General features: G+C 45.4%; 43 protein-coding genes (1 of these 43 cut by a window edge). 33 read left to right on the top strand and 10 right to left on the bottom strand.

The window, feature by feature from the left end; genetic code table 11:
- The 3 genes in view from hsdR to ICN34_RS10360 are tightly spaced (at most 39 nt apart) and all read left to right on the top strand, a layout consistent with a single transcriptional unit that may run on beyond the window.
- A protein-coding gene (gene hsdR, locus ICN34_RS10370; RefSeq protein ID WP_216122520.1) for an EcoAI/FtnUII family type I restriction enzme subunit R crosses the window boundary here: on the top strand, window positions 1-1,010 show its end. 1,333 nt of this gene lie to the left of the window's left edge; only the last 1,010 of its 2,343 coding nucleotides appear in the window; the start codon falls outside the window, past its left edge; the stop codon is at window positions 1,008-1,010.
- 39 nt (window positions 1,011-1,049) lie between these two features.
- Window positions 1,050-2,522: a class I SAM-dependent DNA methyltransferase gene (locus ICN34_RS10365; RefSeq protein ID WP_216122518.1), complete on the top strand. Its 1,473-nt coding sequence runs from the start codon at window positions 1,050-1,052 to the stop codon at window positions 2,520-2,522.
- Entirely contained in the window at window positions 2,522-4,255 is a 1,734-nt protein-coding gene (locus ICN34_RS10360; RefSeq protein WP_216122517.1) for a restriction endonuclease subunit S, read from the top strand. Before ICN34_RS10365 ends, ICN34_RS10360 begins: the two co-directional genes overlap by 1 nt.
- A gap of 30 nt (window positions 4,256-4,285) precedes the next feature.
- Here ICN34_RS10360 and ICN34_RS11625 read toward each other — a convergent pair whose 3' ends face one another.
- Entirely contained in the window at window positions 4,286-4,450 is a 165-nt protein-coding gene (locus tag ICN34_RS11625) for a helix-turn-helix transcriptional regulator (RefSeq protein ID WP_370624018.1), read from the bottom strand.
- A 588-nt stretch (window positions 4,451-5,038) separates the two neighbouring features.
- On the opposite strand from ICN34_RS11625, the gene ICN34_RS10350 reads away from it, so the two are divergent.
- Genes ICN34_RS10350 through ICN34_RS10340 form a run of 3 tightly spaced genes read left to right on the top strand, consistent with a single transcriptional unit; the run spans window position 5,039 to window position 6,622 of the window.
- Window positions 5,039-5,941, top strand: coding sequence for a YdaU family protein (locus ICN34_RS10350; RefSeq protein WP_216122513.1), 903 nt, complete (start codon window positions 5,039-5,041; stop codon window positions 5,939-5,941).
- On the top strand, window positions 5,931-6,173 hold the full coding sequence (locus ICN34_RS10345; RefSeq protein ID WP_071461902.1) for a hypothetical protein: 243 nt from the start codon (window positions 5,931-5,933) through the stop codon (window positions 6,171-6,173). Before ICN34_RS10350 ends, ICN34_RS10345 begins: the two co-directional genes overlap by 11 nt.
- The gene (locus tag ICN34_RS10340; RefSeq protein ID WP_216122511.1) at window positions 6,170-6,622 is read left to right on the top strand and encodes a hypothetical protein; all 453 of its coding nucleotides are present in this window, start codon (window positions 6,170-6,172) and stop codon (window positions 6,620-6,622) included. Before ICN34_RS10345 ends, ICN34_RS10340 begins: the two co-directional genes overlap by 4 nt.
- A gap of 513 nt (window positions 6,623-7,135) precedes the next feature.
- Here the strand turns inward: ICN34_RS10340 and ICN34_RS10335 are convergent.
- Window positions 7,136-7,912, bottom strand: coding sequence for an HNH endonuclease signature motif containing protein (locus tag ICN34_RS10335; protein WP_216122509.1), 777 nt, complete (start codon window positions 7,910-7,912; stop codon window positions 7,136-7,138).
- 17 nt (window positions 7,913-7,929) lie between these two features.
- On the opposite strand from ICN34_RS10335, the gene ICN34_RS10330 reads away from it, so the two are divergent.
- The 4 genes from ICN34_RS10330 to ICN34_RS10315 all read left to right on the top strand — a co-directional run bounded on the left by ICN34_RS10330 (window position 7,930) and on the right by ICN34_RS10315 (window position 14,567).
- Complete coding sequence (locus ICN34_RS10330; protein WP_255538651.1) at window positions 7,930-8,949, top strand: terminase; 1,020 nt, start codon at window positions 7,930-7,932, stop codon at window positions 8,947-8,949.
- 154 nt (window positions 8,950-9,103) lie between these two features.
- Window positions 9,104-11,356, top strand: coding sequence for a restriction endonuclease (locus ICN34_RS10325; RefSeq protein WP_216122507.1), 2,253 nt, complete (start codon window positions 9,104-9,106; stop codon window positions 11,354-11,356).
- A 66-nt stretch (window positions 11,357-11,422) separates the two neighbouring features.
- Window positions 11,423-13,384, top strand: coding sequence for a hypothetical protein (locus tag ICN34_RS10320; protein WP_216122505.1), 1,962 nt, complete (start codon window positions 11,423-11,425; stop codon window positions 13,382-13,384).
- Window positions 13,365-14,567, top strand: coding sequence for a hypothetical protein (locus ICN34_RS10315; RefSeq protein ID WP_216122503.1), 1,203 nt, complete (start codon window positions 13,365-13,367; stop codon window positions 14,565-14,567). The genes ICN34_RS10320 and ICN34_RS10315 overlap by 20 nt, the downstream gene beginning before the upstream one ends.
- 119 nt (window positions 14,568-14,686) lie before the next feature.
- Here ICN34_RS10315 and ICN34_RS10310 read toward each other — a convergent pair whose 3' ends face one another.
- The gene (locus ICN34_RS10310; RefSeq protein ID WP_011902964.1) at window positions 14,687-16,186 is read right to left on the bottom strand and encodes a Fic family protein; all 1,500 of its coding nucleotides are present in this window, start codon (window positions 16,184-16,186) and stop codon (window positions 14,687-14,689) included.
- A 111-nt stretch (window positions 16,187-16,297) separates the two neighbouring features.
- A complete protein-coding gene (locus ICN34_RS10305; RefSeq protein ID WP_011902963.1) occupies window positions 16,298-16,903 on the bottom strand; it encodes a 3'-5' exonuclease in 606 nt (201 codons plus the stop codon).
- Window positions 16,904-17,352: 449 nt separating this feature from the next.
- Between ICN34_RS10305 and ICN34_RS10300 the strand changes: the two genes are divergently transcribed.
- Entirely contained in the window at window positions 17,353-18,399 is a 1,047-nt protein-coding gene (locus ICN34_RS10300; protein WP_071540408.1) for a phage major capsid protein, read from the top strand.
- Window positions 18,400-18,409: 10 nt separating this feature from the next.
- Window positions 18,410-18,805 carry a hypothetical protein gene (locus ICN34_RS10295; protein ID WP_216122501.1) on the top strand — a complete coding sequence of 132 codons (396 nt, stop codon included), beginning with the start codon at window positions 18,410-18,412 and terminating at the stop codon, window positions 18,803-18,805.
- Here ICN34_RS10295 and ICN34_RS10290 read toward each other — a convergent pair.
- Window positions 18,792-18,992 (bottom strand): hypothetical protein, encoded by a 201-nt coding sequence (locus ICN34_RS10290; RefSeq protein WP_216122500.1) that lies wholly within the window; start codon window positions 18,990-18,992, stop codon window positions 18,792-18,794. The genes ICN34_RS10295 and ICN34_RS10290 overlap by 14 nt on opposite strands.
- On the opposite strand from ICN34_RS10290, the gene ICN34_RS10285 reads away from it, so the two are divergent.
- The 4 genes from ICN34_RS10285 to ICN34_RS10270 all read left to right on the top strand — a co-directional run bounded on the left by ICN34_RS10285 (window position 18,991) and on the right by ICN34_RS10270 (window position 22,188).
- Complete coding sequence (locus ICN34_RS10285) at window positions 18,991-19,527, top strand: hypothetical protein (RefSeq protein ID WP_216122498.1); 537 nt, start codon at window positions 18,991-18,993, stop codon at window positions 19,525-19,527. The genes ICN34_RS10290 and ICN34_RS10285 overlap by 2 nt on opposite strands.
- 8 nt (window positions 19,528-19,535) lie before the next feature.
- Window positions 19,536-19,877, top strand: a complete 342-nt coding sequence (locus ICN34_RS11620) for a M15 family metallopeptidase (protein ID WP_216122497.1) — start codon at window positions 19,536-19,538, stop codon at window positions 19,875-19,877.
- Window positions 19,878-20,198: 321 nt separating this feature from the next.
- The gene (locus tag ICN34_RS10275; RefSeq protein ID WP_216122495.1) at window positions 20,199-21,851 is read left to right on the top strand and encodes an ATP-dependent endonuclease; all 1,653 of its coding nucleotides are present in this window, start codon (window positions 20,199-20,201) and stop codon (window positions 21,849-21,851) included.
- A gap of 64 nt (window positions 21,852-21,915) precedes the next feature.
- Window positions 21,916-22,188 carry a hypothetical protein gene (locus ICN34_RS10270; RefSeq protein ID WP_216122493.1) on the top strand — a complete coding sequence of 91 codons (273 nt, stop codon included), beginning with the start codon at window positions 21,916-21,918 and terminating at the stop codon, window positions 22,186-22,188.
- 104 nt (window positions 22,189-22,292) lie between these two features.
- Here ICN34_RS10270 and ICN34_RS10265 read toward each other — a convergent pair whose 3' ends face one another.
- The gene (locus ICN34_RS10265; protein ID WP_216122491.1) at window positions 22,293-23,510 is read right to left on the bottom strand and encodes a site-specific integrase; all 1,218 of its coding nucleotides are present in this window, start codon (window positions 23,508-23,510) and stop codon (window positions 22,293-22,295) included.
- A gap of 319 nt (window positions 23,511-23,829) precedes the next feature.
- On the opposite strand from ICN34_RS10265, the gene ICN34_RS10260 reads away from it, so the two are divergent.
- The 3 genes from ICN34_RS10260 to ICN34_RS10250 are packed head-to-tail and all read left to right on the top strand — an operon-like array spanning window position 23,830 to window position 24,899.
- Complete coding sequence (locus ICN34_RS10260; protein WP_216122489.1) at window positions 23,830-24,135, top strand: YciI family protein; 306 nt, start codon at window positions 23,830-23,832, stop codon at window positions 24,133-24,135.
- Between the two features lie 60 nt (window positions 24,136-24,195).
- Window positions 24,196-24,552: a DUF6516 family protein gene (locus tag ICN34_RS10255; RefSeq protein ID WP_216122487.1), complete on the top strand. Its 357-nt coding sequence runs from the start codon at window positions 24,196-24,198 to the stop codon at window positions 24,550-24,552.
- Window positions 24,549-24,899 (top strand): winged helix DNA-binding protein, encoded by a 351-nt coding sequence (locus ICN34_RS10250; protein ID WP_072583575.1) that lies wholly within the window; start codon window positions 24,549-24,551, stop codon window positions 24,897-24,899. Before ICN34_RS10255 ends, ICN34_RS10250 begins: the two co-directional genes overlap by 4 nt.
- 1 nt (window position 24,900) lies before the next feature.
- Here ICN34_RS10250 and ICN34_RS10245 read toward each other — a convergent pair whose 3' ends face one another.
- Complete coding sequence (locus tag ICN34_RS10245) at window positions 24,901-25,494, bottom strand: DUF1080 domain-containing protein (RefSeq protein WP_216122485.1); 594 nt, start codon at window positions 25,492-25,494, stop codon at window positions 24,901-24,903.
- A 123-nt stretch (window positions 25,495-25,617) separates the two neighbouring features.
- On the opposite strand from ICN34_RS10245, the gene ICN34_RS10240 reads away from it, so the two are divergent.
- The 9 genes from ICN34_RS10240 to ICN34_RS10200 all read left to right on the top strand — a co-directional run bounded on the left by ICN34_RS10240 (window position 25,618) and on the right by ICN34_RS10200 (window position 37,230).
- Window positions 25,618-27,993 (top strand): DUF748 domain-containing protein, encoded by a 2,376-nt coding sequence (locus tag ICN34_RS10240; protein WP_255538649.1) that lies wholly within the window; start codon window positions 25,618-25,620, stop codon window positions 27,991-27,993.
- Between the two features lie 10 nt (window positions 27,994-28,003).
- Complete coding sequence (locus tag ICN34_RS10235) at window positions 28,004-28,228, top strand: hypothetical protein (RefSeq protein WP_143143917.1); 225 nt, start codon at window positions 28,004-28,006, stop codon at window positions 28,226-28,228.
- A gap of 203 nt (window positions 28,229-28,431) precedes the next feature.
- Entirely contained in the window at window positions 28,432-30,234 is a 1,803-nt protein-coding gene (locus tag ICN34_RS10230; RefSeq protein ID WP_216122480.1) for an NAD(P)H-dependent oxidoreductase subunit E, read from the top strand.
- A gap of 41 nt (window positions 30,235-30,275) precedes the next feature.
- On the top strand, window positions 30,276-33,170 hold the full coding sequence (fdhF, locus tag ICN34_RS10225) for a formate dehydrogenase subunit alpha (RefSeq protein ID WP_216122478.1): 2,895 nt from the start codon (window positions 30,276-30,278) through the stop codon (window positions 33,168-33,170).
- Window positions 33,171-33,275: 105 nt separating this feature from the next.
- Window positions 33,276-33,518 carry a PbsX family transcriptional regulator gene (locus ICN34_RS10220; protein WP_072583581.1) on the top strand — a complete coding sequence of 81 codons (243 nt, stop codon included), beginning with the start codon at window positions 33,276-33,278 and terminating at the stop codon, window positions 33,516-33,518.
- Complete coding sequence (gene mazF / locus ICN34_RS10215; protein WP_072583582.1) at window positions 33,518-33,859, top strand: endoribonuclease MazF; 342 nt, start codon at window positions 33,518-33,520, stop codon at window positions 33,857-33,859. The genes ICN34_RS10220 and mazF overlap by 1 nt, the downstream gene beginning before the upstream one ends.
- A gap of 14 nt (window positions 33,860-33,873) precedes the next feature.
- Window positions 33,874-34,089, top strand: a complete 216-nt coding sequence (locus tag ICN34_RS10210; RefSeq protein ID WP_158009052.1) for a hypothetical protein — start codon at window positions 33,874-33,876, stop codon at window positions 34,087-34,089.
- Window positions 34,090-34,130: 41 nt separating this feature from the next.
- The gene (nadB, locus tag ICN34_RS10205) at window positions 34,131-35,789 is read left to right on the top strand and encodes an L-aspartate oxidase (RefSeq protein ID WP_216122476.1); all 1,659 of its coding nucleotides are present in this window, start codon (window positions 34,131-34,133) and stop codon (window positions 35,787-35,789) included.
- Between the two features lie 67 nt (window positions 35,790-35,856).
- The gene (locus ICN34_RS10200) at window positions 35,857-37,230 is read left to right on the top strand and encodes a TAXI family TRAP transporter solute-binding subunit (RefSeq protein WP_216122473.1); all 1,374 of its coding nucleotides are present in this window, start codon (window positions 35,857-35,859) and stop codon (window positions 37,228-37,230) included.
- Between the two features lie 39 nt (window positions 37,231-37,269).
- Here the strand turns inward: ICN34_RS10200 and ICN34_RS10195 are convergent, their stop codons facing one another.
- The gene (locus tag ICN34_RS10195) at window positions 37,270-37,464 is read right to left on the bottom strand and encodes a DNA-binding protein (protein ID WP_216122471.1); all 195 of its coding nucleotides are present in this window, start codon (window positions 37,462-37,464) and stop codon (window positions 37,270-37,272) included.
- A gap of 171 nt (window positions 37,465-37,635) precedes the next feature.
- On the opposite strand from ICN34_RS10195, the gene ICN34_RS10190 reads away from it, so the two are divergent.
- Window positions 37,636-38,013: a type II toxin-antitoxin system RelE/ParE family toxin gene (locus ICN34_RS10190; protein ID WP_216122469.1), complete on the top strand. Its 378-nt coding sequence runs from the start codon at window positions 37,636-37,638 to the stop codon at window positions 38,011-38,013.
- Window positions 38,006-38,344 (top strand): DNA-binding transcriptional regulator, encoded by a 339-nt coding sequence (locus ICN34_RS10185; RefSeq protein ID WP_216122466.1) that lies wholly within the window; start codon window positions 38,006-38,008, stop codon window positions 38,342-38,344. Before ICN34_RS10190 ends, ICN34_RS10185 begins: the two co-directional genes overlap by 8 nt.
- A gap of 8 nt (window positions 38,345-38,352) precedes the next feature.
- Here ICN34_RS10185 and nadC read toward each other — a convergent pair whose 3' ends face one another.
- Both nadC and nadA read right to left on the bottom strand, forming a co-directional pair.
- Window positions 38,353-39,207 carry a carboxylating nicotinate-nucleotide diphosphorylase gene (gene nadC / locus ICN34_RS10180; protein ID WP_216122464.1) on the bottom strand — a complete coding sequence of 285 codons (855 nt, stop codon included), beginning with the start codon at window positions 39,205-39,207 and terminating at the stop codon, window positions 38,353-38,355.
- Between the two features lie 15 nt (window positions 39,208-39,222).
- Window positions 39,223-40,338 (bottom strand): quinolinate synthase NadA, encoded by a 1,116-nt coding sequence (gene nadA / locus ICN34_RS10175; RefSeq protein WP_216122463.1) that lies wholly within the window; start codon window positions 40,336-40,338, stop codon window positions 39,223-39,225.
- A 288-nt stretch (window positions 40,339-40,626) separates the two neighbouring features.
- On the opposite strand from nadA, the gene ICN34_RS10170 reads away from it, so the two are divergent.
- From ICN34_RS10170 to ICN34_RS10160, 3 genes are all read left to right on the top strand, one after another.
- Window positions 40,627-42,345, top strand: coding sequence for a ShlB/FhaC/HecB family hemolysin secretion/activation protein (locus ICN34_RS10170; RefSeq protein ID WP_216122461.1), 1,719 nt, complete (start codon window positions 40,627-40,629; stop codon window positions 42,343-42,345).
- Complete coding sequence (locus ICN34_RS10165) at window positions 42,342-42,965, top strand: hypothetical protein (RefSeq protein ID WP_216122459.1); 624 nt, start codon at window positions 42,342-42,344, stop codon at window positions 42,963-42,965. Before ICN34_RS10170 ends, ICN34_RS10165 begins: the two co-directional genes overlap by 4 nt.
- Before the next feature lie 49 nt (window positions 42,966-43,014).
- Window positions 43,015-57,671: autotransporter-associated beta strand repeat-containing protein (locus tag ICN34_RS10160; protein ID WP_216122457.1), on the top strand; the 14,657-nt coding region annotated here is incomplete at its 3' end.

The following is a 57,671-nucleotide window of genomic DNA, read 5'->3' as shown; positions in this document are numbered from 1 at the left end:
CAGAGCGAGTCAAAGAAAATCGCAAGTACGTCATGCGTATTACCGGTGATGAGCAAGAGGGCAAGGCTGAGCTTGATAACTTCATTAACCCAGAAGAACGTTACCCAGTAATTGCTACAACCTCTAAGCTAATGACTACTGGTGTAGATGCTCAGACCTGTAAATTAGTAGTGCTTGATCAACATATCAAGTCCATGACTGAGTTCAAGCAGATGATTGGGCGTGGTACCCGCATTAACGAAGATTACGACAAGTACTGGTTCACCATCATGGACTTTAAAAAGGCTACCGAGCTTTTTGCTGATGAGGCATTTGATGGTCCGCCAATTGTTATCTATGAGCCTGGGGTTGATGACCCCCCGGTTCCTCCGGTGGAGCCGCCAACGCCTCCCGGAGTTGAGCCGCCCGTTCCTCCGGAACCCCCTGGCTTTCCTCCTGGACCAGAGGGTGTGAGAGCTAAATACATTGTGGGTGATGTAGAGGTTCAGGTTATTGCCGAGCGGGTTCAGTATTACGGACCCGAAGGTAAGTTGATTACAGAGTCCTTAAAGGACTACACCCGTAAAGCAGTACGAAAAGACTACTCAACGCTAGATCAATTTCTAAAGAGATGGACTTCCGCTGAGCGTAAGGCTGCTGTTATTAAGGAGCTGGAAGAGCATGGCCTTTTACTAGAGGCATTGGCGATCGAAGTTAATAAAGACTGCGATGCTTTTGATTTAATTTGCCATGTAGCGTTTGATCAGCCTGCACTCACTCGTAGGGAGCGTGCAGATCAAGTCAAAAAGCGTAATTACTTCACCAAGTATGGCGAACAGGCTCGTAAGGTTCTCGAGGCCTTACTTGAAAAATACGCAGATACCGGTATCGAGAATATCGATGATATTAAAATTCTGACCCTAGACCCATTTAGTAAAATGGGCACAGCTAGCGAACTTGTATCAGCCTTTGGCGGTAAGCCGGGCTATATAGCTGCATTGCATGAGCTAGAAAACCAGCTCTACGCCTAAAATTCATGGCAACACCCCAATAGATAGGCATTACCACTTATGAGTATTAGTTCAACTATTAAATCAATTCAAGACATCATGCGCAAAGACGTAGGTGTTGATGGTGATGCCCAGCGTTTGAGTCAATTAGTGTGGATGCTCTTCCTAAAGATCTTTGATGATCGTGAGAGCGAGTGGGAATTGCTTCAGGATAAATACAAGTCTCCGCTCCCTGAAAAGTATCGCTGGAGAAATTGGGCGGCTAATGCTGAGGGCATGACCGGCGATGAGCTAAAGCAGTTCTTAGATAACGATCTATTTCCAGCACTTCAAAACCTAGAGGCCAAAGGCGGTGATCAGCGCGCTTACGTTATTCGCTCGGTATTTGAGGATGCTTATAACTATATGAAGTCCGGGCAGTTGATTCGCCAGGTAATCAATAAGATTCAAGAGGGCGTTGATTTCAACAAAGCCCAAGAGCGTCATCTCTTTGGAGACATGTATGAGCAACTCCTTAGGGATTTGCAAGCAGCAGGTAATGCAGGCGAGTTCTATACCCCAAGAGCCGTAACTGAATTCATGGTGCAGATGGTTAATCCGCGTCTTGGTGAAAAGGTAATGGACCCAGCCTGCGGAACGGGTGGATTCTTATCATGCTCAATTGAACATATCAGAAAACAAGATGTCAAAACATTAGAAGACGAAGCACAACTTCAAGGCAGCATCTTCGGCATTGAGAAAAAACCAATGCCGCACTTACTCTGTACAACTAACATGATTCTTCATGGTATTGATGTTCCAAGCAACATCCGCCACGACAACACCTTGGCAAGACCACTAATCAGTTGGGGCCCATCAGAGCGAGTGGATGTGGTTGTAACCAATCCACCTTTTGGCGGCATGGAAGAGGATGGGATAGAAACCAACTTCCCGGCAGCCTTTAGAACAAGGGAAACTGCAGACCTTTTTCTAATTCTTATTATGCAAATGCTTAAGCCAGGTGGGCGCGCCGCTGTAGTCCTGCCCGATAGCCTTCTATTTGGTGATGGTATAAAAACACGTATCAAAGAAAAACTTTTGGAAGATTGCAATCTTCATACTATTGTGCGATTACCTAAGGGAGTATTTTCCCCATATACAACAATCAATACAAATCTTCTGTTCTTTACAAAGGCCGGTCCAACTGAGGAAATTTGGTTCTATGAACACCCTTACCCAGATGGCGTGAAGAGTTATAACAAGACCAAGCCAATGAAGATTGAAGAATTTGAGGCTGAAAAAGAATGGTGGGGTAATGAAAGTAATGGTTTTGGGGCTCGTAAAAAAAGCGAATATGCTTGGAAGTTAAGTATTGCTGACATTAAGGCTAGAAATTACAACCTTGATATAAAAAATCCTCACATTAGTCATCATGAAACCCAAGATCCGGAAGCATTATTGGCTCAATATAATCTTTTACAGGAAGATATTGCAATTTTAAGAGCTCAACTTCAGTTGATTCTTGGTGAGGCGTTGCAACGAGGTAATAACTAATGAACTCCACTCAACAATTGCTAATAAAGCAAATGAATGTATGGACCACTGCAAATGTAGAAAAAAAATCAGGACGAGGTCGGTCTTCAGATGCTTCAAGCAGCATCTATGGGATCAGTAAATTAAGGGCGCTAATTTTTCAATTAGCAATTAGAGGGAAGTTGCTTGAACAATCCCCGGCTGATGAGCCCGCATCTGAGTTACTAAATCAAATTACTCAATATGTGAATGAATCAATATCTCACGGGCTAGTTCGAAAGCAGAAATCCTATGACAAGGTTGCCGAAAATGAACGGACATTCTTTTTGCCTAATGGGTGGGAATGGATAAGGCTTGGCGAACTAGGTGACTGGGGTGCTGGAGCAACCCCACTACGAAGTATTTCTGCCTATTATGGAGGCGGAATCCCTTGGTTTAAGTCTGGTGAGTTATCTGATGATTTAATTAGCGTTTCTGAAGAAACTGTTTCTAAGCTAGCAATGGAAGAATGTTCCCTCCGGATGAATAGAGCCGGAGACGTTCTATTAGCTATGTATGGCGCAACTATTGGTAAGGCGTCGATACTAGATGTTAGTGGGACTACAAATCAGGCAGTCTGCGCATGCAGCCCTTATCCAGGAATCTCGAATAAGTATCTTTTGCTTCTGCTTAAAGCTATGAGATCTAACTTTATTAGTCAAGGCACAGGTGGCGCTCAGCCAAATATATCTCGCGAAAAGATTATTGAAACACCTGTTGCGCTTCCACCCCAAAATGAACAAGTCAGAATATTGGAAAAGGTGGATGAGCTCATGAAGTTATGTGACCAAATTGAAAAGTCGTCTATGGCTCTTTCTGCCTCATATGAAGTATTGGTCAAATCATTTCTGCATGATCTAATTAAATCCTCTAAGAATAATCTGCTTGAGAAAGGTTTTAATCAACTATTTAATGCTGAATTTGGAATTAGAGCCCTCAAGAAGGTAATTTTGGAGCTAGGCATCAGCGGTCGATTAACTTGCAGTGATTCTGATAATGGTAATTCAAAAAGTCTGTATAACGAGATGCGCTCCGAACGGGTTCTGCTAATTTCTAAGGGCACATTAAAGGAAAAAGATCAGTTTATTGAATTTGATGGCCTTGAGTCTCTTAAAATGCCTATTTCTAGCGGGTGGTGCTGGGTTCGATTAGGGGAAATTGCCGAGGTAGTTCGAGGTGGTTCTCCAAGGCCGGCGGGAGATCCCCGTTTTTATAATGGCTCGATTCCTTTCCTGAAAGTTGGGGATATAACGCGATCTTCTGGAAAAATGGTAGAGGGGTGGACGTCTTCGATCAAGGAGGCTGGGCTACACAAAACAAGGCTGGTAAAGGGGAGGACAGTATTGCTTACAAACAGTGGGGCAACGCTTGGGATCTCTGCAATCTGTGATTTTGAAACTACCTTCAATGACGGTATAGCAGCGTTTATTAATTTAAGTAAATTCGTATCTGATGAGTACCTACACTTATATTTAACCCATCTATCAGATTGGTTCTTAAATATAGCAGCGCAAGGACAGGGGCAACCAAATTTGAATATTGATATTATTCGTGCAACCTGGATGCCTATGCCCCCAATAGAGGAGCAACTTGAAATAGTTTCAAAAGTAGACGAACTGCTTGAAATGTGCTCTGCACTACAGGATCAAAACAGCAAGGCTGGTGAGTTGCAGAGAAAAATCGCTGATACCCTTGTTTCACAAGCGCTAGCTTAACCCCCAAGAATCCTCAGGGGCCATCCAATCCTAAGAATTGCCCGTCCTTTCACGCAAGTAAGCTTGAACCTGCTCAATCGTCCAGAACGATGATCTTCCTATCTTAGTCGGCTTCGGAAACTCACCTTTCTGAACCATCAGCCAGAACTTAGATTTCGAAACTGGCATCACCTTTAGTATTTGCGGAATTCTCATCAGAGTTATTGGCGGTATTTGTGGATTCGTATTATTCATAGCTACCCCCATGCCGGGCGCGTTTCATATTTTTTCGATACACCTGCAAAGCCATTTTTGCAGAACTCATTTTTGTGTATCCATAAGAGCGATACAAGCTATATAACCGAATTGCCACCATTAAATTCATCTCCTGTTGTGTGTTGTTGTAAGTGAATCTGCGTGCTACTGAGTTGCAATGTAGTCAATGAAATTTAGGTGGTCAATCAAAAGTCAATACCCACTTTATAAACACAAATTAATTTTTGACTACAAAAAAATATTTATTCATAGAAGTAACAAAAGCCAATTAAATAAAGCACTACAGCCCAGTCAGTAAATTCTGATAGAGCTAAGAGAGCAGTGGACACGCGTAGATCAATTAAGACTTCGACTCAAGAAATAAATTCCCACGACTTTTTCAAAACAGGATTACAGATATTTGTTAAATAAATAAATTAAAAATAAATTCAGAAAAAACGCGTTTGACGATACGCTTTCCGATTGTTAGATTCATCTCTTGCATTAATAATTTCTTGCAAGAAAAGAACAACACGGAGACAGTATTAAATGAATTATTACGAGCATCACATAGGAGATTACGCAGAAGCTACTGCACATCTAACCTTTATCGAAGACGCTACTTATAGCCGTTTAATTAGAAAGTATTACGCCACAGAAAAACCATTGCCGATCGATGTGAAGCTAGTGCAACGATTGATCAATGCACGATCAAAAGAAGAAAAAAATTCAGTTATTTCGGTCCTGAATGAATTTTTTACTCTCACAGACGATGGCTGGAGACAAGAGCGCTGTGATCATGAAATAGCCCGCTTTAAAGATAAGCAAATCAAGGCTAGACGTAGTGCTGAGGGTCGTTGGCAAGCGTTTCAGTCAGATGATTTGCGCCAAGAAAATGAACTTCACAATTCATGCGTTCGCATTGCGACCGCATTGCGAACGCAACGCTCACCAGACACCAAACACCAAACACCAGTCACCAATCTCCATACACCAGACAAACAAAACAATGGGGGTGAAATCGAAAAAGTTTTACAAGGCGATGGTGAAAGGAAAAAACAAATTCAAACTCTTTTTGAAAAGGAGGGTTTAAATATTGGAGAAGACGATGAGCGTATTGCCCAGTTGATTCAACAAGGCCTAACCGTTGAAGATGTTGAGGTGGCTATTGCCCAGGCAAAGGAAATGCGAAGGAGGGCATCAAGCTCTACCCCGATCAATGCTGGATTTGTTCTAGCCATTCTGAAAGGAATGCGCAGGAAAGCACATGCCCTAGATTCCTCTGAAGATACCTGGTGGAAATCGAATGAGGGAATCGACCTTAAAGGACGAGAGCTTGGAATGCGAGCTCAAGGCTCGGAGAGTTATGACTCTTTCAAAACCAGAATCTTTGCTGAACTGCGAAAAAGAAAAGAGATCCCAGCTACAACGGAGTTTTCCCATGCAAGCTAACCCATGTATAGCCGGAATCATTGATCGACCCGATATGGAAGATTTCCCAATTGGATCAATCGTTAAAACCCCAAGTGGCCGCGTAGGCACAGTTGTAAAGCATCGCGGGGCTCAAAGTCGTCATGATCTGTTCCAGAGAATCATCATCGAGTTTGATGAGCCCTTTGGTGATTCAGTGGCATTGCAACCTCATCTTTTGAAGATGATCAGAAGACCAGAAGCATCATCATGATTGAAAACAATCAAAAGAAATCAAAGCCAAAAGCAAAGCCGGCAAATAAAGGAGGAGCTAGGCCAGGAGCAGGGCGTAAAGAGGGAAGCCTCACCAAGAGGACTCGTGAAATTGCAGAGGTAGCCGCCGCGCAGGGCATTACACCTTTAGAGGTCATGATGAGAACCATGATGGCGCTTTACAAGGAGGCAGAAAACTGCACTAAGCATGATGATCATGCTCATGAAGGTGTAGGTCATGATCATGACATCATGATCACCGAGAGTCGAATCAAACTCCTGAACATGGCTGCTACTATCGCCAGGCATGCTGCGCCCTATGTTCATCCACGTCTCTCAGCAATTGAGCACACCGGTAAAGATGGCGCACCTCTACAGAGTGGAGTCTTGGTGGTGCCCAGCGCTATGAGCATAGATGAGTGGGAGCAAGTCGCCCAAGCAAAACACTAGTGAATTAAACAAAACCAATGAAAACTATTTGGGCGCCATTGCCCGGCAGCCAGACTTTGTTTCTGACATGTCCCGTGTATGAGGTATTGCTCGAAGGCACCAGAGGAGGGGGTAAGACCGATACCCTACTCATGAGCTATGCCCAACATGTAGGAAGAGGCTTTGGGGATCACTGGCGCGGAACACTCTTTCGTCTAACTTATCCGCAGCTAGCTGACGTAGTAGCTAAGAGCAAGCGTTGGTTCTATCAAATCTTCCCTGGAGCCAAGTTCAATGAATCAGATTACGTCTGGAAGTGGCCCACAGGGGAAATGCTGTACTTTCGTTATGGAGCTAACGAAGACGACTACTGGAATTACCACGGCCATGAGTATTGCGTTGCCCTTGAGACGCCAGTCTTAACGCCGAATGGATTCGTTCCAATGGATAGGCTTCGCATTGGAGATAAGGTTGTCACCTTAGATGGCGAGCGGCGCATTACTCGTACGTTTGAACCGCAGGTCAAAGAATGCGTTAGAGCTTACGTTTACGACGACCATCAGCGTTTAATCGGCTCACAAGTTCAATCGGTAGATCACCAGTTGCTGACCAACGTTCAAAAGCCTTATTCATGGTCGTCCGAGTTGTCCCGAAGTTTTTCGCAATTTGATCAGTGCTCAAGGTCATGGCAAGGATGCAAATCTCCTCTATATAGCTATCCAAAAAACCAGGGGGCTTGCGCTTACTTAAAAGCTCGGGAAAATTACGATATAGAGTTCCTACAGACACTCCCAGAATTTTGGCAGCGTCGGCCGTTTTTCGACCATTTAATGCTTGCTGCACATCCGTTGGATCAAGTCTTGTCTCATCCGCCGGAATCCACTCGATCGCATTATCACGGCAGATGGCGCGAGCAAGAACTGGGCTTATGCCAAGCGAATGAATCGGGGCTTTGGGATTTTGCGCAGCTTTTCGAACCCTTTCAATCACGGCTAGATCTCTGCGCTTCGAGTGCGCTTGCATATGCTCCCGAGAAGATCCAAGCAGCTCAAGATTTTCAATTCGGTTGTCATCCTTCTTTCCATTTAAGTGATGAACAACTTCATGCCCTTTTAAAAATCGACCCAGGTGGCGCTCCATTTCACGGCGGTGCTGAAGAACGCGTCCATGTAAGTCTGCTTGCGGATGTTTCGGACAGCGCTCATACAGGTAGCCGTTACGATGACGTAACGGCTTACCCTCATCCTTACAGTGGGAAAATTCAAAAAACGAATCGTCGACTAAAAGATGGTTGGGTGGTGTATGAATCATGTGGCTCCTCTTTAATAATGGATATAACAGTTGAAGAAAGTAATCACTACATTACAGAAACTGGCCTAATTAATAAAAATTGCTGGCTGGGATTTGAAGAACTCACTAACTGGCGCAACCTTTCATTTTACGAGGCGATGCTCAGTACTTGTCGATCTTCGCAACCCGGAATCCCTAGGATGGTGAGGGCTACTTGCAATCCATTTGGAGTAGGACATGCATCGGTAAAAGAAAGATTTCAGATTGGAAGTATTCCAGCAGGTCAAATCATCAGACCAGATGGCGCACTCCCAAGAGTCAGAATTCATTCAACGATTTACGAGAACACGCACCTACTCAGAAATGATCCCAACTACCTCGTGAGCTTGGAGTCGCTAAGTGATCCAAGCAGACGTAGAGCGTGGTTAGAAGGAGATTGGGATATCCACGTAGGTAGTTTCTTGGAAGGCGTATGGCAGCCCTCTAAACACGTTGTAGAACCCTTCGCAATTCCACCGACATGGAAGGTCTGGCGCTCTATGGATTGGGGTTATGCCAGACCTTATGCCGTCTATTGGTTTGCCTTATCCAATGATGGAGTCTATTATCTATGGAGAGAACTCTATGGATATGGAGATAAAGAAAATACCGGTACGAGAGAAGACGCAACGGTAGTAGCGGAGAAAATTAAGAAGATTGAGATCCACGACCAACGCCTTGGTTATGAATACCGCATGAACCTGGCTGACCCATCCATATTTTCTAAGATTGGAGCAGAGCGATCTATCGGACAAATCTTCAGGGACAAAGGCGTTAAATGGACCGAGGCCTACAACGCCCCCAGAAGCAGAGTAAACGGAGCCCAAGAAATCATCCGGCTTCTGGCTGAAGAAAGACTCAAAGTATTTAGCACTTGCAAGCATTGGCTTAGAACCATACCCCAATTGCCGCCAGATTCACTAAACCCCGAAGATGTGGATACCGATGCCGAAGACCATGCTTGGGATGCCACTAGGTATGGGTTAATGAGGCGGCGGTCATTGACTGAAGGGGGTTGATATATATTTATTGCGCGCGGTGACCGGGCTTATTTTTAGGAAGGCATTCTCTAATAGCAGACAAGGCCATGTGTAGCGCAGTTGTACTACTGTAATACACTTAAATACGAACGGGCCCCTATGGTAACCCGCACTTAATTTTGAGATGGTGCCTATGTCCGACTATGATTTTAGATCGCTTAACGATAAAGAATTTGAGATTTTTTGCTCTGATTTGATTGGGGACTCTCATGGCCAACGTTTTGAGAGATTTAAACCTGGTAAAGATGGCGGAGTAGATGGGAGATATTTTAGTTCAGATGGGGATGAGGTAATTCTGCAATGCAAGCATCAGCTTGGCACATCTTTAGCCCAGCTTATCAAAAAGCTTGGTAGCGATGAAAAGATCAAGCTTGATAAGCTAAAGCCAAAACGTTATCTGTTAGCAATCTCACACCCACTATCGAGACACAATAAAAAACAAATTTCAGATTTACTGGCGCCGTATATTCAGGCGGAAAGCGACATCTTGGGCATGGAGGATCTTAATGATCTTCTTCGCGCTAGACCTAAAATTGAGAAGCGACACTATAAGCTCTGGATGCATAGTACTGCAGTCCTAGAGCAAATTTATAACAATGCAATATTGGGAAGAAGTGCACATTCCCTTGAGGAAATTATTGCATCTAGCTCGCGTTATGTTGTGACTACAAACCACGAGGCAGCGTTGCAGATCTTAGATCGATTGGGGGTGGTGATTATTGCGGGTGAGCCCGGCGTAGGAAAAACTACCCTCGCGGACCATTTATGCCTTCACTATGTTGCCAAAGGGTTTGCCTACTTCAGGGTAGTCAACGATATTCGCGAGGCAGAGTCCGCCTTTGATTCTGAAAGCAAGCAAGTATTTTATTTTGACGATTTTTTAGGTAGAAATTATCTAGAAGCCTTGGGGGGTCATGAGGGGAATCAAATAACAATGTTTATGAGACGTGTTGCATCAAATAAAAATAAAAGATTTGTTTTGACTTCAAGAAGCACCATATTAAATCAAGGAAAATTCTTGATCGATAACTTTGATCACGGAAATACACAAAAAAATGAATATGAGTTACGCATAAAATCTCTTAAAGATATCGATAAAGCTCATATTTTATATAACCATATCTGGTATTCAAATTTAGATGATTCATATGTAGAAGAGCTATATCTTAATAAAAGATACAGAGATGTGATTGCGCACAAAAATTTTAATCCTCGTCTAATTAGCTATATTACCGATGCCACAAGGCTGGAATCAAATTCTGCTGCTAATTATTGGCAATTCATTTCTCAGTCCCTATCAAATCCATCCCAAGTTTGGGAAAACCCATTTAATGCGCAGCAAGATGATTATGGTCGTCTATTAATACTTCTAATGGTCTTAAACGGCGGGCCAATCGAGGAAAAAATTCTTTCTGAGGCCTATCATAGATTTTTGCTTTTACCCAGGTGTCGCAACTTTAAAGGTAGGCATGAGTTTCAATCCAGCATACGTTTGTTAACGGGGTCATTTTTTAATCGGACAGTTTTGTCGGATGGAAGGTCGCTTATTGACTTATTTAATCCATCTATTGGGGATTACATTCTTAAACGTTATTCTGGAGATGTTGACACCTTTCAACTTTGTTTTCAGAGCTTGCTGACATTGCGTTCCGTGATAACGATCCGTAGTCTATGGGCTGATAAATATTTATCTCAAGATGATGTACATAATATTTGCGAGAAGCTTATTAAAGATCTCGAAAAAGACCAATTTGGTAATGTGGATTCTGAATATATATCAGCGCTATGCGCTTTATATAAAGATTGCTTGCGCGAAGATAGCAAGATCATCGATGAGATAAGCTGCACCTTGTTATACATTCTAAACAATGGCGCAGAAATCACGGATCATTCATTTGAGGTGGTTGAGTGGGGTCTTAAGCGGGGCATCATAGAACCTATGGCAACGCTTAGTTTTATTGAGAGTTCAGCGAATTCGATTTATTCGTATACGCAAATGAAGACAGTCCAGTCACTCTTGGCAAGCATTCCAAACTCTGAACCTAATTATTCTAAAATTTTTGAACTTGTAAAAATAAGCAGCATAGAGCAAATTGCAGATAATTTTTCAGAGTTTATTGATTTAAATGAAGCCTTCTCTAATGCCCGGGATGGTGGTGATGAGGAGGCCGAGGACTCTTTGGCTCAAATTGTTGAGAGGGAGTTAAGTAATATAGGTCTTGAATTCACGGGTGAGGATGTCAATCAAATCATTGAAACAGTGGATATACCCTATGAGTTTGAGAAATATCTTATGAACGCATATGATGATTGCGATCATGAGTATGAGGGGCCGGTCAAAATTTCCATTGATGAAATTGATGATCTATTTGATAGAGGCCTATGATTGCCTTCAGTAATTCAAATTCAAAATAAATTCTTCTTAGTCTTAACCTAGCTATATAACTAATGGGTGCCCCAAGACTCCAAAGCCCTTCAACAAAAATGGACCGCCCGCATCACGCATGCGCGTGCTCACTGGTCAACCTTTCATAAACGCGTAAGACACAACCGCAATACCGTAGCTGGCTTTAATTGGAATGCTGATCCCGCTGGTAAAGACTTCTACAGCCTAAGAGCCAACCTCATTCATGGAACTATCTCTGCAGTTCTACCTAACGTCTATGCACGTAACCCAGAGATCTCAACAACCCCAACCCACTCGGGCTCGGATATCAAGCTCTTTTGTAAAACGCTAGAGAAAGTCACCAATAGAGCGCTAGAACATGCCCAATTAAAGAATCGAGCCAAGTCCACCGTAAGGGCAGCGCTGACCTGTAGCTTCGGAATTCTCAAAGTGATGTATCAAAGAGATCCCAGCAAGGATTCCTATATCCAAGGTCGCATCAATGATGCCCAAGAAAACCTCCTCGCGATTCATGATCTAGAGAAGGACATTCATGACGATGATCAAAGCCATCATCATGATGCCAAGAGAGCCGAGCTGGAAGAGCTTATTAAGTCACTTCAAGAGCAATCAGAAGTGCGGTCTGCTGAAGGCTTAGTAATCGACAGGGTCCTTACTGAAAACCTTCTCATCGACCCCTCAATCTGTGAGTTCTGGGACTACACCGATGCGGACTGGATCTGCCAAATCATTCCTATGAAACGCGGCCAAGCAGAAGCGCTCTACAAGAAGAATTTAGCTAATGCCAAGATCTACCAACCAGGTCAAGGTGAACCATCTCATAAGAAAGCCAAACGCTTAGCCTCGATGCAAATGAATGCTGGTTCAGGACCGGTGACTGATGATCAGCAAATAGCAGTGCTAGAGATCTGGGATAGAGCTACCCAGCGTGTTTACACCATGGTAGAGGGCGCGACTGAATGGCTACGCGAACCTTACTCACCACCAAGAGCAGGAGAGCGCTGGTACCCATTCTTCTTATTGCCTTACCAAGTAGTCGATGGTCAATTCGTAGGTCCAAGTCTGGTTGATCTGACTGAGCGCTTGCAAGACGAGCACAACGAAGCAAGGGATCGATTCAATCAACATCGCGACCTCTGCATACCGGGATGGGTAGCATCTGCCGATATCAATGAAAAGACCATTAAGAAACACTCAGATTCAAGATTTGGCGAGATCACGATTGTGGATACCGAAGGCAAGCCTCTGAATCAAGTGATTATTCCTAGAGGCCACCCCAAAATCGATCCCATCGTCTACGACACCAGCGCAGTACGTTATGACTGGGAGCAAGTCACTGGCCTGCAAGATGCTGCGCGCTCTACAGTAGTCAGACCTAAGACAGCAACCGAAGCCAACATCTTACAAAGAGCCTTATCTGGGCGCGTATTTGAATTTAAAGACCAGATAGAAGATTGGCTACAAGAGATCGCGCAATACAGCGCTCAGGTACTTTTGCAAGAACTCAGCAAAGAGCAAGTAGAGCGCTATATGGGCCCACCAAGCACCAAGACCGCCATGGTCAACGGCGAACTAGTCATGACTATGGAGAAAACCTATGACTGGCCAGAACTCACCAAAGACCGAATCTTTGACATGGTTGATCTACGTATCAGGGCAGGCACTACCGGCGCACCAGATGGCATAGAGGACAAAGAAAGCTGGCTCAAGGTCTTACCCATGATTACGAATCTATCAATTCAGATGCAAAACCTACAAGCCAGAGGAATGGATTACGAGCATATCCGTAATCTCCTACACGAGACCCTCTTGCGATATGACGATCGTATCGATTCAAATCTATTTATACCGAATGTAGAAAAGCAAATGGAGGGATGGTCACGCGATGACGATCCAAACTTAGGAATGAATTGGTTTTCTGAGCGAAGGCAAAAGACAAACGCTGAAATGCATTACAGCAGCAACTTATTAAAAGAGGAGGCAGGCAATGACGCAAGTAGCAAATGAAGTGGAAGGCTTTAAATCGGAGGTACTAAGCAAGGGTGGCTCAATTCAAAGGGAGCAGAATAGGGAGGCCAAGAAAGAGCGCGAGCGGCTTGAAAAAGAAGCTTATGAGAAGCACGCGGCCGAAAGTGCTGCAAGGCGCAATAAGGCAAGGGAAGAGCGTGCGCTTGAATTGATTGCGCAAGCAAAAGCCAGGCAAGAAGCCGCTCAATTAGATAAGGAGCGTAGCGCTCAGGCACAACAAACCCAAAAGGCTGAGCGTAAGAGCCAGAGTCGGAGCCAAGCAGCCAACTTACTAGATGATTTAACTAAGGCCCCTAATGTATCTCTTGCCAAGTTATCTGAGGATCTTGATGAGGGCGAAGCATTGGAAGAGGAGTCTGAAGCTCTGGAGCCCGAGTCTATATTTACGCCTATGAAGGGCGAGGTGCATGTACCAGCCTTTATGCCTACTTCAGGGCTTAAGGCAGCACCGCAAGCCCATGACCTTGGTGAAATATTGCCTGCACCAGTCGCCATTACCGTCGATACACTTCCGAAAACTGAGATTCAAATCGAAACTGGTGAAGATCTAATTAAGCGGGTATTGAACCCCGGGCCTACGGGTTTGAGTCCTGGTGTCGATGGCAGCGTTAACCAAGAAGCCTCTAGCAACATCAAATCGAAGAGGGGTTGTGAGCGTGTGCAGAGAATCATCAATGAAAAGCGTGATCTAGAAAAGCAGGTTGAAGATCTTCAATGCACGGTTACAAGCTTGCAAGACGTGATTCGTAAATATGAAATAGAAAGCAAGTTTGTGGGTAATGTGATGGCTCACGTGGATTCACAGAAAAAGCCTTCCGAATTAGTCTTAGAAGCAAAGCTGCAGATGCTCAAGTTTTTGAATACTCGTTCAGATGAAATTGATCACACCGATAAGGCGATCTGCTTTAGCAAATACATGTCAGACCCTTTCTACATGCAAGTCTTTGTGCAGAGCAATCAGCCAGAGCAGTGGCAGACCATGATTGAGTCCATCTATGAGGCGATTGGAAGGCCGGAGCCTAGTTTTGGAGGCATTAAGCCTATGGCAACCCATAGCCCTCAGCCTATACGGGCGCGAACCTCAACCCTAGGCACGCCATTGGCCAGCGCAGGCAATCCCATGGATCGAATTGCTCAGCATCTAGGGAATATGGGGATATAGATAGCTGTGAATTACATGCCACTTAAAACTAGTGGCATGTAGACATAAATGTCTTTAGACACCCAAATCGCCTCATTTTGTCTACAAAACAGCCGATATAGTCATTTTTCGTCAACAACTTAGCTTATATCGTGAGGATCAAGCAATTGATGCTGTGAGGGGTTGTCTGTAAATGCGTTACAAGCCTTCATTTTTTCCCAAAGATTTGGGAAGTTCGAATAATCAAATCCAGCGGTCCAACGCCATGCGCGAGTCATGGATCGAATGAAGGGGCTGGGATCATTGTTTTGAGACAGCGCTTTTAATGGCAGCAAATAATCCTCACGATAAGCCGTGGGAATAATAATGCGAGAGGCGGAGTGTTGAGTTAAGAATGCATTCATGGTTAGACGCGCCGTTCGGCCATTGCCATCCATGAACGGGTGCACTTCAGTAACTACAAACATCGCCATCAATGCGCGCGCAAATGGATCTTCTAGTAAAGCGATGCGCTTGAATCCTTCCCGCAAAGTGCCTTTAACAAGCTCTGGATGAACAAAAATAGTATTTCCTGCTTGGTTACTTTGCTCTTTCCATTCGCCTGGATTTTTATCTGGGCGACTAGAGAGTATTTGGAGGTTGCATTGCAAAAGCCACGCTAAGAAATCATCTTCATCTTTTGGGGGCTTAGAGCGAAAGGGCTGCTCCATGATTGCTTTAAAGGTGCCCAATACATCATGCGAATCTTCATTTCGTTTTGGAATCATCTTCCCATCGAAAATAATCTCGGAGGCCTCTTCGACAGTGAATGTAGTTCCTTCAATGTAGTTCGAAAAGTAGGATTCAAAGAATGCGAAATTAAAGGCGCTTTTACCCGTTTTTGCCTGATCTTCAATGATGGGAAAAGGTTTTCTTAATGCAGAAAACAAAGTTTCGAAGATCTCAATGCGATCAGGATCATAAGGTTTACCAGCTGCGCGCGCTAATGCATCAGCAGCCCGTAAAGAGCGGGCTTTACCAGTTTGCATTAAGGCCGAAACAATCGTGTTGAGCGTTTTAAATTGAACCTCTAGACCCAATTGAGGGGCAATTGCTTTAGCGTCATCACGTAGTGCATTGAGCTTGTGTTCACCACGAATGGTGCATAGCTTACTCAAATAAGACTCAACCCAAGGGCGACCCATAGTGCGAAGATCTGAGCCTTTGCGGCTATAGAGGTTCTCCAGTAACCGCCTAGCCTCTGAGGATATAAAGAGTTTTCCATACTGGGTATCGTTTAGCGAATCTTTGTGCGATTGAACTGCAGCAGGGCCTGGCAAGATATTGAGAGTCAACCCTGGAAATGCTATTTGACGTGCTCTATTGCCAGACACCAAAAATATATTCCCACTATCATCCGGTTTGCAAAGATGAGCAGAGCGGTAAGCTACTACGGAGCCTGGATAAAGATATTCGGTAATTTGCCGCCAATTTGGCCGAATGATTTGCTCGAGTGGGCTATTGAGGTCGCTGGTGTAAATGCCGCGATAAATTTGACGCAAACGACCAGACCTAGCCAAGCGGGAAATTCTCTGGGCGTTGGTTTTGTCTTCTCTCGAACTAAAAAGCAAGAGGGGCAGCTGGTCAACAGAAGTGTTCATAGGGCCTCAATTTATCCATTAATGTCAACAACTATGCATATATTATAGTTTAATGTCAACAAAAGTGCGTATAGAATCAAAATAACCCTATTTTTAGGTATATAGATACGGCTATTTCAAAGCCTTGGCATCGTTTACCAGTTGATATATCCGATTGTGCCTGTGAAGGATTTCAAAGAAAAGCCTCAAGGTATTGAGTGCATCAACATCCGCTCTGTGTGGACTGCCTTCAAATTGAAGCTTAAAAGAACCCAGGCCTGAGGATAGACCGCCACTGGGTTTTTTGCCCATGGCAAGCATGTGCAGGCTATACCAAGTTTTGACATCGATCCATCGACGACCAAAATAGGGAAAGCTGATACCTCGATCTTTAAATTCAGTTTTCAGTTCAAGTGAATCGCCACCGCCCCAGGTAATGGGATTAACAAAGCAATTACGCGTAGTAATAATTTCACCAATTTCTTTAGCTGCTTGTTCATGTGGAACTGAATAGTCAGAAATATCCTGATTGCAAATGCCCGTTAATTGGGTGATGAACTCAAAAATAGGCTCTTTAGGATCTAAGAACCATTTATACGAAGATAGGGATTGATTGACATAGTCATGGTAGTTTCCGACTGCTAACCCTATTTGAATGATCTTTGGATTTACTGTGGAATTATCTTGCGAATTGTTAAGCTCTAAATCAAGCGCGAAATAACACTGCTCTTTGTCCATGGGACTCCTTCACTATTCATTTAGATGAATGAGCAATGTAGAGATCAAGCTGCAAAGAGTCAAACAAAATAAATCACCACATTCCTATTAATGAATTTACGATAGAGTAATTCAGTCAAGGGCACCCCAAAGGGGTGGCTTGCGCACCCTTGACGGCCACTGCCAAAGAAACGCTCTTTTATGCCCAAGGTGGCGCAAAGACACATTGGGTATAAAGACTCATAGCGATGTGAATAAATCGGCCAATAAAAACCCCAGAAATATCCAAACCCCACACCAAGCACCCCAATAATCAATTCATGTGGTGAGAGCTAATCACTCAATCTACTGCTTCATACCATCGCGTAAAAGCTAGAGTCGCGACTAGTAGCGTAGCAATGGATGGGTTCACGCTCCATCACCAGGTATGAAGCCACCAATTTCTTAAATAATTATTGATGGGGTGGCATATGCCAATTTCAAATACAGACTTGCAAGAGCTAGCCAAGGTTTCCTTAGATGAGTACTTGCGTAATCTACCGGTCGATCAAATCGCTGTAGAGAGACCTTTCCTTAAAAAACTGATGGAGGGTCGTAAGAGCCTATTGGGCGCAAAGCAAAACGTAGTCGAGAACATCCGCAAAGAGCATGGCAGTAACTTTAGCTGGGCCTTTGGGGAGGAGACGGTCAAGTTCAATAAACGCAATACGACTGAGCAGGCCTCCTTCCCATGGAGAAGGGCGGTAGATGGTCTTTATATCGACTATGACCGACTCTTTAGTAACGGCATCAAGGTGCGTGAGGGCGGGGCGCGTGGTTTCCAGTTGGAATACAACGAGCGCGTACAACTCATCAACCTCTTGGATGAGCAGTTAGAGGTTTTAAGAGAAGGCTTTCTGAATAAGTTAGACCTAGAACTTCACCGCGACGGCTCCCACGGCGCCGATGCGGTAGTTGGCTTAGATAGTCTAGTCAGCCTAGCGCCCGATGCTGGAACGGTAGGAGGTATCGATCGAGCTAAAGCAAGTTACTGGCGTAACTACGCTATCAAAGACATTGCCTCAACATCGCCTGGTAACTTAGTGGGTGAGATGGAAACCGCATGGCGTCAATGTATTAAGCATGGCGGTAGTCCTGATTTCATCATCGCGGGTGGTAAGTTCATTGATACCTATCGTAAGCAAGTGACGGTGACCCATATTGCGGGATCTGGTGAGACTAAGTACATTGATGCCGGGGTAGGTGCTGGTGTTAACACTGGCTTAGCCTTCAAGGGGGTAGAGATCATCTGGGATCCGCAGTTTGATGAGCTTGATGCCATGGCGAATCGCACTGTGGAGTGGAGCAAGCGTTGCTATTTCCTCAATACCCGCTTTATGAAGCTACGTGATGATGACTTAGACATCGTTGCCCCAATCCGTCCGCACGACACCTTGGCGATGTACGCCATGGTGAACCTGCGATGCGCTTTATCCATCTCACGAGCAAATGCCCATGCGGTATTGGCTATTCAATAAGGAGGAAGAAATGAATAACACCATGAACCATAAAGAACTTATTCATAGTGACTTCCAAATCAAAGAGGTGGAAGCAGTAGTGCGCAGGGATGCTTTTACAACTATCCATGTGCACGTACCGCCCTATGAAACTAATATCCTTCGTAACCTCTTTGGGCGCGAGAACGTCACGGTGTTCGAGCGCCCTTCAAAGACCACCATTACTCCAGAGCAAGAGTATGACCGTCTATGCGCCAAGTACGGCCATGAGGTCGTAGCCAAAGTCTTTGGTGAAGATGATGGTGATCGCCTAATGGAGATCGTAGAAGGTCTAATGAAAGAAGGTCAGCTTTCAGCACAAGAGAAGGCATTAGAGGGAATTCTTGAGCAAGAGCCACCAGAGACCAAGGGAGCTAAGAAACGCTAGCAGAAGGGAAGGCCACCGCTAGCAGCAGGTGTTTGGGTGCGGCTGCGGGTGTTGAAGTAACTACGGTGTGTGGGCGCGCGTAACTGCGCCCCACTGCCAACACCAAAGAAAAGCCTAGGCGGTAGTGGGGCGGTGGACTTCCATACTCATTCATACCTTCGAGCATCAAGAAAAGAGCTAATGACATGCTTCCAATCATCACCTCTCTAGTGCAAACCTTGGCCGTTAATGGCCTTGGTCTACTGGCGGGCGCGGTCCAAGCCAAAGGCAAAGAATTCATTGAGAGCAAGATTGGCGCGCGCATTCCAGACAACCCCAGTCAGGAGGATCTCATCAAGCTCAAGCAACTAGAGATTGAGCAAGAGCAACTCTTATTGCAATACACCCTGAAGCAAAAAGAACTCGAGATAGAAGAATCTAAGCTTCTTGCTGAAATGCATCGAGCCTCACAAGACAATGCCACTAATCGCTGGCAATCCGATATGGGTAGTGATTCAAAGCTATCCAAGAACATTCGCCCTGGAACACTGGTTTACATCCTCACGGCCTACCTCTTATTTGCATTGCTCTCAGCCATGGGCATCGACATTAATGAAGCCTATGTAAAGCTTCTGGGCGAATGGGGCCAGCTAGTCATGCTGGCTTACTTCGGCGGTAGATCGGTAGAGAAGATCTTTGAGATGCGCATGCACGGCTCAAATAAAAAAGAAGAAGCCAAGTGAATGCAAAGGTGAGCAGTCTAGTAACTGAGCAAGCATCTTTCTTAAGTGACGTCAGCCGTCTCATTCAGTTTGCTACTGCAGAAGGCTGGGTGATTACTGGCGGAGAGTTATGGCGCTCACCAGAGCAACAAGAGATCTACTTTAAGAGCGGTAGATCAAAGACCATGAATAGTAACCATTTAAGACGATGCGCAATTGACCTCAACTTCTTTTGGAAAGGAAAGCTGGTTTGGGACAAAGAGCTCATCCGAACTATTGGGGAATACTGGGAAAGTCTAAACCCCAAGAATAGGTGGGGCGGCAATTTCAAGGGATTTGTTGATGTGCCTCATTTTGAGAGGGTGTGTTGAGGTAAACCCTAGAGGTCCGCTATCGGCCGCTTTGATGCGTTGGATAGTTTCCGCTTAATATCACTTACTAGACCAAATCTTCCATAGGCCTGATAGGTAGCCACTTGCTGCCAACGACCGCTTCCCCGCCTCTAGAGATCGGAATTCCGACTCGAATCATTGGTTGGATTCTTGGAGGTTACAACTTTAGTTGTATGGGGCGGTACAGCCGCTCCGTGGGATTTTTCAGGACCTGTTGGTCAGATTAAGTCGTATCATTTATTTACCTTCATACCAATATGTGCTGAATCCTTGGCTAAGTCACTTCCAGATTAAGAAAACATGCTCGATTCCATAACACTGAAATTCACAGAAACGCCCGACTTGGTTCTTCCCACCACGGGGATAACTATTTTTGTAGGTCCGAATAACTCAGGGAAAAGCCTTGTGCTTAAAGAGATCGAACACGCCTTCATCACACACCCTTTTCCTAATGGCCTGCATATTCTTAAAGACTATGAGATAAAGTGGCCTTCAAAACAGGAGGTAAGTGACTCATTAGTGGGTTTTTCTTCGTTCCAACGTGAAGGCCTAGCCCTTGATGACATTATTGTTGGACGCATTAATCCAAGTGGAGGTCTAGAGACAGCGACGCTAAATAAAACTTCAATCTTTTCAATTGCCGAACAGAAAACCAATAAGTATTGGTGGGCAACCCAATTTCTCCGCTGGGGCGTTTTGAGGCTGGATGGAAGGTCGCGCTTTAATCTAACTAACGATCAGGCGGGTGGTGACCTGTTGGCAACACCGCAAAATGTACTCGCTCACTTATTTCAAGATGATGGAGCGAGGAAAAAAGTGCGCACTCTCATCAAGGATGCTTTTGGGCTCAATTTTGTTATTGATCCGACGAATCTAGGGCAATTACGCATTCGACTATCCAATCAAGAACCCCTCGCGGATGAACAATCGCTAAATCAGAGCACAAGAAATTATCACAAAGAGGCCATCCATATAAAAGATGCTAGCGATGGCGTCCAGGCCTTTACAGGTATTGTCACTGCGGTAATGTCAGGCGAGTTTCATACTATTCTCATAGACGAACCTGAAGCATTTCTACATCCGCCGTTAGCACGAAAATTGGGAAAACATCTCGGCTCCTTGGCAGCCGAGCGAGGTGGATGCCTACTTGCCTCAACTCACAGCCCGGACTTCCTTATGGGCTGTGTACAGGCAACCAAAGATGTTCGCGTTGTAAGGCTTGAATACAGCGAAGGAAAATCACGAGGAAAAATGGTCGATCCGGCTCATTTGGAGGCAATGTTTAAGAGCCCCCTCATGAGAAGTGCCAATGCGGTTGGAGGACTTTTCTATGATGGTGTCGTAGTTACCGAATCAGATAATGATAGGGCGTTCTATTCAGAGATATATCATCGCATTTCCGCGACCATGGATGACGCACCTTCACTATTGTTTATCAACGCCCAAAATAAGCAGACTATTAAAGACATAATTGGACCACTCCGGAAATTTGGGGTGCCTGCAGCAGCGATTCCAGACATAGATATAGTCAAAGACGGTGGCAAGACCTGGAATAACTGGCTCCAAGCTGCACATATGCCATCCGCTCTCCATGAGGGATACCAGGCACAGAGGGCATCTATAAAAAACTGCTTTGAGGCGACTGGCAAGGACATGAAGTCTCAAGGGGGAGTAGGCATTCTCCTCCCTTCTGACAAATCGGCTGCTGAACTTTTGTTTGATACGCTTCAGCAGTATGGAGTTTTTGTGGTTAGACGCGGTGAGCTTGAGAGTTGGCTGCCCAAGCTTGGAATACCTGGGAAAAAAACCGACTGGACGATCGCCATGCTTGAGCGCTTAGGTAGTGACCCCACCAGCCCAAGCTACGTCGTACCAGAAAATGATGATGTATGGGAATTTGTGTCAGGGGTCATGTCATGGATTAAAGACTCTGCACGAAAGGGAACGGATTGATTGGAATTAATCTCATAATTAGCCGTAGCGATAAGGGTGCTGGACAATACTAAAAGGAATCGCAATGATCAAAGCTGTAGTGAAATTTTTTGGGGCAGAGCAAGATCAATTCGGTATGCCGGTTCCTTATCATAGCTATCTCGTAGTCTCGTCGCCGTGGGAAATGCTTGGCAGTGGGATTGCTTCTGTTGTTCCCCTTTCTGAAAATGCGCCATTGTCAAAACCACACTTTCCAGTGCTGCAAGGGGGTGAACGTGCTGCACTTGATGTTGCCCTACAAGCGCTTTCGCATGAGCCAAAGAACATTGGCCTTAAACTGCTTTTCCACGAAGGTTAATGGCATACCGCAGGCTGAATCTAGTCAGAGGTCCAATGTCTGCTTTGGCGGGGCAATGGAGGTTTCTTAAAGATTATTAACTAACGCTTGTGGGTCGTTAAAGGCTAATTATTAATAAACTCTTCCCATTCGCCCATTAATCTGCAGCGCTTATCCAATTGATCCTGCCGCCTATAAGCAGCCTCAGCTTTATTTTTAATGGTATGCGCTAAAGCTAGCTCAACTGTTTCATTTGAATAGTCGGTAGTCTCGGCTGCCCAATCCCTAAATGTTGATCTAAAGCCGTGGGGAACATATCCAGAATACTTTGGCATCTTTCTCATCATAGAAAGTAGCGCCATATTGGAAAGATGAGACTCTTCTTTATGCAGTGATCCTGGAAATAAATAGCTACTCACGCTGATGGTTTTTAGATGTTCAAGAATTTCCATCGCTCTAGCATTTAGCGGAACACGATGTTCTTTTCCAGCCTTCATTCGCACCGCAGGAATTACCCACACCTTAGTTTCTAAATTGAACTCAGTCCACTTGCTCTCAATAACTTCGCTTGTGCGAGTGGCCGTCAGAATTAATAGCTCTAATGCCAAGGCAGAATAACCATTGTGTTTACGAAGATCTTTTACAAATTCCCCGATGCGCTGAAACGGTAGGGCTGGGTGATGGCTCTTCTTCTGAATCTTTTTAGCCTTGGGTAGTAAATGTCCTAGCGCACCTTTTAGGCGTGCCGGGTTATCCCCTTTGATGTATTCATGAGCCTTACACCAGTCAAAGATAACTTCAATACGTTGCCTGACCCTGGTGGCAGTTTCTGTGCGGACATTCCAGAAGGTGCCTTCAATCTCACCATTCTTCCTCTTAATATCCTGCTCTAGCAATTTGGCAATATGGCTGGTATTGATTTGATCCACGCGTAATTTGCCAATCTCTGGATAAGCAAAGGTGGCAATCGTATTTCTCCATTGGTCAGCGTGCTTGGAGCTCTTCCATTCCGCTTTCCTGGCCTCGATACAGAGTTCAGCAGCTTCTTTAAAGGTAATGCCACTATTAATAGCAGCTATTTTCTTGCTCTGAGTCTTGTGGCGATCCTCTGTTGGATCAATGCCGTCTAAGACCATTTGACGCAATTCAAGGGTTTTGCGACGCGCATCGGCTAATGACCGAGCCTCCAAGGAGCCCAAGCCCATTTCACGTCTTTTAAATAGGGTGGGGCTGGTATAGCGAAAGATCCAGCTGCGCTTAAAGCTATTTACCCCTTTTGATACTTGAATATATAGACCCTTGGATTCTGGGTCAGCATGGTACCCAGGGCTTATGATTGACACAAGACCTCGTGCCGTAAAGCTAATTTTTTTACCTTCTTCCAAGCTTCAACACCCCATTCTCTACCCACCACTGTACCCACCACGAATGCATAGATTTTAGTGGGTTAGAGAGGGCTAGTCGGGAGTGTGGTTAACCAAAAAACCTATATAGATAAAGGCCTTCAGGGTTTTGGTGGAGCTCTTCGGAGGGCTCATTTATGGACGCCTCTTCCGCCATGTATCAAGAAAACCACCTTCGGGTGGTTTTTTCTTTGGAACTTACCGTAATATCTTGCTAATTAAGATTTAAAAATAAAACCAATTAAAAGATGGAGAAAATATGATCTTTGCAATTTTGTTGATGGATAAGCCTGGTACTGCTGACTTGCGTGTACAAATCCGTCCAGAACACCGCGCATACTTGGCGCAACTTTCTGACCGCATGGCTTTTGCTGGACCGATGACTTCTGATGACGGTAAGACTACAGTTGGTAGCTTGCTCGCAATCGACTTTCCTAGCAGGGCAGATGTGGAAGCTTGGTTAAAGGATGAGCCCTATACCAAGGCAGGGGTTTATGAAAAGCCAATCATCCATGTATTTAATAATATGTGGGAGCAAAAAGCAGGCTTTCCGCCAGCAAAATAAACCCATAATTTAAGCGGGGCTGTTACTTTTGGTATATCATCTGGTGATATACCATGAGTGATGGGAAATCGTGGAGTTATCACTCTTTTAGATCTGCACCAAGAGGTCATTGATCAAGGTGATGGTTACTGGGTAAAGATTGAGGCTTGGGAGGTAGCTGTTGGCGAGGCAATACCGCACGGGGTGCGCTATTCATTAACCTTGCACAACCCCAAGGACTTGCGAATTTTGGGTTATGACAATGCTCATGCGGTAAGGCTTAGATCAGGCTATTCAGGTAGAAAGTTGGCATTCGATCACAGGCATCGTAGTTCAAGTGACCCAGGCGTTGTCTATGAGTTTAGGGATGCGCACCAACTCCTAAGTGATTTTTTTGTCGATGTTGATAAAGTCTTAAAGGTAGATAAAGATATATGAAAGTCATCAAAATAGGGATTGCATCACAAAAAGATATTCGGGCTCGCGTCTTGGCCATTGCTAAGGGCGATTTAAAACCAAAGGCATCTGATCCGAAGATATGGTTTACCTCGATGCGTTCACTGGCGCAGGTATTGAGCGACGAAAACAGGGCTCTTTTACATGTCATTAGAGCAACTAAGCCTGTATCGATTTCTGAGCTAGCCGAGCTTACCGGAAGAAAGCAAGGGAACTTATCCCGCACGCTAAAAACAATGTCTCATTACGGCTTGGTCAAAATGCTCCAAGAGGCCAAGGCCCTGAGGCCCGTGGCATGTGGCGATCGCTACGAAATCAGTATTCAATAATTTAAAGCGGCTTTATCTGTAGCTTTCTAAATTTAATGACGCCACCAGCAGATTGCAGGGCAATAGGGCCTTCAGAATATTTGCTATCCTGACCATTAGCCACTGTCACAACGCCATTCATCATGACCTTAAAATTGGGACCATTTGCAATAATCTCCATGGTGTTCCAGCGTCCACCGGCCTTAGGTACCGGGTCAACTTTAGCAACATCCACAATAGCGCCGGTTCCGTACGCTTGTTCGGGGCGGGTATCCCAAATATTGATTTCATAACAAGTGGATTGACTCACCTTGTTAGGGTCTTGGCAGCGAATGAAAATGCCGCTATTCGTATTGGACTCAGCATAAAACTCAGCCTTGATGACAAAGTTTTTGTAAGTCTTAGTGCTGACTAAAAAACCATTGGGCTTATTGCCTTCGACAATACCATTACCAATGACCCAGTTGGCGCTCCCAATAATGCTCCACCCACTCAAACTTACGCCATCAATCAGATCGGTAAAGCCATCAGAGTTTTGGGCAATAGCAACACCACCGATCGATAGAGCGGCAAGGCACACAACAGATAAGGCCAGTTTTTTGAGGAATGTTTTCATGGGTCTCCTGAGGGGGGTATATTTATTATTCTGCGTTCATTTTCATTGTTACTGATATTGACCTATAAAGACAAGTAGATGCTTTCCCTCACAAACCCCCGAATAAAGCGATGGTCTCTGCGTTTGGCGGGACTTTTTATTCTGATAGCCGCCTTATTCTGGTTGGGAAGCCATTTGTTGCTGCCTGGCTTGATTAAAAAGTCCCTAACTGAATATGGCAACAAGATTGGTTATGAGATCTCCTATCAAGACCTCAGTCTTTCTCCGTTGCGGCTGAGGGTGGAGCTTGATGGTCTTCACTTGGCAAAAGAAGGTGGCTCTAAATTGCTGGAATTTAAAAAGCTAGCAATTACCCTCAAGTGGACAAAGCTGGCTATAGGGGAGCTGGGCTTTGATGAGATTTTGCTGGAAGAGCCTAAAGTGTTGGTCGAGAAGAGTCCGCCTAAGGGCATGCACGCAGGGTCCTGGAATTGGCAGGAATTGATTGCTGCCGTTGAAAAGGCGATGCCTCCTACAGACCCCAAAGAGCTCAAGAAGCCTCTCAAAATATCGATCGATGAATTTATCGTCAGTTCAGCTTCTTTAAGTTTGGTGGATGATTCGAGCAAATTAAAAGAATCACTCAACCCGTTTACGATGAAGTTGCTTAATGTAGCCAATTACGATAAGGATGGTTTAGTGACTGGGGTCCGTGGTCAATACGACTTTAATCTTGGTGCCTTGCAGTTATTAATACCTGGAATCAATAAAACTATTGCGTATCGCCATGTTGCTATTACAGGTGGATTGGATAATCCTCAGCCAGGTAACTTAGGCGCGCAGCTCAACTTGAAGTTGGACGATGGTGAGATACGCTCACACTGGGATTTCAATACCAGCTCGAAGTCAGTTAATGGCAAGTTAGAAATTCACAATCTTGCAACCGCGCCAATCGTCGCTCTATTGCCAGCTAATAAAGAGCTCATCGGTACCAGTGGCCTGATGAATGCCGATCTAATCGTGAAGATAGGCGGTGAGACTGATTTGGTTACGGGCGATATTCATATTGCAGACTTAGCAATACTAGAGAAAGGGCAAAAAAATCCACTGATTGTTTGGAAGATGGCGGATATTCGTCAGTTTGAATATCAATCCGTTAAGTCAAAACAGGGTTCCAACAATAGCCTCTCAATAGATGAGTTGGCCATTGATGCGCCAACCCTGCAATTTGAAATTAATGAAGAAGGGTTCTCAAACTTTAGAAGGCTATTTGCTAAGTCAGCAGTAGAAACAAAGTCTGAGCCTGTGGCTGCCTCTAAGAATGCAGATCCTTCTGCATTCAGTTTGGATATTCGATCCACTCTTCTGAAGAATGGGGAAGTGTACTTTTCGGATATGGCGATGCATCCTAACTTCAAGGTGGATGTGAAGAAGTTCAATGCCACTCTTTTGGGGGTCAGCAATACTCCTGGTCGATTTGCCACTGTGGCGATGGATGGCGTTGTTGCTGGCTCGGGAAGTATGCGAGTAAAAGGTCAAGCATCATTTGATGATCCACGACGTAATCATGACATCTTGATGAGTTTTAGAAACCTTCCGCTGACTGCCTTCAATCCTGCAGTCATGACATTCGCAGGCTATCAAATTACCAGTGGACGACTAAACCTCAATCTCAATTACAAAGCCAATGATGGCGAACTCAATGGAAGTAATCAGATCATTATTAAGAAGGTGGTGCTGGGTGATGAGGTGCCGGACTTTACTGGCAAAAAATTACCGCTAGGCTTAGCAATTGCTTTGTTAGAAGACTCTGATGACACGATTGACGTTACGGTTCGGATTGCAGGCAATGTTGACTCTCCAGAATTTAGTGCCAGTGGCTTGGTTTGGCAGGCCATAAGTAATGTTCTAACAAACGTAGCAACAGCACCATTTAGAGCTCTTGCATCTATTTTGGGTATGGGTGGCGAAGAGGGTGTTAATGCAGTGCCTGGAGAGACGATCTTTCTGGTTGCTGATCAAGATCGCCTAGAAAAATTTGGCGAGTATTTGGTGAGGCGCCCGAACTCGAACTTAGAGATCATCGGTACTTATGATCCTGTGCAGGACAAGAAGGAGCTTGCAAGAGCTAAGGCAGATGGTGCCATTTTGCTAGATGCTGGTTTTAAGTTGACCCCTGGAGAGCCGGTACCCACCCCCTCATTTACAGACCCGAAAGTGCAGTCAGGCCTGACAGCTGCATATGCCCAATACATAGGGCGCATCAAGCTTGGACAACGTCTTTTGACACTTCCAGATGGCGAGAAGCGCAATGAGCAACTGCATGAGGAATTAATCGCTGGAATAGGTATCACTGATGCCGAGCTTCAAGAATTGGCGAAAAATAGGGCGATGATGGCCTATGGCTTCATGGTTAAGGCTGATCCCAGTCTTAAGGACCGTATTCAGCTAGGTGATGTGAAGACTGTAGAGGCTGGAAAAGAGGGCATACCTCTCGATGTTGAGATCAGAATCAAGTAGACTTGAGGCCATGAATTCAACAAAATTGCCCATTCTCCCTGTAATTACATTCTTAGTCGCTTTAGGCCTTGTAGGCTGTGGCTCTATTGAATCGGCTGCCCAAGACGATTGCACATCAATTGGTTGGCAAATTGGCAGCAAGGGTTACCAGGATTGCTACAAAGCCAGACTGTATGAGCGCAAGTTGGACTACTCACTTCCTCCTGGCGACCAGCCTTCACCATCCCTCCTATAGTAGGGTAAACCCTTAGTTAAAGTCCTTGAGCGCCGTCAAGGACATAGGACCTTAAATAACCCAAAATTAAGCGTTATTTTGCGTATTGATGACCGGCTAAGTATTTGGCTTAGCAGGGTTTTTTGATGCGCAAAGTGGGATAAGGCTCTGCATTGGTGCTGAGTACAAAATAGCAATAAATAGAAAATTAGAGACTACGAACTATGAATCATCCAAAGCCTTCTGGAGAAGTCAAAGCAGTTGCTGTTGCAACCGCAGATGATTTGAGGGAAACCATTCGCCGTAAGAGCAAATTGAAGGGGCGTCAAGCAGATGATGTTTCAGTTGCTGAAGTTCGTCAGCTCATTGGTAATGCGCCACATCGTCGTGACCTATTAATTGAAAATCTTCACAAGCTTAATGATGAATACCGCGCTTTGCATGACCGACATTTAGTGGCATTAGCCAAGGAAATGAATCTGCCAATGGCAGAGGTGTATGAAGTAGCAACTTTCTACCACCACTTTGAAGTAGTGCGTGGTAACGATCCGGTAGCGGATATTCTGATTCGCGTTTGTGACGGCATTGCCTGTGAATTGGCGGGGGCGCAAAACCTATTGGCCAAGTTGCCAAGTATCTTAGGTAATCCGAATATCAAAGTTGCTGCAGCTCCATGCGTGGGACGTTGCGAGCAAGCTCCTGTAGCAGTAGTTCATCAATATCCAGTTCTGTTTGCAACAACAGACAAAGTGCAGGCAGCCGTTAATAACAAGCTCACCACTCAGCCAATGGCTAAAGATGATGCCGTCTTTGATCCCGCTGCCTTAGCAGAGCAGGGCGTTTCTCCTCAGGGTGAAATGCAAGCTGTCTCTCCTGACTATGTTGGCTATGAGTCATACCGCGCTAAAGGTGGTTACGCTTTAGCTAAAGAAATTTTCGACGGCAAGAAAGATGCCGAAAGCATCATCAAGGCGATGGAAAGCTCTGGCTTGCGCGGCTTAGGCGGTGCAGGATTCCCAGCGGGTCGTAAGTGGCGCATTGTGAAAGATCAAGTAGCTCCTAAATTGATGGCAGTGAACATCGACGAAGGTGAGCCAGGAACATTTAAGGATCGCACCTACTTAGAGCGTGATCCACATCGTTTCTTAGAAGGGCTTCTCATTGCAGCAAGCGTGGTTGGTATTGATGCTTGCTATATCTATTTACGTGATGAGTACCACGGCTGCCGTGAGTTACTTGAAGCTGAATTAGCAAAACTCAAAGCTAATCCACCATTTAAATTACCGAATATTGAACTACGTCGTGGTGCTGGTGCTTATATTTGCGGTGAAGAATCTGCCATGATTGAAAGTATTGAAGGCAAGCGCGGTGAGCCGCGCATGCGTCCCCCATACATCGCCCAAGTTGGATTGTTTGGGCGCCCAACCTTAGAACACAACTTTGAGACGCTGTACTGGGTGCGCGATATTGTTCAGCGTGGACCTGAGTGGTTTAGCTCTTTTGGTCGTCACGATCGCAAAGGCTTACGAAGCTTTAGCGTTAGCGGGCGCGTGAATAAACCTGGTGTGAAGTTGGCTCCTGCCGGCATCACTATTCAAGAATTGATTGATGAGTACTGTGGTGGCATGCAGGACGGCCACAAGTTCTACGGCTATTTGCCTGGTGGCGCATCAGGGGGTATTTTGCCTGCGACCATGAACGACATTCCGCTCGACTTCGATACGTTGCAGCCTTACGGTTGCTTTATCGGCTCTGCTGCTGTGATGGTGTTCAGCGACAAAGACAAAGCGCGTGATATGGCTTTGAATGTGATGCATTTCTTTGAGCATGAGAGTTGTGGTCAGTGCACACCTTGCCGGGTAGGTACTGGTAAAGCTGCTAAATTGATGCAAGCCAAATCATGGGACCAAGAAACTTTAGAAGACTTGGCAACTGTGATGGTAGATGCTTCTATTTGTGGTCTGGGTCAAGCCGCACCAAATCCTATTCGTTGTATTCATAAATATTTCCCTGAAGAAGTTCAATAAGGAAGTACCTTAATAAAAATTCAGGGAATAACGAGACAAACATGAACGCACCAACAAATCCAAAAGAACTCGAATTACAAACCGTAGAGTTCAAGCTCGATGGCAAGACGATCGTTTCATACGAAGGCGAAACGATTCTCAAAGCTGCTAAGCGACACGGTATTGATATTCCTCATCTGTGCTTTAAAGATGGTTACCGTCCTGACGGCAACTGCCGTGCTTGCGTAGTGGAAATTAATGGCGAACGTACTTTAGCGCCAAGCTGCTGCAGAAGTGCTACTCCAGGAATGGAAGTTAAGGCTAATAGCGAGCGCGCTGTTAAGAGCCAGAAGCTGGTTCTGGAGATGTTGCTCTCCGATATGCCTGATGAAGGTTTTAAGTGGGTGGGCGATAGCAAAGAAGAAGAGCAACAAAACCAGCATGGTGAGTTAAGTACTTGGGCTGCACGTATGGACGTCACTGTTCGCCCAGAACTCAAAGCGCTGCGTCGTGAGAAAGTTAGCAGTGATATTTCTCATCCAGCGATGGCTGTCAATTTGGATGCATGTATTCAATGTAATCGCTGTGTACGCGCTTGTCGTGAAGAGCAAGTAAATGATGTGATCGGCTACGCTATGCGTGGCAGTCATAGTGAGATCGTATTCGACCTAAATGATCCGATGGGCGACAGTACTTGCGTTGCCTGTGGCGAATGTGTGCAGGCTTGCCCAACTGGCGCATTGATGCCTAAGGGTTTGATTGGTTCCCAAACGGTGGATCGCAAGGTAGACTCCGTTTGCCCATTCTGTGGTGTTGGTTGCCAAATTACTTACAACGTCAAAGACGAAAAAATTGTTAGTGTTGAAGGTCGTGATGGCCCAGCAAACCACAATCGTTTATGCGTTAAAGGCCGTTTTGGTATGGATTACATCCATAACCCACAACGCCTCACCAAACCATTAATTCGTAAAGCGGGCGTTCCAAAGGATGAGTCCATCCTTGAAGGCAAGCAAGACTGGTCAGACATCTTCCGTGAAGCTAGCTGGGAAGAGGCTTTGGAGTTTGCTGCTGGAGGCCTTAAGAAATTAAAAGATCAACATGGCTTAAAAGTATTGGCGGGCTTTGGTTCTGCCAAAGGCAGTAATGAAGAGGCTTATCTCTTCCAAAAGTTGGTTCGTACCGGCTTTGGTAGCAATAACGTAGACCATTGCACACGTCTTTGCCATGCATCCTCTGTGGCAGCGCTTCTCGAAGGTGTTGGCTCTGGTGCGGTAAGTAATCAGGTTAATGATGTTGAGCATTCCAGCTTAATTTTCTTGATTGGTTCCAATCCAACTGCCAATCACCCAGTTGCTGCCACCTGGTTCAAAAACGCTGCCAAACGTGGCGCAAAAATTGTTTTGTGTGATCCTCGTAAGACCGAGATTAGTAAACATGCTTGGCGCACAATGCAGTTCAAGCCGGATACCGATGTGGCGATGCTCAATGCGATGATCTATACGATTATTGAAGAAGGCTTGGTTGATAAGGACTTTATTCAAAATCGCTCGAATAACTTTGAAGCCTTAAAAGAAAACATCAAAGGTTATAGCCCTGAAGCAATGGCGCCAATCTGTGGTATCCCAGCAGAAACCTTGCGTGAAGTGGCGAGAGAGTTTGCTACCACCAAATCAGCCATGATTTTATGGGGCATGGGCGTAAGTCAACACGTGCACGGTACAGACAATGCACGTTGCTTAATTGCTCTTGTAAGTATTACTGGCCAAATCGGTAAGCCTGGATCGGGCTTGCATCCATTGCGTGGTCAAAATAACGTGCAGGGCGCTAGTGATGCTGGTTTGATTCCGATGATGTTCCCGAACTATCAGCGTGTTGATAATCCAGAAGCGCATGCTTGGTTTGAGAAGTTCTGGGGTACGCCATTAGATAAAAAACCTGGCTATACCGTGGTGGAGATCATGCATAAGATCACTGCACCTGATTCTGATCCAGACAAGATTCGCGGCATGTTTGTCGAAGGTGAAAATCCTGCGATGAGTGATCCGGATTTAAATCATGCGCGTCATGCATTAGCGGCTCTTGAGCACTTGGTTGTACAAGATATCTTCATGACTGAGACAGCATTGCTTGCTGACGTAGTCTTGCCTGCAAGTGCTTGGCCTGAGAAGGTTGGCACCGCTAGCAATACTGACCGTATGGTGCAAATGGGCAAGAAGGCGATTAATCCTCCAGGTGATGCAAAACCTGACTTGTGGATCATTCAAGAGATTGCTAAGCGTATGGGTCTGAATTGGAGCTATCAAGGTCCGGATGCCGGTGTTGCTGAGGTTTATGACGAAATGCGTCAAGCAATGCATGGCGCGATCAACGGAATTACCTGGGAGCGCCTAGAAAAAGAATCTAGCGTTACTTATCCATGCTTGTCTGCCGAAGATCCAGGTCGCCCAATTGTCTTTAATGACAAGTTTGATACCAAAGATGGGCGAGTGAAGTTAGTGCCAGCCGATATCATTCCGGCGAATGAGCGTCCTGATGCTGAATATCCATTTGTATTGATTACTGGTCGTCAGTTAGAGCATTGGCATACCGGCAGTATGACGCGTCGTGCCACTGTGCTCGATGCGATTGAGCCTATGGCTACCGTGTCGATGAATGGCGAGGATATGACCCAGTTAGGCGTTACGGCGGGTGATGTGATTACCGTTCAATCTCGTCGTGGTGATGTAGGTATTCACGTGAGAAGAGATGATGGCACACCAAGAGGCGTGATCTTTATACCGTTTGCCTACTATGAGGCTGCGGCTAACTTGATTACCAACTCAGCGCTAGATCCATTTGGCAAGATTCCAGAGTTTAAGTATTGCGCTGTGAAGCTTGCTAAGGGTGGGGAAGTAGCCAAGATCATGGGCTATGGCACGAATGCCCCAGGTGGATCTAAGGTGATGTCTAACGTTTAATTTGAACAGCCCCCTAAAACCCCGTCCTGGTGGCGGGGTTTTTCTTTTTGACTTGCTTGAATTGGATGATGTAGATACAATGTAGACACATTTAGAGGGGCTCATATGCAAACAATTATTAAAAAGTGGGGTAACAGCCCAGCTTTGCGTTTAAATGCTGCGGTGATGAAGTCCGCCCAATTGAATATTGATCAACTTGTTTCTGTAAAAGTGCAAAAGGGTCGAATTGTGATTGAGCCAATGACTAAACAAGAGTATCCACTGGATGAGCTATTGTCCGGAATTACCGCTAAGAATTTGCATGGTGAGGCCGACTTTGGTGGGCCCGTTGGCAAAGAGCTTCTCTAATGGTTAGGGCTTATGTGCCAGAGGCTGGTGATGTAGTCTGGCTAGTGTTTGACCCTCAGGCGGGAAGAGAGCAGGCTGGTCGTCGACCTGCTGTTGTGTTGACCCCAGAGGGTTACAACAAAAAAACAAATTTATTGGTTTGCTGCCCATTAACAACCCAGATTAAAGGCTACCCCTTTGAGGTGTTGGTTGAGATCGATGGGGTGCAATCTGCTATCTTGTCTGACCAAGTGAAGTCTCTGGATTGGAAAATAAGAAAAGCAAAGTATAAAAATACAGTGAATCCAAGGACCCTCACTGAAGTAAGGGCTAAGGTGAAGTCTTTGCTCTCAATCGGTTAGGCAGCAAGTACCCAATGTTAGAGCGGAATTTATGTAGTTACGTGAAGACCATCACTGCTGAGAACGGTTATTCCAAGGAAGAGCAGGCTCAATTCTTGGCGCGATTGGAGCGTGCGTGCATAGATAATCCAGAGCTACCACCCACCTTTGTAGCTAACTGTCTTCTATCGCTTTCTGAGTCTAAGTTTGACGAATTGCTTCCTTTTGCGTCGTGCGACAAAGGAATTTAAAGGCAACCCCTATTTCTAATGCCAGTTAGAATAAACCCCCTATGGCCAGTTCCAAACCCTCCTTAAATACCACTGCAAACGCCGATCTTCCTGTCCTTATTATTGGGGCTGGATTAGCCGGCTTAACCGTTGCCCTCCATATGGCTGAATCTCAGCCAGTGATTTTGATGGCTAAACGGGGCTTAGGTGAAGCTGCTACAGCTTGGGCCCAGGGCGGTATTGTTGGCGTTGTCGACAAAGAGCATGACAGTATTGATTCTCATGTGGCCGATACTTTGGATGCGGGTGCCGGTCTCGTAGTGGAATCGACTGCACGCTATATCGCCGAAGAAAGCGCTGATGCAATTCGTTGGTTGGTAGAGCAGGGCGTTCCATTTACAGAAGATAAATCTGGCCCAATGGGTTTGCACTTAACGCGTGAGGGTGGCCATAGCCATCGTCGCATCGCTCATGCTGCCGATGCTACCGGTAAAGCAATTCATGAAGTGCTGCTAGATAAGGCTAAAGCACATAAAAATATTCAGATCTTGGAGCATTGGATCGCACTTGATCTCATCACCAATCGTCAGCTCGATGCTAAGACTCAACGTACTAAGCCCAATCGTTGTTACGGTGTTTATGCGCTCGATATTAAAAATAATCGCGTAGAAACCATCGAAGCAAAGTCAGTGGTATTGGCTACAGGTGGCGTTGGTAAGGTTTACCGCTACACCAGCAATCCCGATACTGCGACCGGCGACGGTATTGCCATGGCTTGGCGTGCGGGTTGCCGCGTGGGCAATATGGAATTTATTCAGTTTCATCCTACATGTTTGTATCACCCGAGCGATCGCACCTTCCTGATTACCGAAGCAATGCGCGGTGAGGGTGGTTTACTGAAGTTACCTGATGGCACGCGTTTTATGCCAGAGCATGATGACCGCAATGAATTAGCTCCACGTGACATTGTTGCTAGAGCTATCGACTTTGAAATGAAGAAGCACGGCTTGGACTATGTCCATCTAGATGCTACACATTTAGGCGAGGCATTTATTAAAGAGCATTTCCCGATGATCTATGCGCGTTGCATGAGCCTTGGTTTAGATATCACTAAAGAGCCTATTCCCGTAGTGCCTGCTGCGCATTACACCTGTGGTGGTGTAGTGACAGACCTCAAAGGGCGCACTGACTTGCCAGGTCTTTATGCAGTTGGCGAAGCAACCTATACCGGCCTACATGGAGCTAATCGTTTGGCTAGTAACTCCTTATTAGAGTGCGTCGTCATTGGTAAGGCGGCGGCAGAGGATATATCCAATCTCAAGACTCCAGTGATGCCTGCGCTCCCTTTATGGGATGAGAGTCAGGTTGAGGATGCGGATGAACAAGTCGTTATTGCCCATAACTGGGATGAGCTACGCTCCCTGATGTGGAATTATGTTGGCATTGTGAGAACCAATCGTCGTCTTGAACGGGCCCTACATCGCATTAAGCTGTTGCGCTACGAGGTGCAAGAGTATTACGCCAACTTCAAAGTAACGCGCGATTTAATTGAGCTCAGAAACCTCTTAGAGTGCGCAGAGCTCATTGTGCGTTCAGCCTTGATGCGAAGAGAAAGCCGTGGCCTTCATTACAGCCGCGACTACCCGGGTACCTGGGCTGTGTCATACCCAACCATTCTTACCCCTCAAGCAGAGGGTGCTGAGAGCGATTCAGCCACTTAAAAGCGCATTCCAAGCCCTTAAATCAGGGTTTTTGGTGATAAGCTAGACATATCTCAAGAGGAATGTCATGGCTAGCATTAAAGAGGAAATCTACGAACATATCTCTGCCGTTTATCAAACGGCAGCAGATGAGATCAAGAATTGGTTTAGTGCTTTAAGAGAAGTCTGGCCACTTGTTTTCTTATTAATACTTGCGCTATCTATTCTGATTTGGTTTGCAAAGCCTGCACCACCCAATAAAGTATTAATGGCAACCGGTACCGGTGGCTCCTACAAAGTATTAGGTGAAAAATATAAGATCTATTTTGAGAAAAAGGGAATTAAGCTCGAACTGGTAGAGACCCATGGCTCAAAAGAAAATCTACAGTATTTAATTGATCGCAAGGATCCAATCCAAGCGGCCCTTGTTCAGGGTGGAATGATTGCAGTAGACAATCTCTCTGGTGTGGAATCCCTTGGTAGTGTTGACTATGAGCCAGTTTGGATGTTTTACCGAAAGAATGCCTTCAATGAAAGCATTCATGTATCTGATAGAGATATTGCCAAACTCAAAATCAATATTGGCCCGGTAGGGAGTGGAACACGTACGCAGGCTCTTGGCATATTTAAACTCAATGGCTTGAATGGTGATGCCCCTAATTTGCTCGGCCTTGGCAATGCCGAAGGTGTTCATGCCTTAGAACGTGGCGAAATTGATGCTGTGATCTTGGTGGATGGTTTTGATTCACCAAATGTGCAAAGTCTCATTAAAAATCCAGGCATTAAGTTAGCTTCATTTACGCGTGCAGATGCCTACACTCGGTTATTGCCCTATTTTGAGGAAGTGTCTGCACCCATGGGCGGCTTTGATCTTGGAAAAAATATTCCTGATCACCCCATACAGTTAATTTCGACTACAACTAATCTTTTAATAGATAACCGCCTCCACCCAGCAATCCAAGTTTTATTTCTTGAGGCTGCCCGAGAAATTAACGGTAACAAATCCTATTTTTCTAAAGCGGGAGAGTTTCCGGCCTATATGAATACCGAAGCGCCATTGAGTGATGAGGCAAAGTTCTTCTATGAAAAAGGCACTCCGACATTAATGAAGTATTTGCCATTTTGGCTCGCCGAGTTCTTGGAGCGCATGTTCTTCCTGTTGCTTCCCTTTGCTGCTTTTGCTTATCCGATTATTAAGTCAATTCCAACATATAGAACCAACCTGGCTAAGAAGCAAATTAACTCGATTTATAAAGAGCTGGATAAATTTGAGCAGAACACGATTCAAACCTTTGACCCTAATCGTCGCAGTGAATATATTGAGGTACTCAATGAGATGGAGCGCAGAATACTCAGATCAAAAGCAGCAAAGCTAGCCACTGCTGAATGCTATAGCCTGCGAAGCAATATTGAATTTATTCGCAACGCCCTGGAGAAGCAGGTTATTTACAAGGGTAGGTAGGGAAATTTAGTGCGATTGCTCGCAAGCGTAATAAATGTATTAAATCTCAGGACACCCTGGCCCATTGGGTTCCAGGGTTGCGTCTTGGGCTCTAGCTATATCGTCCAATGCTCTTGCTATAAATTCAACATCTCCATTTGATTCCTCAATGCATGCTTGAAGATAGAGGGCCATCTCCTGGGGTGTGCGTAAATGTTCTGCCACATCATAGGGGCTTGTAGTTTTGTTTTTCATCTTCCCTCTCGCGGTGTAGATACAAGGCTTCTCACATGACGCGCATAGCTTATGTGACTTAACTCTATAGATTTGCACGGAATTCTTCTATAAAAGCCGGTTACTTGCAACCCTAATTCATTGTCGGATACAATGTTATAGCACTGAGTGCTATATATTAAAATCTCGACTATGAAAGTAGTCTTAAAAACAAAAACATTCGATCGTTGGGCAAGAAAAATTATTGGAGCTATAGAACTTTGTAATGCTGCTAGAGAGATAGAGCGAGGAGTTTATGAGGCTGACTTAGGTGGCGGGGTATGTAAAAAGAGAATCCCACTTCCAGGTCAGGGCAAAAGCGGGGGCATTCGCACTATTGTTGCCAAGAAAAACAAGGAAGCAATTATTTTTATCGTTGGCAGGGAAAAGAGTTATCCCGGCTCTGACTTTAGTAATGTCGAGCAAGAGGCGGCAACGATTATTGCTAAGTCATTCGAAAAGGCGGATAGAAATAGATTGCGGGTACTGGTTAGGGCTGGAATATTGAAGGAGCTAAATTGCAATGAGTAAAAAATTAAAATCTGATGATAGAAGGGTGCTTGACGAGCTATTGGAAATGGCGCAGGCATTGGAGGAGCGCGGTCTTTTAACCAAGCATGATTATGCAAAAATGAAGACTCTTTGCTTAGAAAAGCCACCTTTATTTACACCTAAAAAAGTGACAGATATACGCATTCATCAAGCAAGAATGAGTCAATCCATTTTTGCCTCACTACTAAATGTAAGCGTCTCTACAGTACAAAAATGGGAGTCGACAGGTTCTGGAAAACACCCTAGCGGTGCCGCTGCCAAGCTACTTCAGCTAATTGAAACTAAGGGTATTCAAGTGCTATTGGTATAACCAAATTGCTACAAAATGCGCATTGAGAAATCAACCGCATTCACATCCTTGGTGAGTTTTCCAAGGGAGATGCGATCAACGCCAGTGCTTGCAATGGCGCGCATTTGATCTAGGTTGATACCACCAGAGGCTTCCAGCAAAGCACGTCCAGCGGTAATGGCAACAGCTTGCTTCATTTGATCGGTATTGAAGTTATCAATCAAAATACTTTTCGCACCCGCAGCTAAAGCCTCTTCAAGCTCAGCAAAGTTTTCTACTTCAATCTGAATATCCACTCCAGCATTCAGTGCTTGAGCATTCTTTAGGGCTGCCGTAACACTACCAGCTGCAGCAATATGATTTTCTTTGATGAGAATTCCATGCCAAAGAGCGAGACGTTGATTTTTTCCACCACCCACTAACACTGCATACTTCTGGGCCTGACGTAATCCAGGAACGGTTTTACGTGTATCTAATACCGCGCAGCCCTTTGGATTCGGGCTAGCGCCGGCAATCGCATCAACGTGCTGGCGAGTAATACTAGCCGTCCAAGAAAGTGTTTGTAGGAAATTAATACAAGTACGTTCAGCAGAGAGCAGGGCTTGTGAGTCAGCTTCAATATCGCAAACCTTGGCATCGGGTTTCATCATGTCGCCCTCTAGGTAATGCCAAGTTACTTTGGAGTTGGGATCGAGTTTCTTCAGCGTGCCTTCAAACCAATCTACACCACATAGAACGGCTTCTTGACGAACAATGAGCTGAGCCTTTACTGGCTTGCTCGGAACGAGTTTGGCAGTCCAATCACCAGTGCCGATATCTTCCATCAGCGCATCATGAATATTGCGTTGGCGAGCCTGCTCTAAGGTTTCGTTATATTCAAACATATATAAATATAAAGATTAAGCGGCGCCAATATTTTTTACAAAACCATGCTGCGCTTTTGCTAAGAGGTCCGGATGATTTTTAGTGAAGTCGAGCATGCGCTCAATGCAACCTAATGCTTGAACACGAATAGGTTCTTCGATGAAGATTTCACCGGAAGCGTTTTCTAGGCAATTCAAAATTCCTTGTAAGCCATTCATGGCCATCCATGGGCAGTGCGCACAACTTTTACAGGTTGCGCTATTGCCAGCAGTTGGCGCTTCAATCAGTTTCTTATTGGGGGCTAGCTGACGCATGCGATGCAAGATGCCATTATCGGTAGCAACAATGTATTCAGTAGCAGCGCCTTCAACCACAGCTTTAATCATGGCGGAGGTAGAGCCCACAACGTCTGCAAGGTCAACGACTGCTTGCGGTGACTCTGGGTGAACCAAGATCATCGCGTTAGGGTGAGCGGCCTTCAAAAGTTCAAGCTCCACAGCTTTAAATTCATCATGAACAATGCAAGCGCCATTCCATAGCATCATATCTGCGCCAGTTTGTTCTTGAATGTAACGACCCAAATGACGATCGGGTGCCCACAAGATTTTTTTACCTTCAACTTTGAGTTGATGCACGATCGCTAGAGCACAAGAACTCGTTACCATCCAATCTGCTTGCGCTTTGACTGCGGCACTAGTGTTGGCATACACAACGACAACGCGATCAGGATTCGCAGCTCTAAAGGCAGCAAAGTCAGAAGCATCACAACCTAAGTCTAATGAACAAGTAGCATCGAGATCAGGCATGAACACGCGTTTTTCTGGGCTGAGAATCTTTGCAGACTCACCCATGAAGCGAACGCCGGCAACAATCAGATTTTTTGCTGAATGATTTTTACCAAAACGCGCCATCTCTAGGGAGTCAGCAACATAGCCGCCAGTCTCCATCGCCAAATCCTGAATGTCACCGTCCACGTAGTAGTGGGCGACTAAAGCAGCATCTTTCTCAACCAATAATTGTTTAATGCGGGCAATGACGGCAGCCTTTTCGGCGCCATGAAGCTGGGGAGGGGTTTTTGCCCAAGCTTGGGCGGTACAGGTGGCGCCAGCAGCATTTTGCTGTGGGTAATCAAAGGAGATAGGTGAGCTCATAAGCAATTTTAGCTTGCATAAAGAATTGGCAAATATCCTTAAATTGGTGCATTTTAGGGCTGATTTACCCTTAGAAGGCAAGCTTCAAACTGAGCCTGCAATGTCATCAATAAGGTGGTGCAATATCTCAAAAACTACCCTTTTTTTGATATTTTTTTCTGCCCAATTGTTAAGCAACAATAAAAACTATATAAATCAATAGCTTAAAGATTTTTAGAGGGGCTATTTCTGAAGCTAAATAGCCATTAAAAGTATCAAAAATGGCGCCTATACAGTAAAATCACGCGTATGTGTGTACGCGCGCGATCTATAAAGCAAGTATTCCTTGCAGGCACCCTGGGACTCATCCTTGCGGGCATTCTTTTGGCTAGCCCAATGGCTAATGCCCAAACTTCAGCCGGCCAACTATTGCAACAAAACCGTGAGCTTGAGCCTACAGCGCCACTTCTTCCAGATGCAACACGCAATATTGTCCCGTTAGAGGTGAAGCCAAGCGCTCCGCCTCCAGGGCAAATGACTTTTGTCGTAAAGCATTTTGAATTTACCGGAAATACCAAAGTTCCCACTGCTGATTTAGACCATTTGGCAAAAGACTTGGTTAATACTCCGATCACGTTTGATGATCTTACCCAGCTAACGAATGCAATCACGCAGTATTACCGCGAACGTGGATGGCTAGTTCGCGCAGTGCTACCAAAGCAAGACATCACTGCTGGTGTAGTGCGCATTCAATTGATTGAAGCAAAGCTTGGTGGCATTTCCATTGATAACCGCTCTAAGCGGGTCAGTAATGAGCGAGTGGAAGAGTGGATCTACTCTCACATTCCAAAAGCATCAGAGTTATCGCTTGATCAACTTGATTTTGCTTTGCTCACATTGAATGATCTACCGGATGTATCGGTCACAAGCAGTTTGGAAAGCGGCACCCAACCGGGCGATACGATTTTAGTTTTGACGGTAGAAGATAAGCCCTTGATCAATGGCCAAGTCAGTGTTGATAACTTTGGCGACGCCAACAGCGGCAAGATTCGTACATCGGTCTTAGCAAATGCTAATGGCCCATTGGGCATTGGTGATCAGTTGTCTGCGTATGCCATGTATTCAGAAGGCAATAGTTATGGTCGTGTAAGTTACACCGCGCCGGTCGGCACTAGTGGTTTGCGCATGGGTGTGAATGGCAGCACGATGGCTTACCGCGTATTGAATCAAAGCTTTAACAGCTTGTATGCAAATGGTATTGCTAATACCGGTGGTGTTGAAGCAAGTATGCCGCTCATTCGTTCTCGTCCAACAAACTTGATCACCACGTTCAACTGGAACTACAGTGAATTCAAGAACTGGACCATTGCTGGCGTTAATCAAGACCAAACCTATACAACCAGTGTGGCGCAATTAGGATTAAACGGTAATCGTCTGGATGATATTTGGGGCGGCGGTATTAACACTGGTTTGGTGACTGTATCGGGGGGTGATATTTCTCGCAATATTAACGGGCCGTATAACAGCAGCTACGGCGTGGCGGGAAGCTTTTCAAAAGCACGTTACGCCCTTACTCGTTTGCAAACGGTAACCGATGAGATGTCTGCATATGTTTCTGTTTCGGGCCAGTGGGCAAGCAAGAATATGGATAGCTCTGAGCAGCTCTATTTAGGCGGCCCATTAAACGTACGCGCCTATGGATCAGGTCAAGGCGCTGGCAGTCAAGGTAACTTAACTACGGTTGAGCTTCGCCATGACCTGCCTTACCAAACTCAAGTTGCTGGCTTTTATGACATCGGCAATGTGCAGACTTGGAAATTTAATCCGGCCATCAATCAGGTGAACAATAACTACGTGCTCCAAGGTGCCGGCGTGAGCTTAGCTTGGCTAGGCCCTTACAACTTAAATGTGAAGGGCGCATTTGCCATGCGAACTGGTGGCCTTACCCAAAGCGTAACGAACTACCTGACACAAAACGGGGGCATTAGCTCTCATCGATTCTGGATTACAGCAACTCTGCCCATATGAAAACTAAAGCAAAGACCGTCACATCTAAAGCGCGCAGTGCAGCGAAACCTATGGCTAAGGTCGTTAAGAAGCCTGTAGCTAAAGCTCTAAGCAAGCCGGTTGCAAAGACTGCAGCAAAAACCGCAGTGAAGGCTACCGTTAAGTCCTCCATCAAACCTGCTGCAAAGTCAGTAGTGAAACCAGTTGCTAAGTCAATTACAAAACCACTACCAAAACCCATTTTGAAAACTCCACAAAAAACAATGACAAAAACAGCGCCAAAAGTAGCAGCAAAAACTATGCCAAAAACATCATCGAAGCCAACAACAAAAACCATATTAGGGCAGCCTACAGTTTCTACGGCGCCAGTACAGGCAATTAACGAAGGAGCGCAAATGACGCAATCCAATCAAGCCGTAGAAGATGCAGGTGCAACTCAACCGATTACAGGCCGCGGCGTATTTGCTGTACGCACCCTAGGGGAGGCAGTTTCTGTTGAGGCCGCATTCTTGGCTGAAGACGGCAATGTTTTGCGTTTGCCAGCTGTGTTCCCTAATCGTCAATACGCCATCGAGCAGATTGATGAATTACGTGCTCTTGTAAATCGTCATTTTGATGAGCTAGATCAAGGTGGCCTCTAGTCATCTCGCTAGCATAAAGATATCGAATAACTAATTATCAGTTTAGCGAATGAATAGTTCACTCAACCGCATGTTCAAGGTGATCTGGAGTAAAGCCCAGGGCGCTTGGGTGGCCGTGAGTGAAATCGTCCGCGCACATGGTAAGGAGCAATCCCTTACCCGTATTACTCGTAAGTTCGCGATTGCGGCTGTTATGTCGGGAGGAGCCGCTATCGCTGCGCCGCCGGCAGCAAATCAATTACCAACCGGTGGACAAATTGCCGCTGGCGTTGCGTCCATGATGACCAACGGTAACATGATGACGGTGACTCAGTCTTCAAATCGCGCTGCCATTAATTGGAATACCTTCGACATCGGCTCACAAGCTTCTGTTAATTTCGTGCAGCCAAGTGCTAACTCAGTTGCACTCAATCGCGTTAACTCACCAAACCCTAGTCAAATTTTTGGTAACCTCACTGCCAATGGTCAGGTGTATTTGCTGAACTCCGCTGGTGTGTACTTCGCGCCAGGAGCGCAAGTCAACGTCGGCGGTATTGTTGCAACGACTCATAGCATGAGTGATGCTGCCTTCATGGCGGGAAGTACGACCTTTGATCGCAATGGTAGTACAGGCAAAGTCATTAACGAAGGTACGATTCAAACGAGTCTGAATGGCTACATTGCCATGCTCGCACCAGAGGTTCGCAATACCGGTTTGCTGGTAGCGCAAGCGGGTACTGTAGTGATGGCAGGTGGTGAAGCGATTTCATTGAACTTTGGCGCCTCAAGCAAATTAGAAAGTATTACGGTAACCGCTAGCCAAATTGATGTGCTGGTAGAAAACCGTTACGCAATCAAGGCACCAAATGGTTTAGTGATTCTGTCAGCGCGCGCGATGAACCAACTTGCTGCCACAGTGATCAACAGCGGCACGATTGAAGCGAAGGGCGTTAGCCAAAAAGGCGGCCGTATTGTTCTGGAAGGCAGCAATGTTACTAACACTGGCACGCTGGATGTCAGTAGTGACACAGAGCAGGCTGGCACGATCACGATCAACGGTAAAACCGTGGCCATATCTGGCAAAGTCATTGCTACTAGCCCAGTACAAGGCGGCACATTAAAAGTACAAGCAACCCAAACACTGAACGTGAATGCCAACATTGACGTGAGCAGCTCACAACGTGGCGGACAAGTTCAGATTGCGGGCGCACAAGTTGCAGTCGCAGATGCAAGCATTAATGCGGATGGTGATACACAAGGCGGTGATGTTCAAGTAGTTGCCACAAATGCGCAAAGCACCAATCCATTTAACGATCCATTCAATCCACCATCATTGCCGCTAACAGCAGCATTGACTGGTATCACCAGTATCAACTCACGTAGTAGAAGAGGTCAGGGCGGTAACATCACGATCTTGGGTGACTCGATCACGCTTGATGACAGCACTGCAGTCAATGTCAGCGGCGCAACGGGTGGCGGCAATGTTCTGGTGGGTGGTGATTGGCAAGGAAGCAACGGCACTTATCAAGCCACTACAACGTACATGGGTCAAAACGTCACCATTGATGCGAGTGCAACGGATAACGGTAATGGCGGTAAGGTAGTCATCTGGTCTGATGTAAGGAATGCGAACAGTACAACAACTGTATACGGCAGTATTTATGCCAGAGGTGGTGCAAACGGTGGCGACGGCGGCAAAGTAGAAACCTCTAGCCACAATGTAGACACTACCGGCATCATCGTTAATGCCGGCGCTGACCATGGTCAAGGTGGTTTATGGTTGTTGGATCCGTCGGACTCCACAATCACTCAAGCTGTTGCCAATTCATATCAGTCCACACTAAATTCTGGCACTAGCATTCTGAATGATGTCGCAGGTTCTATTGTCTGGAACTCTGGCGTCACTCTTCTGAAGTCTGCTGGTGCTGATGCAACCTTAACTTTGAGGACTGGCCTTAGCAATCCCAATGGCCCGATTACGCTTACTAATGCCAACATCACTTCGACTTCTGGGAAGTTAAATATCGTCTTGTGGACTGCGAATAATGCAGGGTGCAATGGCACCATGAATATTAGCGGCTCTACGATCACCACAAATGGTGGACAGCTGTGGATAGGTGGCGAGAGTCAAAGTGGTTCGACATGGAATGGGCTGACAGTTGGTAGTGGTGGCGCAACGAATTGGGGAACTGGCACCGCCTTATCCATCACTAATTCAACCATGAGCATTGGCACAGGAAATGCATCGATAAATGGCTTCTCGTATCGAACTACCCAAGATACATCTGGAACCAACTATGGCGTATTCATGTCTAATTCGACTGTTCAGACAACCAATGGTGATATTCAGGTTGTTGGGCGACTGTATGGAAACTATTCCCAAGGAAGCGCTGTTAGTCTTGAGGGGACTAATGCATTAATTAGTACCGGCACTGGAAATATTACCGTCACTGCCACACTCTCAGATACAGCTGGTAGTGCTACTGGCTGGCGAAACGGCATCACCGTTTGGAGCACTATCAAAACAAATAGTGGCTCAATCAATATCACCGGCAATACTACCGTGGCCTACTCTGGAGGTGATTCAGGTGGCGTTCAATTGAGTAATGCAAATGTCACCTCTCAAAGTGGCGCTATCAATATTATCGGCAATAACAATGCGACTGGTTATTACGATGATGGTATTCGTATTCAGAATAATAACAACGTCATTGGCTTTGATGGAACGAATGCCTATAGTGGGAATATCCTGATTCAGTCCGACCGCATTGGACAACGTTTCGCATACGCCTCAACCAATTCGTCAAACTATTTCCGCACAACTGGCAACTTAACAATACAAAGCACAAACGGCAGCTTCACACGACTTTTAGTCGAAGATACTAATGCCTCAATGTCGTTTGATAGGGCTTGGAACTTTGGAACCGCTTTAGGTGGCCTTACATTGGGAAGCGCTACCAATACCTATGATTTAACTTTATCCAATACGGTGCAAACAGCAGGAAATATTACGGTTTATGGCGGCAATATTGCGCTCAATTCAAGCTTGAAGACCACAGCCAATGGCTCGGCGATTACGATTAACGCGACTAATAATATTACGACCGCAAGTACTGCAAATACCATTCAAACCAATAATGGCAGCATTACCCTAAATGCTGATAGTGATGCAAATAATTCAGGCTTACTAAAGCTTGACTATATGACTTATAGTGCGGGCACGGGAAATATCACTTTCCGCGGCTATACGTTCAATTGGAATACTGCAGTCGGTATTGAGCCAACCATAACCAATACTACAGGCGCATTTGTTTTTGAATCGAATACGGCTTCATTTGGACAAAGTGTAGATACTGGTTGGTTTGCGTTCCCCTCAACGTTGTCATCATTCAGGGTGGGAAGCCTTACAAATACCCAAGATGTTTACGTAAGCAATAATCAATTATCCGTTGCTGGACCTATCAGCATTTATGGCGGCAATATTAAGCTCAATTCAAGCTTGACGACTACAAGCAATGGCTCGGGCATTTTAGCCAAAGCCAATGGCAACATCACTACCGCTGATGCCACTTCTTTCCAAGCCAATAACGGTAGCTTGGTATTTTGGAGTGATGCCAATGGTGGCTCATCAGGCTACGTCGCATTTGGTAACAATGTCACGCTCAATACTGCTAATGGAGCTACGAGTCAGTCTTCTGGCGGCGGCGATATCATCATCGGCGGTGGATCGAATTCAGGAAATACCCCAACTGGTTTTGCTTACAGCACTTCTACTGGAATGTCAGGCGTGCAATTTGGTACCACAGCTAACACGAGTAGTTTACTTGCCAACGGCAATAGCACTGGACTGATCTATAGTGGTGGGGGTAATGTCTCCATTCTAGGTTGCTCCACAGCTGCTTTTGGTGTTGTTGGTTATGGTGATCTTCAAATACGCTCTGGACAGGGCGCAGTAAATATTAGCGGTAATTCGAGTTATACCTATGGTCTTGAGTTTGGTAATAATGTGGCCACTGGCACGACAGGCCTGTATATAGAGTCATCTAAAACAAGTGGTACCGCGATATCGATTGCTGGTGTAACTACTACCGCTAATAACTATGGTGTGGTGTTTGATTTTACCGACAATAAATATCTCGAGGCAACTGGTGGGGGTGGCATTAGTGTAAATGGTGCAGGTACGGGAACTTTATATGGAATTTTCTCCCCAGGTGTTAACTATTTATCCTCTGGTGGTCCAATTGTCATCAATGGCGGTACAAAAGGCATTTACTTTAATAGCGTAGCAAATACCATTGGTCAGCTGGCAGGTACTAATGTCACTAGTAGTACCGCGAATGTAACTATTACTGGTGATGTGATTAATCTTGGCATAGGCACAACTGTCAACACCAGTGGTAACGTTTCAATACTATCGAATGCAACCAGTTTTGCATCCGCACTTTCCACTGCCAACTTGGCGTTGAGCACTTCAGTCGCTAGCTTAACTGTTGGTAATACTGGAAATACTCAAGACATAACGATTGCAAGCGCTGCCAATATTGCTGGCCCAATCAGTATTTACGGCGGCAACATTTCCCTCAATGCTAACCTGACAAGCACTGGAAGCACATCAGAAATTCTGGTTAAAGGTGTTGGCACCATTACAGGTGCAGCAAATTTACTTTATCAAACCAATAATGGAAGTTTAGTTTTCTGGAGTAATTCCAATGGCGGTACGGCTGGCGGTATTGCTTTTGGTAACACAAGTACATTTAATACTGCAAATGGAAATACAAGTCAGACCACTGGTGGTGGCGCGCTGACAATGGGTGGTGGTACGTCCACAGGAGCAGATGCTGCCGGAAATACCATTCCAACAGGAGCAGCATTATCTGCAACAACTACTGGAATTAGTTTGGGGACCAATACTAATGGTCTTACTCTCACAACCATTTATACCGGTGGTGGCAATATTTCCATCAATGGCACCAGTACTTCCTCTGGTGGGGTTGATGGTGTTGTCTTTGCGCAAGATTCAAAAGTTAATGCGGGTTCTGGCTCCATCAACATTACCGGTAACGCAGCCTCTGGAGCATGGTGTGGGATAGAGCTTGGTGCTGCCAGTCTTGGAAATGGATTAGGCTTCAATATCACTGCGGGCGGGGGAATTTCGCTTACTGGAATTGGTGGCGGATCAGCAACTGGGATTCAGGCTCGTTTTGCGCCTGGGGGCTCAATCAATGCAACAGGTACTGGCGCAATCACTATTAATGGTAGTGCAGGAGCCAATAGTACCGGTGTTAATTTTAATATGAATAGCACCGGTACTGCCGGCACTTTAACTATTGATTCGAACTCTGGTGCGATTAATCTAATTGGGTATGCATCAGGAAGCAATGGCACGGGCATTAATCTGGCCAGCAATAACTATATAGTGTCTTCCAGTGGAAATATCACGCTGAATGGTTCAAGCTCAGCAAATTCATTAAGCCTTCAGGCGAATTTTGGTATAGGCTCAGTAGTTTCATCAAGTTCAAGTAATGTGACTTTGATTGGCGACAAAATTAATTTTGCTGCGCCCACAACCGTTAATTCAAGTGGTAATTTTGGGATCTACTCGAACTCAACCAGTTTTGCATCTGCATTTTCTACTACTAACTTAACATTAGGAACGTCGTTAGCCAGTTTAACAATTGGCAAAACAACAAACTCTCAAAACGTTACTATTTCTAATGCTGTAAACATTGCTGGACCTATTTCTGTTTATGGCAACAATATTTTTGTAATGGCAAACATTACAGAAAATACAAGTGGCGTTGGCTCACTTTTGCTCCAAGCTCAAAATACCATTTCAGTTGGATATGATGGCGTCAGTCCCAATGTGAACGTTACGATTAGCAATGGAACTGCCGGCGGAAAATTGAATACTATTCTCTGGGCTGACTCCGATGGTAGTGGCAATGGATCCGTATGGTTGAACAACGGACTTCGCAGCGCTGGTTTTAATTTCATCAATACCAATGGTGGTGGTATTTGGATAGGTGGTGGCAATACAACCAGTTCTGTAGCATGGACCCCATACGCAGGTGCAACTACTATTAGCGTAGGCTCAGCTTCCGCTAAGCAGGACGATCTAATCGGCTGGTATGGAATTGGAATCTTTAACACTACTCTCAGCACTTCTGGTGGCAATATCTACATGGCTGGTAATGCCAATGCTAGCGGAAATTTAAATAACCCCCGTGCAGGTATTTTTATTGGAAATAGTAGCGTCGTTAAAGCGGCTGGTGGCAATATCAATTTGGTTGGTGTTGGTGGTGCATCTGCTTGCGGCACAAACTTTGGCATAGAGCTAGTCAGCACAAACGTAAGCACAACGGGATCCGGCGCTATTGTCATTAATGGCACGGGTGGTACAGCCGGAAACTATGACTATGGTGTGCATCTATATACTGCAAATATAACAACTGAAAGTGGTAGCCTCACTGTCAACGGTACGGGTGGAAATTCTAGCGGCCTTCAGAATGCCGGTATTCTTTCTGAAGCAAGTACCTCTCTAAGTTCCACGGCTGGAGACATTAATTTGAATGGTGTAGGTGGTAGTAATGTCAGTTCCGCCAATAATGACGCTGGAATTTGGCTTAATAGCTCCACCATTAAATCTACTACCGGCAATATCACGCTAACTGGTACTAAGGGTACGGGAACCAACTCTTACGGCATTCAAGGAAACACCGCGAATGGATCGCAAACAGTGGTCATTGGGCAGTATGGTCAAACCGGAAATATCTCCCTTATATCGAATGATATTTTCTTTGATGGCACTGGATCTTCGCCAAATACATATAAGCTCATTAGCAATGGAAGTGTGACCATTGCACCGCTTGGAACGTCATTCACAACTGCTTTAGATACGTCATCGATTACCTTCTGTGCAACCGCGAATTCTTCACTGAGTTCAGTGACCCTCGGATCGGCTACTAATACTGCCAATATTACGGTAGGTAGCTTGATTAATGTATCGGGTCCGATTGCTGTAACTGGTGGAAATATCACGCTCAATGCTGGTTTAACTACTACTAATAACACTACTGGCAACATTAATTTAACCGGAAATGTGTCTGGGGCTGGCAATATTGCGGTGGCGTCGGGACTAGCGCTCAATGTCAATCAATCGGGTGCTTCAACTTATAGTGGTTGCATTAGTGGTACGACAGCACAGCTGATTAAAGCTGGCTCAGGTACTTTAACCTTGTCTGGCGCTAATACTTATAGTGGCGCAACTAATGTTTCGGCTGGCAACTTAATTGTTAGCGGTAGTTTGAGTGACAGTACTGCTGTTAACGTATCCAGTGGCGCAGCATATAACGTTTCTGCAACAGATACGATTGGATCATTTGCTGGTGTTGGCACGATTAATCTCGGTTCAGGTTATGTGCTCACCGCCTTTGGTGACAACTCATCCACTGTTTTTGGTGGCACTATCGCGGGAGCAGGGGGCTTGATCAAGGCTGGTACAGGCACCCTCACTTTGAATGGTACGGATACCTATACTGGTGGCACAACCGTTAATAATGGCACGCTCCAAGTTGGTAATGCAGGAACGACTGGTAGTTTGGGTGGTGGCAATATTGCCGTTAACAATGCCAACCTAACATTTAATTACAGCGCAGGTAGTTATACGGTTGGTAATGCAACAAATACTGCATATGTCACATTAAATAACGCCACAGTCAATGTATCTAGCGGTAATGTGACTTTGGCTGGCTATAGCTCTACTAGCGGTACGGCGGTAGGGGCCTCCACCATGAATACTGCCGTCAATCTATCGGGAGTAAATAACCTTTCTGCGGCATCTGGTGCATCGTTGAACTTATTGGGAGTTTCAACCGGGGCTTACGCTCATTCCATTGCACTACAAGCAAATTCAACCTTAAATACCAATGGTGCGGTTACCTTAACTGCCAATGCTTCTTCGGGTGTCGGTAGTCACTGGGCAATGGGTATTTATGCAAATACCGCGATTAATGCTGCAAGCGGTAGCGCATTACAAATTAACGTGACTCAAACGGCGGGTGATTGGGGCGTGATTCAGTATGGATCTTCACCAACTACTGCTACTAGCGGTAATGTCACCTTTAATATCAGCGCGCTTGCAGGAGACTTAACTTCTGTAAATACAGGCGGTGCAGTTATTAGTCCATCCTTTACAAGCACCAATGGAACGCTAACGTTTAACTTTGCAGGTGTCACTGCAACAACCGGTGCATTGTATTTGAATGGCAGCAGTGCAATGAATGCCACATCAACAGGCAACATTATTATTAATGGCTCGGGTAGCTCGAACATTTACTTGGCTGCTGGATCAAGCTTTGCCACAGGTGCGGGTAACCTCACCATTAACGCTCCCATCAATACCAATGGCAACACACTAACTTTGTCTGGTGCTGCTGGCAATGTGACGCTCAACGGCATTGTTTCTGGAGCGGGTAATTTAACTCAGAATACCTCAGGGATTACTACCTTAACCAATGCTAATACCTATACCGGTACAACCAATGTATCAGCGGGTACATTGGTTGTAAACGGTAGCTTAGCCGATGCAACTATTGTCAATATCAGTAGTGGCGCTACGTATAACGTATCTTCAACCGATACGATTGGTTCATTTGTTGGCGCAGGCACGATTAATCTCGGAACAGGTTATTCGCTTACTGCCAATGCTATTAATAGCGCAACAACGTACTCGGGCGTTATTGCAGGCGCTGGTAATCTAGTTGTTAATGGATCATCTGTATTAACCCTTACTGGTGCTAGTATCTACACAGGTAATACAACCATCAGTGCTGGTACATTACAGATCGGTAACGGTACAACAGTAGGTTCGATTGCAAGCACCGCCGCAATTGCTGATAACGGCACGTTAATTTATAACCATAGCGATACAGTAACGCAAAATTTAGGCATTAGTGGCACGGGTACTTTGACCCAAGCTGGTTCCGGCATAACCATATTGACTGGAGCAAATACCTATTCAGGTAGCACCAATGTAACAGGCGGTACTTTACAGATTGGCAATGGCACTGCTGTCGGCAGCGTTAACGCAAGCTCTAATATCAATATTAGTAGTGGCGCTTCTGTCGCCTTTAATAGAACTGATGCCATCACGATTGGTAATGCGATTTCTGGATCAGGTGCTCTCACCATTAGCCAGGCTAATGCAGTCAACATTACTGGCGCAGCAACTTATACGGGCAATACTAGTGTTGCGGGTGGAGCGCTAACATTTACCAATACAAATGCACCGAGCACTGGAAACTTTACTGGCTCAGGCACTATTCTGATCCAGCCAAATGGCACTAGCTTTGGTGCGGCACAATCGGTCAATTACAACGTTGCTAATGCTTTTACTGCCTTCACAATAGGTAGCGCAACCAATGCTGCCAATTTAACGATTGGATCTTCAAGTGCGCTCAATATTTCCGGGCCAATTAGCTTGTACGCAGGCAATATCACTCTCAGTAGCAGTTTGAAGAGTGTTGGCGCTAATTCGAATTTACTAGTCAAAGCACTAGGATCAATTGCATCAGGCGCTGATAACCTGACCTTCCAGACCAATAATGGCACGATGGTGTTCTGGAGTAATGCCAACAGCACTTCTGGCGGTGGCATTTCTATGCTCAATGCTGGTCTGATATTTAATACGGCGAATGGGGCTACCAATCAGGCAACCGGTGGCGGTGACCTCATATTTGGTGGTGGTGCAACTGTTGACGCCAATGGTAATCCAACTGGCGCTGCAGTCAGCGCAGGCAATACGATTACATTTAATCCTGGTAGCGCTGGCAATACATTCACAAAGATGTATACCGGTGGCGGCAATATTTCTATTAATGCCAAGAGCACCGGTGGTTATGGCGTGATGTTTGATCGCGCATCGGTCATTAATGCTGGTAATGGATCCCTAAATATTCAGACAAATGCTACTGGCAATGGTATTGAGTTCAATGCTTATGGTGGTGCTACGAATGGCACCAGCATTACCGCACAGGGTATTACCATTAATGCTAGCTCTAGTGGAGCAGCTGCAGTTTATGCTGCCAATAACGGTATTGAATTTAATTCAACTGGTACCGGTGCTATCAGCATTACAGGAACGTCAACTCCAGCAGCTGGTAATTACGGCATTCGTTTAGGCTCAGATGCGGTGAACATGTTTAACCTAACATCAGCCTCTGGCAATATTACTTTGAATGGCAGTGGCGGCTCTAGTGCAATTGAGTATTACCTGGGCAACATTAAGTCGACCAGTGGCGGCTCAATTTCAATTACGGCAAATTCTCCATCATGGGCGGGTTTTTACCAGCCCTATACCGTTAATTACTCAACTACGACAGGCTATATTACATTTAACGTAACTGGTTCACTTGGTTACGATGCCATTCATTTGGGTGGTGGTAATTTCACAACCACAACAGGTAATATTTCGCTCGTTGGTAACCAGACCGGCAGCCAGTCTGGCATCAATTTTGTTACCAATCAAACAAACTTCAGTACAGCGGGTGGATCAGTCACCTTAAATGGTACTGCCGTATCTAATATTGGACTTGACTTTGGTGTAGCTGTTAATGTAACGACATCAGGCGCTGGCGCCATCAATTTATATGGCACATCTTCATCAAGCGATGGTATTTATTCGGGTGCCACAGTTAACTTAAATGCCTCGCAAGGCACTGGCGGAATTAGTGTTTGTGCAACCTCAACCAGCTATCTTGGCGCTTACATCAACTCGAACTTTAATCTGATTGCTGGTGCAGGAAATATTAACCTTACCGGTACGACTGCAGCAGCCAATCAGGGCATTTATATTTATTCTGGAAACATTACTACCAATAGTGGCAATATCAATTTAACGGGAACCTCTGGATCTAGTTATGGCTTTGACTGGGTTCTTGATAGCGGCATTGGAGCCATTACCTCGACTTCAGGCAATATCACCATTAATGGCAATACTGGCGCAGCTACATACGGCACTTATCTTGCTGGCACGAATATTTCTTCTGCTGGCGTAATTTCGATTAATGCTGTTGGTGGAATTTACTCCGGCTCTAATATTACTTCTTCAGGCGCTGGCAATGCTCTCATCCTAAAAGCTACCGGTCAAATCTTTAGTGTGAACGTTTCACGTACCTATCAAACCAATAACGGCTCCTTAGTTTTCTGGTCCAACTCTAATGGCGGCGTTGCTGGTGGCGTTGTATTGCAAGATGGAAATATTGTTTTAAATTCCGCCAATGGCAATACATCTCAACTAGCTGGCGGCGGCGCAATTATCGTCGGCGGTGGCACGGCTACTACTACGGATGCCGCTGGCTTTGTCCTACCTACAGGTGCAGTGAATAAGAATTCGGATTGGGCAATTGAGTTTGGTGGTAGCACCACTAATGTAGCGATGTACTCCGGTGGTGGAAACATCAGCATACAAGGCAATACTTCTGGGGGCAATGCCGTCCTTTTTGGTCGCAATGCGACGATTAATGCTGGTAATGGTTCCATCAATATTGCTGGTTGCGGAACTCTAGCTGGAGTCTATTTAAATACGTGGGATGGTGGTGCTTACAATATTATTGCCAAAGGCGACATATCTATTACCGGTTCGACAACTGGGTCGGGTACCAATGACTATGATTACTCTGGCATCCGTTCTTATTTTGACAATACTAGTCAAGGCGGCACGATTCGATCAACTGGCGGTAATGTAACGCTTACTGGTTCCGGTGTTCAGGCGGGACTTTATATTTATAACAATAACAACATCATCTCTGATGTGGGTAATGTTACGTTAACGGGAACGGCAAGCTCTGGCAATCGCGGCATTGTGATGTATGGCAATGTATTAGCCGGGGGTAGCAATATTAATATCACGACTACCAACAATAATTATATTTTCTTAGCTGGAACGGTAGGTCAATTAGCTGGTAGTAACGTGACATCAACAAACGCTAATATTACGATTAGTGGATCACAGTTATTTAATGGTCAAGCTCCAACGATTAATACCGGCACCGGCAATGTCACACTTCGCGCCAATACTTGGAGCTTAGGCACCACTACCATTGGCACTAACGGTAGCATTTCAATCTTGCCGTTATCTGACACAGCGTCATCTGGACAAGATGTCTATACATCCTGGTTCAACCTGAATCCAACAATTAACGGCACCACCTATACGCCTAATAAGCTGACTATTGGTAATCCTTACAACACTTATGCTGTTGACTGGAATTCCAACGTAACTGTTAAGGGCGGTATTTCTCTCTACGGTGGTGAAGTCAACATTACCGCGGCCATGACTAGTAATGGCACCGGAGATTTATGGGTTCAGGGCAACAATGCGAGTGATAACTACGCAATTTATATGTCTGGCGTCGGCTCAATACAAAAAACGGGTGGGGCAACATCTAATATCACGCTGAGATCCAATAGTCGCCTTCAAATTAACGGCAATATTTCAGCGACTGGCACATCTGCCAATGTGATTGAGTGGTCCGATTATGGCAATACCAACTATGGTGGCAATAGCGGAACGGGAAATATCACAACCAATGGCGGCATGGTATGGATTGGTGGGAGTTCAACCACAAATGGTTCATTGGTTTGGAACGGTTTAACCGTAGGTGATGGCGGGTCAGCTGGCTCATCGGCTGCCAATAATAATGCTATGGATTTCAATGGCAACATCACCACCAGTGGTGGCGATGTCATGGTCTGGTCTGGTAATGCATCCGTGACCGGTGGATCCATTCTTTCGGTTACCAGTGGAACAAAAATTGATGCTGGTTCGGGCAATATCACCTTGATCACACCAAAAATTGGTTCGAATGTATTAACCGTTAATACTTCAGGCACCTTAACCTGGGCACCAAATGCAGCGGCTGATTGGGGTACGACTGGTACATGGAATGGAACCGTTACAACTGGTACTTTCACAACAACGAGTGGCACAACATTCGGTAATTTATCTATTGCTAACGTGAGTTCATTGGCTAACCTAGTCTTAGGTCAGTACAGTGGCATGACCTATGCCAATAGCACTGCTTATGTTGCTAGTACTACAGCCAATTTAGCTTACAACAGCTCAATGACTGGGTTTGCGGGCAACTTATCGTTATTTGCCCCTAACATTGCCATTAACTCTGCACTCAGCTCCGTGTCCGTAAATAGGGTGCTTTTAAGTGGTAATGCTACACAGACAGCAGGGTTTATTGCAGCTAACTTATTGGTTCAGAGCGGCAATATCAACCTTTCCAATACAAGCAATAATGTCACTACATTTGCCGCAAGCAATGTTACCAACGTAACGTATGTTGATGCCAATGGATTGACCATTGGAACAATTGGTAGTGTTAATGGAGTTAACGCCAGCGGATTAGTAAACATCAGTACTGTTGCAGGTGACCTAGCGTTAACCCAGACGGTTAATACCACCAGCACTAACGGAACCAGTGCAATTATTCTGAATGCTGGATCAGGCACTGCTAACGGAACAGCGACAGGTGGCAATATCACTTTGTCAGGAAGCGGTAATGTCTCATCTGGATCCGGTGGGCGTATTACCTTGTTCACTGGAAGTATTGCGGGTAGTACAGGTATAACAACCTTGATTGGTAGTGGCAGCGGTAGATTCCGTTACGGTAGTAATGCAACTGCAAATGGATATAACGCGACTTCAGCTGCATTGAGTACGGGCACTTACGCTATTTATCGTGAGGCGCCTACTTTAACTATCAGCGCAAGTAATGCAACGATTGTGTATGGCAACAGCACATCCAGTGCCATGAGCTCTACTACGCAAAATGGCGATACATATACCCAGATATTTGGTGCGGCTAACGTACCAACATTGGCGATTGCTGGGGCTGGTTATTCGACAGCTGGTTACCTAAAAGCAGGCAATTACACAGCAGGCATTACTGGCATCACTACCAATTCATTGGGCTATGGCACGATCACCTATTCAAACGGAACCATTCAGGTTACCAAGGCAAATCTGACTGTTTCAGGAACTCAAGTAACTGATGCTGTTTATAGCAATAGCACTGTAGCGACATTTACCAACAATGGCGCCTTAGGCGGCGTACTTAGTAATGCGACATCTTCCGTAAGCGATGTTGTATCACTAAGTGCCAGTGGTAATTTCAGCAGCAAGAACGTCGGTAGCAACCTGAGCGTTACCCTAAATTCTAGTATTTCTGGTGCAGATGCAAGCAATTACAACGTAGTTCAACAAACTGGCGTTACAGGCAATATCACTCCGAAAACTATCACAATTAGTGATGTACAGGTATATAGCGGAAGTAATAGTTTGACCAATGTAACTATTGCAACTGGCGTGGCAGGCGAGACGCTGACATATACTGCAGCCACCGCTAATAGCGGTCACGTAGCTGACAACTCTACTAATTACATTACTGCAATTACACTAGGTAATCAAAGCGGAGCCACATTATCAGCCGGGGGCTTGGTTAGCAACTATCAGTTGCCGACCTTAACGGCGCGAAGCGCAAGTAATACCGTTAACATCACCGCCGCCAACCTCGCGTTAGCGACAACCGGCAATGTCACCAAGACTTACGATGGCACAGCGAACGCCACGGTTGGCCTAGCGAACCTGTCGATCACTGGCCTGGTGTCCGGCGATAGCCTCACTTTAAGTAATCTCACAACCGCAGCCTTTAATAGTAC

Origin of the sequence: Polynucleobacter sp. Tro8-14-1, from assembly GCF_018881655.1 — a bacterium.
Taxonomy (GTDB): Bacteria; Pseudomonadota; Gammaproteobacteria; order Burkholderiales; family Burkholderiaceae; genus Polynucleobacter.
Note: the sequence above shows the minus strand (reverse complement) of the source record. Positions and strands in the feature narration are given on the sequence as shown.

What these genes read in the sequence shown, in the direction of transcription:
- ICN34_RS10300 (WP_071540408.1), top strand. Translation starts at nt 17,353, where the DNA reads ATGCCAATTTCAAATACAGACTTGCAAGAGCTAGCCAAGGTTTCCTTA.
- ICN34_RS10365 (WP_216122518.1), top strand. Translation starts at nt 1,050, where the DNA reads ATGAGTATTAGTTCAACTATTAAATCAATTCAAGACATCATGCGCAAA.
- ICN34_RS10245 (WP_216122485.1), bottom strand. Translation starts at nt 25,494, where the DNA reads ATGAAAACATTCCTCAAAAAACTGGCCTTATCTGTTGTGTGCCTTGCC.
- ICN34_RS10340 (WP_216122511.1), top strand. Translation starts at nt 6,170, where the DNA reads ATGATTGAAAACAATCAAAAGAAATCAAAGCCAAAAGCAAAGCCGGCA.
- ICN34_RS10295 (WP_216122501.1), top strand. Translation starts at nt 18,410, where the DNA reads ATGAATAACACCATGAACCATAAAGAACTTATTCATAGTGACTTCCAA.
- ICN34_RS10350 (WP_216122513.1), top strand. Translation starts at nt 5,039, where the DNA reads ATGAATTATTACGAGCATCACATAGGAGATTACGCAGAAGCTACTGCA.
- ICN34_RS10310 (WP_011902964.1), bottom strand. Translation starts at nt 16,186, where the DNA reads ATGAACACTTCTGTTGACCAGCTGCCCCTCTTGCTTTTTAGTTCGAGA.
- ICN34_RS10210 (WP_158009052.1), top strand. Translation starts at nt 33,874, where the DNA reads ATGTTAGAGCGGAATTTATGTAGTTACGTGAAGACCATCACTGCTGAG.
- ICN34_RS10325 (WP_216122507.1), top strand. Translation starts at nt 9,104, where the DNA reads ATGTCCGACTATGATTTTAGATCGCTTAACGATAAAGAATTTGAGATT.
- ICN34_RS10185 (WP_216122466.1), top strand. Translation starts at nt 38,006, where the DNA reads ATGAGTAAAAAATTAAAATCTGATGATAGAAGGGTGCTTGACGAGCTA.
- ICN34_RS10285 (WP_216122498.1), top strand. Translation starts at nt 18,991, where the DNA reads ATGCTTCCAATCATCACCTCTCTAGTGCAAACCTTGGCCGTTAATGGC.
- ICN34_RS10255 (WP_216122487.1), top strand. Translation starts at nt 24,196, where the DNA reads ATGGGAAATCGTGGAGTTATCACTCTTTTAGATCTGCACCAAGAGGTC.
- ICN34_RS10170 (WP_216122461.1), top strand. Translation starts at nt 40,627, where the DNA reads ATGTGTGTACGCGCGCGATCTATAAAGCAAGTATTCCTTGCAGGCACC.
- ICN34_RS10290 (WP_216122500.1), bottom strand. Translation starts at nt 18,992, where the DNA reads ATGTCATTAGCTCTTTTCTTGATGCTCGAAGGTATGAATGAGTATGGA.
- ICN34_RS10220 (WP_072583581.1), top strand. Translation starts at nt 33,276, where the DNA reads ATGCAAACAATTATTAAAAAGTGGGGTAACAGCCCAGCTTTGCGTTTA.
- ICN34_RS10260 (WP_216122489.1), top strand. Translation starts at nt 23,830, where the DNA reads ATGATCTTTGCAATTTTGTTGATGGATAAGCCTGGTACTGCTGACTTG.
- ICN34_RS11625 (WP_370624018.1), bottom strand. Translation starts at nt 4,450, where the DNA reads ATGAGAATTCCGCAAATACTAAAGGTGATGCCAGTTTCGAAATCTAAG.
- ICN34_RS10250 (WP_072583575.1), top strand. Translation starts at nt 24,549, where the DNA reads ATGAAAGTCATCAAAATAGGGATTGCATCACAAAAAGATATTCGGGCT.
- fdhF (WP_216122478.1), top strand. Translation starts at nt 30,276, where the DNA reads ATGAACGCACCAACAAATCCAAAAGAACTCGAATTACAAACCGTAGAG.
- ICN34_RS10345 (WP_071461902.1), top strand. Translation starts at nt 5,931, where the DNA reads ATGCAAGCTAACCCATGTATAGCCGGAATCATTGATCGACCCGATATG.
- nadB (WP_216122476.1), top strand. Translation starts at nt 34,131, where the DNA reads ATGGCCAGTTCCAAACCCTCCTTAAATACCACTGCAAACGCCGATCTT.
- ICN34_RS10360 (WP_216122517.1), top strand. Translation starts at nt 2,522, where the DNA reads ATGAACTCCACTCAACAATTGCTAATAAAGCAAATGAATGTATGGACC.
- ICN34_RS10275 (WP_216122495.1), top strand. Translation starts at nt 20,199, where the DNA reads ATGCTCGATTCCATAACACTGAAATTCACAGAAACGCCCGACTTGGTT.
- ICN34_RS10200 (WP_216122473.1), top strand. Translation starts at nt 35,857, where the DNA reads ATGGCTAGCATTAAAGAGGAAATCTACGAACATATCTCTGCCGTTTAT.
- ICN34_RS10315 (WP_216122503.1), top strand. Translation starts at nt 13,365, where the DNA reads ATGACGCAAGTAGCAAATGAAGTGGAAGGCTTTAAATCGGAGGTACTA.
- ICN34_RS10270 (WP_216122493.1), top strand. Translation starts at nt 21,916, where the DNA reads ATGATCAAAGCTGTAGTGAAATTTTTTGGGGCAGAGCAAGATCAATTC.
- mazF (WP_072583582.1), top strand. Translation starts at nt 33,518, where the DNA reads ATGGTTAGGGCTTATGTGCCAGAGGCTGGTGATGTAGTCTGGCTAGTG.
- ICN34_RS10165 (WP_216122459.1), top strand. Translation starts at nt 42,342, where the DNA reads ATGAAAACTAAAGCAAAGACCGTCACATCTAAAGCGCGCAGTGCAGCG.
- ICN34_RS10230 (WP_216122480.1), top strand. Translation starts at nt 28,432, where the DNA reads ATGAATCATCCAAAGCCTTCTGGAGAAGTCAAAGCAGTTGCTGTTGCA.
- ICN34_RS10335 (WP_216122509.1), bottom strand. Translation starts at nt 7,912, where the DNA reads ATGATTCATACACCACCCAACCATCTTTTAGTCGACGATTCGTTTTTT.
- nadC (WP_216122464.1), bottom strand. Translation starts at nt 39,207, where the DNA reads ATGTTTGAATATAACGAAACCTTAGAGCAGGCTCGCCAACGCAATATT.
- ICN34_RS10190 (WP_216122469.1), top strand. Translation starts at nt 37,636, where the DNA reads ATGAAAGTAGTCTTAAAAACAAAAACATTCGATCGTTGGGCAAGAAAA.
- ICN34_RS10305 (WP_011902963.1), bottom strand. Translation starts at nt 16,903, where the DNA reads ATGGACAAAGAGCAGTGTTATTTCGCGCTTGATTTAGAGCTTAACAAT.
- ICN34_RS10195 (WP_216122471.1), bottom strand. Translation starts at nt 37,464, where the DNA reads ATGAAAAACAAAACTACAAGCCCCTATGATGTGGCAGAACATTTACGC.
- ICN34_RS10235 (WP_143143917.1), top strand. Translation starts at nt 28,004, where the DNA reads ATGAATTCAACAAAATTGCCCATTCTCCCTGTAATTACATTCTTAGTC.
- nadA (WP_216122463.1), bottom strand. Translation starts at nt 40,338, where the DNA reads ATGAGCTCACCTATCTCCTTTGATTACCCACAGCAAAATGCTGCTGGC.
- ICN34_RS10330 (WP_255538651.1), top strand. Translation starts at nt 7,930, where the DNA reads ATGGATATAACAGTTGAAGAAAGTAATCACTACATTACAGAAACTGGC.